The 57671-nt window shown below is 31.2% G+C and carries 56 protein-coding genes and 1 other RNA gene (2 of these 57 cut by a window edge); 48 read left to right on the forward strand and 9 right to left on the reverse strand.

Annotated elements, in window-relative coordinates:
• From B8978_RS09940 to ssrA, 21 genes are all read left to right on the forward strand, one after another.
• Positions 1–433, forward strand: the 3' portion of a protein-coding gene (locus B8978_RS09940; RefSeq protein WP_084115714.1) for a tagaturonate reductase. It extends 1016 nt beyond the left edge of the window; the window shows 433 of its 1449 coding nt (coding positions 1017–1449); its start codon lies off the left edge, out of view; it ends in the stop codon at positions 431–433.
• 17 nt (positions 434–450) lie between these two features.
• On the forward strand, positions 451–1929 hold the full coding sequence (locus B8978_RS09945) for a UxaA family hydrolase (protein WP_084115716.1): 1479 nt from the start codon (positions 451–453) through the stop codon (positions 1927–1929).
• A gap of 156 nt (positions 1930–2085) precedes the next feature.
• Complete coding sequence (locus B8978_RS09950; RefSeq protein ID WP_084115718.1) at positions 2086–2925, forward strand: Cof-type HAD-IIB family hydrolase; 840 nt, start codon at positions 2086–2088, stop codon at positions 2923–2925.
• 106 nt (positions 2926–3031) lie between these two features.
• The gene (locus B8978_RS09955; RefSeq protein ID WP_084115720.1) at positions 3032–3514 is read left to right on the forward strand and encodes a tRNA (cytidine(34)-2'-O)-methyltransferase; all 483 of its coding nucleotides are present in this window, start codon (positions 3032–3034) and stop codon (positions 3512–3514) included.
• A 21-nt stretch (positions 3515–3535) separates the two neighbouring features.
• On the forward strand, positions 3536–4369 hold the full coding sequence (locus tag B8978_RS09960) for a DegV family protein (protein WP_084115721.1): 834 nt from the start codon (positions 3536–3538) through the stop codon (positions 4367–4369).
• 233 nt (positions 4370–4602) lie between these two features.
• Positions 4603–5676 (forward strand): BMP family lipoprotein, encoded by a 1074-nt coding sequence (locus B8978_RS09965; protein WP_084115723.1) that lies wholly within the window; start codon positions 4603–4605, stop codon positions 5674–5676.
• 119 nt (positions 5677–5795) lie between these two features.
• A complete protein-coding gene (locus B8978_RS09970; protein WP_084115725.1) occupies positions 5796–7334 on the forward strand; it encodes an ABC transporter ATP-binding protein in 1539 nt (512 codons plus the stop codon).
• Positions 7327–8436, forward strand: a complete 1110-nt coding sequence (locus B8978_RS09975) for an ABC transporter permease (protein ID WP_084115727.1) — start codon at positions 7327–7329, stop codon at positions 8434–8436. The genes B8978_RS09970 and B8978_RS09975 overlap by 8 nt, the downstream gene beginning before the upstream one ends.
• Entirely contained in the window at positions 8429–9361 is a 933-nt protein-coding gene (locus tag B8978_RS09980; protein WP_084115729.1) for an ABC transporter permease, read from the forward strand. The genes B8978_RS09975 and B8978_RS09980 overlap by 8 nt, the downstream gene beginning before the upstream one ends.
• A 198-nt stretch (positions 9362–9559) precedes the next feature.
• Positions 9560–10924 (forward strand): RNA polymerase factor sigma-54, encoded by a 1365-nt coding sequence (gene rpoN, locus B8978_RS09985; RefSeq protein WP_084115731.1) that lies wholly within the window; start codon positions 9560–9562, stop codon positions 10922–10924.
• A 125-nt stretch (positions 10925–11049) separates the two neighbouring features.
• Positions 11050–12075 carry a sugar-binding transcriptional regulator gene (locus B8978_RS09990; RefSeq protein ID WP_084115733.1) on the forward strand — a complete coding sequence of 342 codons (1026 nt, stop codon included), beginning with the start codon at positions 11050–11052 and terminating at the stop codon, positions 12073–12075.
• Positions 12076–12203: 128 nt separating this feature from the next.
• Complete coding sequence (gap, locus tag B8978_RS09995) at positions 12204–13208, forward strand: type I glyceraldehyde-3-phosphate dehydrogenase (protein ID WP_084115735.1); 1005 nt, start codon at positions 12204–12206, stop codon at positions 13206–13208.
• A 129-nt stretch (positions 13209–13337) separates the two neighbouring features.
• Complete coding sequence (locus tag B8978_RS10000) at positions 13338–14531, forward strand: phosphoglycerate kinase (RefSeq protein ID WP_084115737.1); 1194 nt, start codon at positions 13338–13340, stop codon at positions 14529–14531.
• 154 nt (positions 14532–14685) lie between these two features.
• Entirely contained in the window at positions 14686–15432 is a 747-nt protein-coding gene (tpiA, locus tag B8978_RS10005) for a triose-phosphate isomerase (RefSeq protein ID WP_084115739.1), read from the forward strand.
• 215 nt (positions 15433–15647) lie between these two features.
• A complete protein-coding gene (gene gpmI / locus B8978_RS10010; protein WP_084115741.1) occupies positions 15648–17165 on the forward strand; it encodes a 2,3-bisphosphoglycerate-independent phosphoglycerate mutase in 1518 nt (505 codons plus the stop codon).
• A 134-nt stretch (positions 17166–17299) separates the two neighbouring features.
• On the forward strand, positions 17300–18595 hold the full coding sequence (gene eno / locus B8978_RS10015; protein WP_084115743.1) for a phosphopyruvate hydratase: 1296 nt from the start codon (positions 17300–17302) through the stop codon (positions 18593–18595).
• A gap of 127 nt (positions 18596–18722) precedes the next feature.
• A complete protein-coding gene (locus B8978_RS10020) occupies positions 18723–19223 on the forward strand; it encodes a hypothetical protein (RefSeq protein ID WP_084115744.1) in 501 nt (166 codons plus the stop codon).
• Positions 19224–19415: 192 nt separating this feature from the next.
• A complete protein-coding gene (gene secG / locus B8978_RS10025) occupies positions 19416–19658 on the forward strand; it encodes a preprotein translocase subunit SecG (protein ID WP_084115746.1) in 243 nt (80 codons plus the stop codon).
• Between the two features lie 169 nt (positions 19659–19827).
• On the forward strand, positions 19828–22107 hold the full coding sequence (rnr, locus tag B8978_RS10030; RefSeq protein ID WP_084115748.1) for a ribonuclease R: 2280 nt from the start codon (positions 19828–19830) through the stop codon (positions 22105–22107).
• Positions 22108–22269: 162 nt separating this feature from the next.
• A complete protein-coding gene (smpB, locus tag B8978_RS10035) occupies positions 22270–22743 on the forward strand; it encodes an SsrA-binding protein SmpB (protein ID WP_084115750.1) in 474 nt (157 codons plus the stop codon).
• 327 nt (positions 22744–23070) lie between these two features.
• Positions 23071–23404: a transfer-messenger RNA gene (gene ssrA, locus B8978_RS10040) on the forward strand.
• Positions 23405–23752: 348 nt separating this feature from the next.
• Here the strand turns inward: ssrA and B8978_RS10045 are convergent.
• On the reverse strand, positions 23753–24163 hold the full coding sequence (locus B8978_RS10045; RefSeq protein WP_084115925.1) for a hypothetical protein: 411 nt from the start codon (positions 24161–24163) through the stop codon (positions 23753–23755).
• 70 nt (positions 24164–24233) lie between these two features.
• Between B8978_RS10045 and B8978_RS10050 the strand changes: the two genes are divergently transcribed.
• On the forward strand, positions 24234–24428 hold the full coding sequence (locus tag B8978_RS10050) for a hypothetical protein (RefSeq protein WP_084115752.1): 195 nt from the start codon (positions 24234–24236) through the stop codon (positions 24426–24428).
• Positions 24429–24988: 560 nt separating this feature from the next.
• Here the strand turns inward: B8978_RS10050 and B8978_RS10060 are convergent.
• A complete protein-coding gene (locus tag B8978_RS10060) occupies positions 24989–25831 on the reverse strand; it encodes an SDR family oxidoreductase (RefSeq protein WP_084115754.1) in 843 nt (280 codons plus the stop codon).
• 259 nt (positions 25832–26090) lie between these two features.
• Here B8978_RS10060 and B8978_RS10065 point away from each other — a divergent pair, with 259 nt between their 5' ends.
• From B8978_RS10065 to B8978_RS10080, 5 genes are all read left to right on the forward strand, one after another.
• Entirely contained in the window at positions 26091–27068 is a 978-nt protein-coding gene (locus B8978_RS10065; RefSeq protein ID WP_084115755.1) for an AraC family transcriptional regulator, read from the forward strand.
• 203 nt (positions 27069–27271) lie between these two features.
• Positions 27272–27430, forward strand: a complete 159-nt coding sequence (locus B8978_RS19845) for a hypothetical protein (protein ID WP_176212672.1) — start codon at positions 27272–27274, stop codon at positions 27428–27430.
• Between the two features lie 169 nt (positions 27431–27599).
• Entirely contained in the window at positions 27600–28586 is a 987-nt protein-coding gene (locus B8978_RS10070) for an NAD(P)-dependent oxidoreductase (RefSeq protein WP_176212673.1), read from the forward strand.
• A 233-nt stretch (positions 28587–28819) separates the two neighbouring features.
• Positions 28820–29062 (forward strand): MBL fold metallo-hydrolase, encoded by a 243-nt coding sequence (locus tag B8978_RS10075; protein WP_084115759.1) that lies wholly within the window; start codon positions 28820–28822, stop codon positions 29060–29062.
• Positions 29063–29066: 4 nt separating this feature from the next.
• The gene (locus B8978_RS10080) at positions 29067–29489 is read left to right on the forward strand and encodes an MBL fold metallo-hydrolase (protein WP_084115761.1); all 423 of its coding nucleotides are present in this window, start codon (positions 29067–29069) and stop codon (positions 29487–29489) included.
• On the opposite strand, the gene B8978_RS10085 is transcribed toward B8978_RS10080, so the two are convergent.
• The gene (locus B8978_RS10085; RefSeq protein ID WP_084115763.1) at positions 29430–29996 is read right to left on the reverse strand and encodes a TetR/AcrR family transcriptional regulator; all 567 of its coding nucleotides are present in this window, start codon (positions 29994–29996) and stop codon (positions 29430–29432) included. The genes B8978_RS10080 and B8978_RS10085 overlap by 60 nt on opposite strands.
• A gap of 178 nt (positions 29997–30174) precedes the next feature.
• On the opposite strand from B8978_RS10085, the gene B8978_RS10090 reads away from it, so the two are divergent.
• Together B8978_RS10090 and B8978_RS20535 are read left to right on the forward strand one after the other, a co-directional pair.
• The gene (locus tag B8978_RS10090) at positions 30175–30507 is read left to right on the forward strand and encodes an NIPSNAP family protein (protein WP_084115765.1); all 333 of its coding nucleotides are present in this window, start codon (positions 30175–30177) and stop codon (positions 30505–30507) included.
• A 14-nt stretch (positions 30508–30521) separates the two neighbouring features.
• Complete coding sequence (locus B8978_RS20535; RefSeq protein ID WP_423236719.1) at positions 30522–30668, forward strand: hypothetical protein; 147 nt, start codon at positions 30522–30524, stop codon at positions 30666–30668.
• On the opposite strand, the gene B8978_RS10095 is transcribed toward B8978_RS20535, so the two are convergent.
• Together B8978_RS10095 and B8978_RS10100 are read right to left on the reverse strand one after the other, a co-directional pair.
• Positions 30621–31529, reverse strand: coding sequence for a carbohydrate kinase family protein (locus B8978_RS10095; protein ID WP_084115767.1), 909 nt, complete (start codon positions 31527–31529; stop codon positions 30621–30623). The genes B8978_RS20535 and B8978_RS10095 overlap by 48 nt on opposite strands.
• 82 nt (positions 31530–31611) lie before the next feature.
• Positions 31612–32886 carry a PucR family transcriptional regulator gene (locus tag B8978_RS10100; protein ID WP_084115769.1) on the reverse strand — a complete coding sequence of 425 codons (1275 nt, stop codon included), beginning with the start codon at positions 32884–32886 and terminating at the stop codon, positions 31612–31614.
• A gap of 171 nt (positions 32887–33057) precedes the next feature.
• Between B8978_RS10100 and B8978_RS10105 the strand changes: the two genes are divergently transcribed.
• From B8978_RS10105 to B8978_RS10155, 11 genes are all read left to right on the forward strand, one after another.
• On the forward strand, positions 33058–34008 hold the full coding sequence (locus B8978_RS10105) for a flavodoxin family protein (RefSeq protein WP_084115771.1): 951 nt from the start codon (positions 33058–33060) through the stop codon (positions 34006–34008).
• A gap of 337 nt (positions 34009–34345) precedes the next feature.
• A complete protein-coding gene (locus tag B8978_RS10110) occupies positions 34346–34867 on the forward strand; it encodes a GNAT family N-acetyltransferase (protein ID WP_084115773.1) in 522 nt (173 codons plus the stop codon).
• Positions 34868–35133: 266 nt separating this feature from the next.
• Entirely contained in the window at positions 35134–35880 is a 747-nt protein-coding gene (locus B8978_RS10115; protein ID WP_176212674.1) for an FRG domain-containing protein, read from the forward strand.
• A 442-nt stretch (positions 35881–36322) separates the two neighbouring features.
• Positions 36323–37375: an ABC transporter ATP-binding protein gene (locus B8978_RS10120; RefSeq protein WP_084115777.1), complete on the forward strand. Its 1053-nt coding sequence runs from the start codon at positions 36323–36325 to the stop codon at positions 37373–37375.
• Complete coding sequence (locus B8978_RS10125) at positions 37368–38261, forward strand: carbohydrate ABC transporter permease (protein WP_084115779.1); 894 nt, start codon at positions 37368–37370, stop codon at positions 38259–38261. The genes B8978_RS10120 and B8978_RS10125 overlap by 8 nt, the downstream gene beginning before the upstream one ends.
• 5 nt (positions 38262–38266) lie before the next feature.
• Entirely contained in the window at positions 38267–39100 is an 834-nt protein-coding gene (locus tag B8978_RS10130) for a carbohydrate ABC transporter permease (RefSeq protein WP_084115781.1), read from the forward strand.
• A gap of 28 nt (positions 39101–39128) precedes the next feature.
• Complete coding sequence (locus B8978_RS10135) at positions 39129–40445, forward strand: ABC transporter substrate-binding protein (RefSeq protein ID WP_084115783.1); 1317 nt, start codon at positions 39129–39131, stop codon at positions 40443–40445.
• Between the two features lie 122 nt (positions 40446–40567).
• Positions 40568–41923 carry an MBL fold metallo-hydrolase gene (locus B8978_RS10140; protein WP_084115785.1) on the forward strand — a complete coding sequence of 452 codons (1356 nt, stop codon included), beginning with the start codon at positions 40568–40570 and terminating at the stop codon, positions 41921–41923.
• Positions 41924–42095: 172 nt separating this feature from the next.
• Positions 42096–42461 (forward strand): DUF1304 domain-containing protein, encoded by a 366-nt coding sequence (locus tag B8978_RS10145; protein WP_084115787.1) that lies wholly within the window; start codon positions 42096–42098, stop codon positions 42459–42461.
• 167 nt (positions 42462–42628) lie between these two features.
• Positions 42629–43426, forward strand: coding sequence for a PhzF family phenazine biosynthesis protein (locus tag B8978_RS10150; RefSeq protein ID WP_084115789.1), 798 nt, complete (start codon positions 42629–42631; stop codon positions 43424–43426).
• A 140-nt stretch (positions 43427–43566) separates the two neighbouring features.
• Entirely contained in the window at positions 43567–44955 is a 1389-nt protein-coding gene (locus tag B8978_RS10155; RefSeq protein WP_084115791.1) for an amino acid permease, read from the forward strand.
• 62 nt (positions 44956–45017) lie between these two features.
• Here B8978_RS10155 and B8978_RS10160 read toward each other — a convergent pair whose 3' ends face one another.
• The 3 genes from B8978_RS10160 to B8978_RS10170 form a co-directional block, all read right to left on the reverse strand.
• Positions 45018–45989 carry a LacI family DNA-binding transcriptional regulator gene (locus tag B8978_RS10160; protein WP_084115793.1) on the reverse strand — a complete coding sequence of 324 codons (972 nt, stop codon included), beginning with the start codon at positions 45987–45989 and terminating at the stop codon, positions 45018–45020.
• Between the two features lie 115 nt (positions 45990–46104).
• Complete coding sequence (gene gtfA, locus B8978_RS10165) at positions 46105–47574, reverse strand: sucrose phosphorylase (protein WP_084115795.1); 1470 nt, start codon at positions 47572–47574, stop codon at positions 46105–46107.
• Between the two features lie 18 nt (positions 47575–47592).
• Positions 47593–48549: a carbohydrate kinase family protein gene (locus tag B8978_RS10170; protein WP_084115797.1), complete on the reverse strand. Its 957-nt coding sequence runs from the start codon at positions 48547–48549 to the stop codon at positions 47593–47595.
• A gap of 241 nt (positions 48550–48790) precedes the next feature.
• Here B8978_RS10170 and B8978_RS10175 point away from each other — a divergent pair, with 241 nt between their 5' ends.
• From B8978_RS10175 to B8978_RS10200, 6 genes are all read left to right on the forward strand, one after another.
• Positions 48791–49597 carry a Nif3-like dinuclear metal center hexameric protein gene (locus B8978_RS10175; protein WP_084115799.1) on the forward strand — a complete coding sequence of 269 codons (807 nt, stop codon included), beginning with the start codon at positions 48791–48793 and terminating at the stop codon, positions 49595–49597.
• Positions 49598–49635: 38 nt separating this feature from the next.
• On the forward strand, positions 49636–50574 hold the full coding sequence (locus B8978_RS10180; RefSeq protein WP_084115801.1) for an alpha/beta hydrolase: 939 nt from the start codon (positions 49636–49638) through the stop codon (positions 50572–50574).
• A 13-nt stretch (positions 50575–50587) separates the two neighbouring features.
• Positions 50588–51379 (forward strand): alpha/beta hydrolase, encoded by a 792-nt coding sequence (locus tag B8978_RS10185; protein ID WP_084115803.1) that lies wholly within the window; start codon positions 50588–50590, stop codon positions 51377–51379.
• Between the two features lie 12 nt (positions 51380–51391).
• Positions 51392–52222, forward strand: coding sequence for a polysaccharide deacetylase family protein (locus B8978_RS10190; RefSeq protein ID WP_084115805.1), 831 nt, complete (start codon positions 51392–51394; stop codon positions 52220–52222).
• A 388-nt stretch (positions 52223–52610) separates the two neighbouring features.
• Positions 52611–53969 (forward strand): MFS transporter, encoded by a 1359-nt coding sequence (locus tag B8978_RS10195; RefSeq protein ID WP_084115807.1) that lies wholly within the window; start codon positions 52611–52613, stop codon positions 53967–53969.
• A 226-nt stretch (positions 53970–54195) separates the two neighbouring features.
• A complete protein-coding gene (locus B8978_RS10200; protein WP_084115809.1) occupies positions 54196–54693 on the forward strand; it encodes a GNAT family N-acetyltransferase in 498 nt (165 codons plus the stop codon).
• 96 nt (positions 54694–54789) lie between these two features.
• Here the strand turns inward: B8978_RS10200 and B8978_RS10205 are convergent, their stop codons facing one another.
• Positions 54790–55995, reverse strand: a complete 1206-nt coding sequence (locus B8978_RS10205; RefSeq protein ID WP_084115811.1) for a MerR family transcriptional regulator — start codon at positions 55993–55995, stop codon at positions 54790–54792.
• 595 nt (positions 55996–56590) lie between these two features.
• Here B8978_RS10205 and B8978_RS10210 point away from each other — a divergent pair.
• Both B8978_RS10210 and B8978_RS10215 read left to right on the forward strand, forming a co-directional pair.
• Positions 56591–56926, forward strand: a complete 336-nt coding sequence (locus B8978_RS10210) for a rubredoxin-like domain-containing protein (protein ID WP_084115813.1) — start codon at positions 56591–56593, stop codon at positions 56924–56926.
• 57 nt (positions 56927–56983) lie between these two features.
• Positions 56984–57671, forward strand: partial view of an aldehyde dehydrogenase family protein gene (locus B8978_RS10215; RefSeq protein ID WP_423236718.1) — the start only. 809 nt of this gene lie beyond the right edge of the window; the window shows 688 of its 1497 coding nt (coding positions 1–688); its start codon is at positions 56984–56986; its stop codon lies off the right edge, out of view.

Below are 57671 nucleotides of genomic sequence, written 5' to 3' on the forward strand. Positions count from 1 at the left end.
TAATGCTGTACTTGAAAGATTTATGAATCCTTTTGTAAATCACTATCTAATGAGCATAGCATTAAATTCTTTATCTAAATTTGAAACTAGAGATTTACCTTCATTACTTGAATTTACTAAGAGAAAAGGTGAACTTCCAAAGAAACTAGTATTTTCTTTAGCTGCTCTAATAGAGTTCTATAAGGGCAAAAGAGGAGAAGAAGAAATCAAACTTGCAGATGATGAGGATATTTTAGCTTTATTTAAGGAATTATGGGCAAATTGCGATGGAAGTAATGAAGCTTACAAAAAAATAGTAACTACTGTATTAGAATATGAAAAGAACTGGAAAATGAATTTAAATAATGTAAGTGGATTAACTGATGCAGTTACTGAAAATCTAATTAACATTGAACAATTAGGAATAAAAGAAGCTCTTAAATCTGTAATGTAATCGAGAGAGGTATTTTTATGAAAAATATTATAAAGATTAACGAAAACGATAATGTCGTTGTTGCTTTAACTGATTTAAATAAATCAGATGTTATTAAGGTGGATGGCAAAGAGATTACTGTTACTGAGCCTGTTAAAAGAGGACATAAAGTTGCTATAACAAACATTAAAGAAGGAGAAAATATTGTAAAGTATGGATTTTATATAGGGCATGCTATCAAGGATATTGAAGTAGGACAATGGATTCACACTCACAATATTAAAACCAACCTTAGTGGAATAAAAGAATATGTATATAATAAGAAGAAATTTGAAAATAATTTTGAAGATAAGAAATTAACATTCAAAGGTTACAAAAGAGAAAATGGTACTGTAGGTATAAGAAATGAACTATGGATAGTACCTACTGTTGGATGTGTTAATGGAATAGCAGATCTTATCGCAAAAAGATTCGAAGAAGAAACTTCTTTTACAGATGTTCATGTGTTTAAACATAATTATGGATGCTCTCAGCTTGGAGATGACCATTTAGCTACAAGAACTATACTAGGAGACATAGTTAAACATCCTAATGCTGGTGGTGTTTTAGTTCTTGGACTTGGATGTGAAAACAATACAATGCCTGATTTCATAAAATCTTTAGGGGATTATAATGAAAAAAGAGTTAAATTTATGATTTCTCAAAAAGTAGAGGATGAAATAGAAGAAGGCGCTAAAAGACTAAAAGAGCTTTATGATAACTCTAAAGAGGATAAAAGAGAAGATATACCTTTAAGTGAGCTAAAAATAGGACTTAAATGTGGTGCTTCTGATGGATTTTCCGGAATAACGGCCAATCCGTTACTTGGAAAATTATCTGACTTTTTAACAGCGCAAAATGCTACAACCATATTAACAGAAGTTCCAGAAATGTTTGGAGCAGAAACAATTTTAATGGATAGAGCTAAAAATAAAGATGTATTTGATAAAACTGTAAGTCTAATAAATGATTTCAAAAAATATTTTATGAGTTATAATCAACCTGTATATGAAAACCCTTCACCTGGAAATAAAGCCGGTGGAATAACTACCTTAGAAGATAAGTCACTTGGATGTACTCAAAAATCAGGTAGTGCAGAAATTGTTGATGTAATAAAATATGGTGAGGTTATAAAACAAAAAGGACTTAATTTATTGAGTGCACCTGGAAATGATTTAGTTGCATCTACAGCATTAGCTTCTGCAGGATGCCACATTGTATTATTTACAACAGGAAGAGGAACACCGTTTGGAACTTTTGTCCCAACAGTAAAAATATCTACCAATAGCCAGATTTATAATAAAAAGAAAAACTGGATAGACTTCAATGCCGGAAGACTTATTGAAAATGAGTCAATGGAAGAAGTATTAAATAACTTTATTGAATACATTATTGGTGTAGCCAGCGGAGAATTAGCTAACAATGAAAAGAATAATATAAGAGAAATAGCTATATTCAAAAATGGAGTAACACTATAAAATACTAACTTACCACTACCTACTATAACTATATATATTTATAAAATCTTAAAATTAAAGGCTTATCTTTATTCGCTTGGAATAAAGATGAGTCTTTAATTTATGATATAATAAATCTACATTAATATATAATACTATTATACAGGAGATGAATTTATGAGTTGTAAGTTGATTTGTATTGATATGGATGGAACCTTATTAAATGATGAGAAAACAATAAATGAGGAAAATTTAGTTGCAATAAAAAAAGCACATGACAAAGGTGTTAGAATAGCTGTATGCACGGGAAGGCTTTTTACATCAGCAAAGTATTTTGGTGATGTAATTGGAGTGAAGGCACCTATAATTGCATCTAATGGAGCCTACATAAGAGAAAAAGATGAGGAAAGGATTATATACAAGCTTGAACTTGGAGTGAAAAATTTAATAAAGATTCAAGATATAGTAGGAAAATATAAGCTAAGAGTGTATTATAATACTGCTGATTCAGTAATAGCAGCTAATGGTTTTCCTAAAAACTACGCTTATGCTAAGATGAATGAGAAACTTAAAGAAGATTTTAAAATAGGGTTAATTGATAGCAAAGATATATATAAAACAATTGAAGAAAAGGGTAGCGAAATTTTGAAGTGTATATGTATATCAGAAGATGGACTTGATACATATAAAGCTAAAAAGGAACTTTTAGATCTTAATGAATTTGAAGTTGTAAGTTCAGGAGAAGATAATATTGAAATAATGCACAAGGGAAATTCTAAAGGAAGAGCAGTGAAAGAGTTAGCTGAAATTTTTGGAATATCCAGAGAAGAAGTAATGTGTATTGGTGATAATGAAAATGATCTTTCTATGATTGAATATGCTGGGATAGGAGTAGCTATGGGGAATGGATCTGAACTTGTAAAAAAAGCAGCAGATTATATTACTGATACAAATAATAACTCAGGTGTGGCGAGGGCTATAGAAAAATTTGTGCTAAGCACAGGTAATGAAATTTAGAATATTTTATGAAATTAGAAGAAATACTATACTAATTATATTTTTTAATATAATATAAATTGTATAAAGTACATTAAAAAATAACCTATTAATGGAGTGAGTTTAATTGATTTTAGGACAAGAAAATTTAAACATAGTTTTATTCCAGCCAGAAATACCACAAAATACAGGAAATATTGCAAGAACATGTGTACTTACCAATAGTAAGTTGCATTTAATAAAACCATTGGGCTTTAGTTTAGATGAAAAACATTTAAAAAGAGCAGGGCTTGATTATTGGAGTGAACTTGATTTAACTGTTTATGATTCTTATGATGAGCTAAGAGAAAAATATAAGGATTCTACATTTTATTTTTCTACTACTAAAGGAAAAAACTATTACGAAGAAGTTACATTTAAACAAGGAGATTTTATTGTATTTGGTAGAGAATCATGTGGACTTCCAGATAGCATTAGAGAAAGCGATCCTAAGAGATGCATAAGAGTTCCGATGATAAAAACAAGTCTTAGGTCTCTAAACCTTTCAAACACAGTAGCAATAGTAGCATATGAAGGTTTAAGACAAATAGGATTTCCAAATATGAAGTAAGATACATAAAGGAGAAGATTAATGGAAAAAATAAAAATTATAACCGTAAGTACTGCAGATTTACCGAAGGATATAATTGATAAATATGATATTGAAGTACTTCCACTACTCGTAAATATTGGTGACAAATCATATTTAGATGGGATAGATATAACAACTTCAAAGCTTTTGGAAATCATGGATACTGATGGGGTATTCCCTACTACAATGCAGGTTAATCCACAAAGGCACTATGAATGTTTTAAAAAGTATCTAGAAGAAGGTTATAAAATTATAATGATAAGTATGTCTTCTAAGATGAGTGGAACTTATCAATCGGCATGTATAGCAAAGGACATGTTGGAAACAGACGATATAGCTGTAATAGACAGCCTTAATGTTACGTCTGGACTTGGAGTTTTAGTACTTAAAGCATGTAGACTTAGAGATGCAGGCTATGATTTTGATAAAATAGCTGAAGAAATAATAAATACAATTCCACACGTTAAAAGTGCTATTGCATTTAACAGATTAGATAATTTAATTAAAGGTGGAAGACTTTCAAAAGCAGCAGGAACTATTGGAAATATTTTGGGAATTAAGCTTATTTTAACAATCAAAGATGGTGAAATGATTGTTGTGGATAAGGTTAGAGGAACAAAAAAGGCAGCTAAATCCATATTGAATTATGCAAGTGAAGTTGGGATTTCAAAAAATGAAACCAGTATCCTATTATATATAGGAGAAAATGAAGTACGTGAATTGCTTGAGGATACATATAAAGATAAGGAAGGTTTTATAGAATGTGAAGCTGGGTGTGTAGTAGGAACACATTCTGGATCTGGTGCCTGCGGAATATTTTTTATAGAGGAATAATAAAAATGTAAATGGGAAGTATAAAAGCATAATAATTAGGAAACTAAATTCATAAACTCGCATTTATTTTACTTTAAATCTATTGATTTTACAAAAAATTTGGTTTATACTAATAAAGATTTAACAAATATGCATATATACAAAATTTTTTGTGCTTTTTAGGCAAAAAATAAAAAAGTAGTATCACAACTTATTTTTAATTTAAAGGGAACATATTATTAGGAGGTAATCTAATGAACAAGAAAAGAATATTAGCAGGAATAGCATCACTTTTAATAGTGGCAACTGTTTTTGCAGGATGTGGAAGCAGCAGTAGTTCTAGTAGCAGCAGTAGTAGTAGCAAGAAAATTAAGATAGGACTTTCTACTGATGAAGGCGGATTAAATGATAAATCATTTAACCAAGCAGCTGATACAGGAATAAAGAAAGCAGTAAGCGAATTTGGAAACATTGATTATAAACCAATAGAATCAAAGAAATCAGATGAATATCAACCAAATCTTCAATCTTTAGTTGATGTTGGATCAGACCTAGTTTTTGGAGTAGGATATCAGATGGCAGATGCACTTCAAGCAGTTGCTAACAAATACCCTGATAAGAAATTTGCTATAATTGATAATGCTTATGATAAGCAACCTAAAAATGTTGAATCATTAATATTTAAATCACAAGAAGGATCATTTTTAATGGGTGTAATTGCAGCAAAAGAAACTAAAACTAATAAACTTGGATTTATAGGTGGTAAACAAGGGGATTTAATAGATAGTTTTGCAGCTGGTTACATAGCAGGAGCAAGAGCAATAAACCCTAATATTCAGGTAAAAGTATTATATGCTGATAGTTATTCAGATACTGCAAAAGGAAAAGAACTAGCAAGTACATTATATGGTGATGGATATGACATCGTATATCATGCTGCTGGTGGAGTTGGTATTGGTGTATTTGATGCAGCAGAAGATGCTAGAACTGCTGGTAAAGATGTATGGGCTATAGGTGTTGACCAAGACCAAGCAGTAACAGTTCCTAAATATGCTAATGTTATTCTTTCTAGTAATTTAAAGAGAGTTGATACAGCAACATATCAAGTTGTAAAAGACTTAAAAAATGGTAAATTTGCAGGTGGAACAGTTAAAGTATTTGGACTAAAAGAAGATGGCGTAGGATATGCTCCAACAACAAAAAATCATGTATCTAAAGATATATTAGATTTAGTTGACAAGTACAAACAAGCAATAATTGATGGTAAAATTGTTGTTCCATCAAAAATAACAGATGCTAATAGTTTTACAGCTCCTTCAGTTCAATAATTAGTTTATAAAATTTAATAAAAATCTTTACTATTATATTAGGTTCATAATATAATAATGGCTAGGCATAAAAACCTAGCCTTTTTTCTGAAGAGGTAGATCAATTGAGGAGGATTGAAATGGATAGGGTAGTCGAAATGAAAAATATTACGAAGATTTTCCCTGGTACAGTGGCTAATGATAATGTGAATTTTGAACTCTTTAGAGGAGAAACGCATGTATTATTAGGCGAAAACGGAGCTGGAAAAACAACGCTTATGAATGTTTTATATGGACTTTATCAGCCGGAAAAAGGTGAAATCTTTGTAAATGGAACAGAACATAAAATATCAAATCCTAACGATGCCATTAAGCTTGGTATAGGAATGGTTCACCAGCATTTTATGCTTGTAGATAATTTTACAGTAGTGGAAAATATGATTTTAGGAATAGAACCTAAAATTGGATTAAAAATAAACATGAAAAAAGCAATTCAAGACGTTAAAGAATTAGCAGATAAATATGGGTTTAATATAGAACCAAATGCAGTTATACATGACATATCTGTTGGACAGCAGCAGAAGGTTGAAATACTTAAAGCTCTTTATAGAGGAGCAGATGTATTAATATTAGATGAACCTACAGCGGTACTTACACCACAAGAAATAGATGAACTTGGAGTTATAATTGATAATTTAAAAAAAGAAGGAAAATCAGTAATACTGATTACACATAAACTTAAAGAAGTAATGAAAATGAGTGATAGAGTTACAATAATAAGAAGAGGTAAGGTTACTGGAACTGTAAATACAAAGGAAACTAACATTGATAAACTTGCAGAACTTATGGTAGGAAGAAAAGTTAATCTTACAGTAGATAAAGAAGAATCAGTTCCAGGTAAAGATATGCTTGTAATTGAGGACCTTAAGGTTAAAGACTCAAGAGGTGTTTCAGTTGTAAAGGGTGTAAATTTAACTGTACATGCAGGTGAAATTGTTGGTATAGCTGGTGTTGACGGTAATGGCCAAAGCGAATTCATTGAAGCAATTACAGGGTTAATGAAACCTGAAAGCGGTAAAATTACATTAGACGGAAAAGATATATTTAATAAGACACCTAGAGAGATATCTGACAGTGGTATAGGATATGTACCAGAGGATAGACATAAAAGAGGACTTATTTTAAACTTTTCACTATTTGAGAATTCTATTTTAGGATTATATCACAAACTTCCTTTTAGTAAGGGAATAGTTATGAGATATAATGAAATAAAAAAACATTCAAGAAAACTTATTGATGAGTTTGATGTTAGAACTCCATCTGAAAATGTAACAGCAGCATCACTTTCAGGCGGAAACCAACAAAAACTTATAGTAGCTCGAGAAATATCTAAAAATCCTAATCTCTTAATTGCAGCACAACCTACAAGAGGGCTTGACGTTGGTGCTATTGAATATATCCATAAAAGAATAGTAGAAGAGAGAGACAAGAAAAAAGCAGTTCTTTTGGTTTCACTTGAATTAGATGAAATATTAGCGCTTTCAGATAAAATAGCAGTAATGTATGACGGAAATATAGTAGATATCCTTGATGCAAAGCATGCAGATGAGAAGAAACTTGGAATATTAATGGCTGGAGGAAGTATAAAAAGTGATAGAGAGGTGAGTGACGGTGAATAATTCTGAAGAAAAAAACAATAGATTTTTAGGTGCAATAAAATATGCAGCAAAAAGTTTGGCTTTCCCATTGTTTGCAATTTTTATATCCTTCTTTGTGGCAGTGTTTTTTGTAATGTGGGCAAAAGGTTATGGAATAACTGAATATTTTACAGCATTAACAGATTTAATTGGAACTATAATAACAGGAAGTTATGGCTCAACATCTCAAGCACTTGAAACATTAACTTATATAACACCGCTAATATTTACAGGAGTTGCCAGTGCTGTTGCCTTTAAATGTGGAATTTTTAATATAGGAACAGAAGGACAATTTACACTAGGAATGCTTGCAGCAGCCGTTGTTGGTCAAATACCAGGACTAAGCCCAATAGTACATGTACCACTAATAATATTAAGTGGCATTATAGCAGGAGGACTATGGGGAGCAATACCTGGATTTTTAAAAGCAAAATTTGGAATAAATGAAGTTATCAATTGTATAATGCTTAACTATATAGCAATGTATGTAGTCAATTTTGTAATAATGAGAACTCCAGCAGGAATACATAGTAAAGCGCAAACACCTATAATACAAGATAGTGCAAAGCTTTTTAGATTTAGTTCATCAAGCAGAGCCAATGTTGGAATCATAATAGCAGTAATATGTGCAATATTTGTATTTTGGCTACTATGGAAAACAACAAAGGGATACGAAATAAGAGCAGTAGGTATCAATCCACATGCATCAGAATATGGTGGAATAAATATTGCAAGAAACACTATATTTGCTATGTTAATATCGGGAGCCATTGCAGGACTTGGTGGTGCAACACATTTAGCAGGTACAGTTTACAATACTACAGATTTATTGTCTTTTGTCGGATATGGATTGGACGGTATAGCAGTTGCATTACTTGCTAAAAGTAATCCTATTGGTTGCATACCTTCAGCAATATTGTTTGGTACTTTGAATAGTAGTTCAAGAATACTTCAAATCAATAGTATACCAAAAGAAATTGTATATTTAATTCAGTCAGTTGTTATAGTATTTGTAGCTACTGATTATATAGTTGATTATTTTAAAGAAAAAAAGAGAAAAAAGGGGGCTATTTTAAATGGATAAGATGACTCTTATTGTGAGTATTGTAGCAGCCACTCTTAGAATGGCTACACCACTTATATTTACTGGGTTAGGTGGAGTGTTTTCAGAAAACTCAGGAGTTGTAAACATAGGACTTGAAGGTATGATGATTATAGGTGCGTTTTTTGCAGTATTAGGATCATACTTAACTGGTAGCCCAATTATAGGAATATTGTTTGCAGCAGTAGCAGGCGGAGTAATAGCTGCTCTTCATGCGTTTTTAAGTATACATTTAAGAGCTGATCAAGTAATTTCTGGTACAGCTATAAACTTATTTGCTACAGCATTTGCAAGTTTTATGATATTCAGAGTATTTAATACAGGTGGACAGACTAACATAGTTAATTCATTATCATACCATATACCTAAATTTATTGAAAATATACCTGTTTTCGGTAAGCTTCTTGGTGGACTTAATTGGTTTGTGTATATAGCTATAATTTTAGTATTTATAACTGATTTTATACTTTATAAAACGCCATTTGGACTTAGAATCAGAGCAGTTGGAGAGCATCCTGGCGCTGCTGATACACTTGGAATAAGTGTTTATAAGATTAGATATATATGCGTTATACTTTCAGGAGTGCTTGCTGGAATAGGAGGAGCTTCTTTATCAATAGGTTTATCAAATCTGTTTAGAGAAGGTATGACAGCAGGACGTGGATATATAGCTTTAGCGGCTATGATATTTGGTAACTGGAGGCCAAAGGGAACAATGTGGGCTTGCCTACTATTTGCTTTTGGTAGTGCACTTCAAATAAATGCACAAATGTTAAGCTTCCAAATACCAGATGAAATATATGCTATGATCCCATATGTACTTACAATGTTTGCCTTAGCTGGATTTGTTGGAAAGACAGTTGCACCAGCAGCAGATGGAATTGCATACATAAAGGGGAAAAGATAAAGAGAAAGTTGTACCTCTAATGGGCTGAGTTAAATTGATTTGGATTTAGCTCAGCCCATTTTTGAATAAAAATTAATTTTTAGGGGAATCTTGTTACATATTAAGGAATTTTAATATTTATTGGTGTTGGAAAGGTAAATTTATGATATACTAACCTTATAATAGATTTAATATGGTAATGAGATATGGGTGAAAGTTATGAACTTAGATTTTAATTTAAATTTAACTCAGCAACAAAAAATGGTTATGACTCATGAGATGCAACTGTCAGTAAAACTTCTTCAAATGTCTAATTTTGAATTAGTTGAATATTTAAATCAAGAAATACAGGAAAATCCTGTAATTGATGCTGATTTTTCAAAATTAGAGACTGACCAAAGTGATGAAAAAATTGATTATAAAAAGCTATCGGAGTATTTGGAGGGCGATAATTATAATTCGGGAGTTAACTATGGAGAGGAGCAGAGCTCACCTTTTAATTTTATATCAGAGGAGAAGTCACTTAAGGATTATTTAAAAGAGCAGCTTATAGGATTAAATGAAAATGGTTACATAAAAGCAATATGTACGTATATTATTGAATGTATTGATGCCACTGGTTATTTTGTTGATGATTTAGATGATGTGTCTAAAGTGCTAAACGTAAAAAAAGAAGATGCAATAGAAGCATTAGAAATCGTTCAGAGCCTTGAACCAATTGGAATAGGGGCTACAAATCTAAAGGAATGTTTAAAAATTCAAGCTCAGTCAAAGGGAATATTAGATGATAACTTTGAAAAAATTATATATGATCACTTGGAAGATATAGGAGACAACAAATATAATAAAATTGCAAAAGATCTTAATATATCGGTGAGAGAAGCACAAGAGTATGGTGATGAGATAAAAAAGCTTGAACCAAAACCTTCAAGGGGATTTTATACTGGAGAGGAAGTTAAATATATTATTCCCGATGCCTATATTGAAAATATTGGTGGTGAAATTTATGTTGTAATGAACGATTCTTCATTACCTAAGCTATCAATAAGCAATGTATATAAAAGTATATTAGATGGAACAGATGACAAAGAAGCAAAAAAATATGTTAAAGAGAAAATGAACAATGCTATTTTTTTAATGAAAAGTATAGACATGAGGAAAAGCACTATCTATAAAGTAGTTGAACAAATTGTTGACATACAAAGGGATTATTTTCTTAAGGGTAATGAATATTTAAAAGGCATGACTTTAAAAGATATTGCGGATAGAATTGACATGCATGAATCCACTGTAAGCAGAGCCATTAAAGAAAAATATATTTATACAGACAAGGGCATCATAAGGATAAAGGATTTATTTACAACAGCTATTAGTAATAATAACAACAATGAAGATGTATCTGCTAATAACATAAAAAATAAAATAAAAGAACTTATAGATGCTGAAAAAAAAGAAAAACCAATTTCAGATCAAAACATTTGCGACAGTTTAAATGAAGAGGGCTTTAAAATTTCTAGAAGAACTGTAGCAAAATATAGAGAAGAAATGGGGATTAAGTCGTCAGGAAAAAGAAAGAGATTTTAAAAAATATAAAATAATTTATATTTTTTTTGTAAATACTATTTAAAAATAAAGTGTTTTAATCTATAATAATAAGTGGGACATGAATTGAGTTGCTGGGACGCTCTTGGGCCAGTGAGGTGGTTAAATTGCACGAAATATTAAAGTTGCAGAAAAAAATTGTTCCAGAACTTATGGATTTGCTTGAAAAGAGATATAATATTTTAAGGACAATATACTATAATCAACCTATAGGTAGACGGATACTTGCCAACAAATTGGAAATAGGCGAAAGAGTAGTTCGAACTGAAATTAACTTTCTTAAAAAGCAAAATTTAATTAACATAGGTACTCCTGGAATGTCAGTAACGTATGAAGGTGAAGAAGTAATAGATAAACTAAAGAATTTTATACGTGAATTTAAAGGGTTAACTGAAATTGAAGGCTTAATAAAAGAAAAACTAAATATAAAAAAGGTAATTATTGTGCCTGGAAGTATTGATGAAGACACCACTGTAATGAATGAACTAGGTAGGACGGCTGCAAAGTATGTCGAAAACATAATACAAGATGGAAATATAATTGCAATTACAGGTGGAACTAGTATTAAAAAGGTTATTGATAATTTCACAGAAAATTGTCACTTTCCACATGCCATTGTTGTACCAGCAAGAGGTGGCATGGACAGAAAAGTTGAGACAGAAGCCAATACTTTAGCTGCAAATCTTGCAAATAAGCTTGATGCGACATATAAACTATTGCATGTTCCAGACAATCTTAGTAATGAAGCGTTAAGTACTATTCTTAATGAAAAAAGCATTAAGGATGTTATAGAAACCATACACAGAGCTAATATCATTGTTTATGGTGTAGGAAGAGCCGATGAAATGAGTAGACGTAGAGGCCTTAGTAAAGAAGAAACTTTGAGAATATTAGAGCAAGGTTCTGTAGGAGAAGCTTTTGGTTATTTTTTTGATAATGCTGGCGAAGTAGTTTATGCAACGCCTTCAGTTGGATTGAAAATTGAAGATATTAACAATGTGGATAATCTTATAGCAGTTGCAGGTGAAAAAACCAAAGCAGAAGCTATTGTATCAACACAACTTAATAATGAGAAAAGTGTTCTAGTTACAGATGAAGGTACAGCTATTGAAATAGTTAAACTTTTAAATTAAACAAGTTAACAAATATCTTTCAATAATTTTTTTGTTGATTAGGTATTTTTAAATAAATTTTTATTAAACTGCTAATAATTATATTTTATATATAGTTTTAGAATATTATATTTTTGGAGGTATTTACAATGGCAAAAATAGCTATTAATGGTTTTGGAAGAATAGGAAGATTAGCTTTAAGAAGAATACTTGAAGTTCCTGGTCTAGAGGTTGTTGCAATCAATGACTTAACTGATGCAAAAATGTTAGCACACTTATTCAAATATGATTCATCACAAGGAAGATTTAACGGAGAAATCGAAGTTAAAGAAGGAGCTTTCGTAGTTAACGGAAAAGAAGTTAAAGTTTTCGCAGAAGCAGATCCTGAAAAATTACCTTGGGGAGAACTTGGAATAGACGTTGTACTTGAATGTACTGGTTTCTTCACAAAGAAAGAAAAAGCAGAAGCTCATGTTAGAGCAGGTGCTAAAAAAGTTGTTATATCAGCTCCAGCTGGAAACGACTTAAAGACAATAGTATTCAATGTTAACAATGAAGACCTTGATGGAACAGAAACAGTTATATCTGGTGCATCATGCACAACTAACTGCTTAGCTCCAATGGCTAAAGTATTAAATGACAAATTTGGAATAGAAAAAGGATTCATGACTACAATCCATGCTTATACAAATGATCAAAATACATTAGATGGCCCACACAAAAAAGGCGATTTAAGAAGAGCTAGAGCTGCTGCTGTAAGCATAATCCCTAACTCAACTGGTGCTGCTAAAGCAATAGCACAAGTTATTCCTGATTTAAAAGGAAAATTAGACGGAAATGCACAAAGAGTTCCAGTTCCAACTGGTTCAATCACTGAATTAGTTTCAGTTCTTAAGAAAAACGTAACAGTTGAAGAAATCAATGCTGCTATGAAAGCTGCTGCTGATGAATCATTTGGTTACACTGAAGATGAAATAGTTTCAGCTGACGTTGTAGGAATTAACTTTGGATCATTATTCGATGCTACTTTAACTAAAATAGTAGACGTTAATGGATCACAATTAGTTAAAACAGCTGCTTGGTATGATAATGAAATGTCATATACTTCACAGTTAGTTAGAACTTTAGAATATTTTGCAAAAATCGCTAAATAATCTAAAAGTTAATAGATAATTATATTAAATATTTTAAATATTTAAGAGAAACATAGTAGAGAGGTCTGGTTTTGTAGTTATGGCTATGAGGCTGGGCCTTTTTAAATAAAATTTTAGAGGTGAAATTTAATGCAATTAAATAAAAAAACAGTTGAAGATATAGAAGTTAAAGGTAAAAGAGTATTAGTTAGATGCGATTTTAATGTACCATTAAAAGATGGCGTTATAACTGATGAAAATAGACTTGTTGGAGCTATGCCTACAATAAAATATTTAGTAGAAAAGGGAGCTAAAGTTGTACTTTGCTCACACCTTGGAAAAGCTAAAGGACCAGATCCAAAGCTTACTTTAGCACCAGTTGCTAAAAGACTTTCAGAAATGCTTGGAAAAGCAGTAGTATTTGCTGCTGATGACACAGTTGTTGGAGAAAATGCTAAAAAGGCAGTAGCTGAAATGAAAGATGGAGATGTAGTTCTTCTTGAAAACACAAGATATAGAAAAGAAGAAGGAAAGAACGAAGAAAACTTCTCAAAAGAATTAGCATCACTTGCTGATGTTTATGTTAATGATGCTTTTGGTACAGCCCACAGAGCACACTGTTCAACAGTTGGTGTAACAAACTTTGTTGAAACTGCAGTATGTGGATATTTAATTCAAAAAGAATTAAAATTCTTAGGAGAAGTTGTAGAAACTCCAGTAAGACCATTCGTTGCAATATTAGGTGGAGCTAAAGTTTCAGATAAAATTAACGTTATTAACAATCTTCTTGAAAAAGTTGATACTTTAATAATTGGTGGAGGTATGGCTTATACTTTCTTAAAGGGTCAAGGATATACTATAGGTAAATCACTTGTAGAAGAAGATAAAGTTGAATACGCTAAAGAAATGCTTGAAAAAGCTAAGGCTAAAGGCGTTAAATTATTACTTCCTGTAGACAATGTTGTTGGAGCAGAATTTAATGCTGACACAACTCCAGTTACTACTGAAGATGCTAATATCCCAGAAGGACATATGGGTCTTGACATTGGACCAAAGACATCAAAACTTTATGCAGAGGCTATAAAAGATGCTAAAACTGTTATTTGGAACGGACCAATGGGAGTATTTGAATTTGCAAACTTTGCAAAGGGAACAATAGCAGTTGCAGAAGCTATGGCTGCTGCTGATGCTACAACAGTTATAGGTGGAGGAGATAGTGCTGCTGCTGTTAATCAATTAGGATTTGGAGACAAAATGACTCATATCTCAACTGGTGGCGGAGCTTCACTTGAATTCTTAGAAGGAAAAGAACTTCCTGGAATAGCTGCTTTAAACGATAAATAATTTTACAAAGGATAATAGCTAAAATGATATTAAATAATAATTATTATTGTTTAATATCATTTACAAATTACTTTTTAGTGATATAATATATCTAAAGAAGGAAAGTAGTTATTGTTTATATAAATTTTATATAATAATTGGAGGTCGTAATATAATGAGAACACCAATAATAGCTGGAAACTGGAAAATGAATAACACAGTAAGTGAAGCTTTAAAATTAGTTGAAGGATTAAAACCATTAGTAAAGGATGCAAAGGTTGATGTTGTTATAGCTCCTACATTTGTTACTTTAGATGCTGTACTTAAAGCTACTAAAGGAAGTAACATTAAGGTTGCTGCTCAAAACATGCATTTTGAAGAAAATGGTGCTTTCACTGGTGAAATTTCACCAAAAATGCTTGAAGAATTAGGAGTAGATTACGTAATACTTGGACATAGTGAAAGAAGACAATACTTCAACGAAACAGATGAAGCATTAAATAAAAAAGTAAAAGCTGCATTTGCACATGGCTTAATTCCAATACTTTGTTGCGGAGAAACTCTTGAAGAAAGAGAAGCTAATGTTACAAATGAAGTTACTGGAAAACAAATTAAATTAGATTTAGCAGGACTTAGCAAAGAAGATGCTGAAAAAGTTGTTATAGCTTATGAACCAATTTGGGCTATAGGAACAGGTAAAACAGCTACAGATGAGCAAGCTAATGAAACTATTGGAGCTATAAGAAAAACTGTTGCTGAAATTTTCGGACAGGAAGTAGCAGATAAAGTTAGAATTCAATATGGTGGTTCTGTAAAACCAGGAACTATAAAAGCACAAATGGCTAAACCTGAAATAGATGGAGCTTTAGTTGGTGGAGCAAGCCTTAAAGCAGAAGATTTTGCAGGAATAGTAAATTTCTAAAAAATAATATAACAAATCGGAGTTGAAATTTAATTTTAACTCCGATCACAAAAAATTAATATAAAGTGAAAAAAAGTAACAAAATGGATAAATTTATCGGTTGTTTTATATATGAAAAAAATATTATAATAGCATGGGAACAAATTAAATTTGAAAATATCGTACATTAAATTGTATGTATATATAAATATGATTTTGGATGGAGGAAATAACACATGGCTAAAAAACCTGTAATGTTAATGATTTTAGACGGATTTGGACTTACTGACAAGGCAGAGGGAAATGCAGTTAAAGCAGCTAATAAACCAAATATTGATGATATATTTACACATTATTATAGTACAACACTTGGTGCAAGTGGACTAAGCGTTGGATTACCAGATGGACAAATGGGAAATTCAGAGGTTGGACATCTAAATATTGGAGCAGGAAGAGTAGTATATCAATCACTTACAAGAATAACTAAATCAATTAAAGATGGAGACTTCTTTGAAAATCCTGCACTTACTGATGCAGTTAAAAATGCAAAAGAAAATAATTCAGCTCTTCACCTTATGGGATTACTATCACCAGGTGGTGTACATTCACATACAGAACATTTAAAAGGTCTTTTAAAACTTGCTAAAACAAGTGGATTAAATGAAGTTTATGTACATGCATTCTTAGATGGAAGAGATGTTCCACCAGCTTCAGCAAAAGACTTTATAGAAGATATTGAAAAATATATGGCTGAAATCGGTGTTGGTAAGATAGCTACTGTTTCAGGTAGATATTATGCAATGGATAGAGATAACAGATGGGAAAGAGTAAAACTTGCATATGATGCAATAGTACTTGGACAAGGAGAAACAGCAGGTTCTGCTATAGAAGCTGTGGACAAGTCTTATGACACTGGAAAAACAGATGAATTTGTACTTCCTACTGTAATAGAAAAAGGTGCTAACATTAAAAATAAAGATTCTGTAATATTCTTTAATTTTAGACCAGACAGAGCTAGAGAAATTACTAGAGCTATAAATGATAAAGAATTTGATGGCTTTAAGAGAGAAACATTAGATCTTAAATTTGTTACAATGACTGAATATGATTCAACTCTTAAGGGTGTTGAAGTTGCATTTAAAGCTGAATCACTTTCAAATACTCTAGGAGAATATGTAAGCAAATTAGGTAAAAAGCAACTTAGAATTGCAGAAACTGAAAAATACGCTCACGTAACTTTCTTCTTTAATGGTGGAGTAGAAGCAGCAAATAAAAATGAAGACAGAGCTCTTATATCATCACCTAAAGTAGCTACTTATGATCTTAAACCTGAAATGAGTGCATATGAAGTTACTGATGAATTATTAAAGAGATTAGATACAGATGAATATGATATGGTAATATTAAACTTTGCTAATCCAGATATGGTTGGTCACACTGGAATATTTGAAGCAGCGAAAGCAGCAATAGAAGCTGTGGATGTATGTTTAGGCAAAGTTGTGGATAAAATATTAGAAAAGGATGGAACAGTATTTATAACAGCCGATCATGGTAATGCAGAACAAATGGTTGATTATACTACTGGAAAGCCAATGACAGCTCATACAACTGGTCCAGTTCCATTTGTATATGTAAGCAAAGAATCAAAAGAATTAAGAGACGGTGGAGTGCTTGCAGACATTGCACCAACAATGCTTCAAGTTATGGGACTCGAAATACCGGCTGAAATGACTGGTAAAAGTTTAATAAAATAGTATATGAAGTTATTGGCTTAAGTTAATGGTATTACAGTATAAATTAGGGATGGTATTAAAAATTGAGATTAGATAAATACCTATGTTTTTAACATAGTTATTATAAATAAACAAATAAATGGGAGGAATTTAATATGAGATATGAAGTTGAAATTGTGGATGTATTTGCTAGACAAATTTTGGATTCAAGAGCATTTCCAACAGTTGAAGTTGAAGTAACATTAGAGGACGGTACAGTTGGAAGAGCATCTGTTCCATCAGGAGCTTCTACAGGAATATTTGAGGCAGTTGAACTTAGAGATGATGATAAAGCTATATATAATGGAAAAGGAGTTCTAAAGGCTGTTGATAATGTAAATAACATTATTGCACCAGAACTTATTGGACTTAGTGTGTTTGATCAAGTTAAAATTGATAGTACTTTAATTGAAATTGATGGTACAGACAATAAAGCAAAATTAGGTGCTAATGCTACACTTGGAGTTTCACTAGCAGTAGCTAGAGCCGCAGCACAAACACTTGGAATTAGTCTTTATTCATATCTTGGAGGAGTAAATGCAAAAGTTCTTCCTGTTCCTATGATGAACATATTGAACGGTGGTAAACATGCAGATAACAATGTAGATCTTCAAGAATTTATGGTTATGCCAGCTGGAGCAAGAAGTTTTAGTGAAGCACTTAGAATGGGCGCAGAAGTGTATCACGCATTAAAAGGAATTTTAAAGAAAAAAGGACTTGAAACAGCAGTTGGAGATGAAGGTGGGTTTGCTCCAAATCTTTCAAGTAATGAAGAAGCTATAAAGGTAATAATTGAAGCCATAGAAGCAGCTGGTTATGTACCTGGAAAAGATGCATTTATTGCACTTGATCCAGCATCTTCAGAATTCTATGAAGATGGAAAATACAACCTTTCCGGTGAAGGAAAAGTTTTATCACCAAAAGAAATGGTTGATTATTATGAAGCATTAGTTAATAAATATCCAATAATCTCTCTTGAAGATGGAATGGCAGAAGAAGATTGGGATGGTTGGAAAGAACTTACTGATAGACTTGGAAAGAAGATTCAGTTAGTTGGAGATGATTTATTTGTTACAAACACTTCAAGACTTAAAACTGGTATTGAAAAGGGTGTAGCAAATTCAGTTCTAATAAAACTTAATCAAATAGGAACTCTTACAGAAACTCTTAATACAATTGAGATGGCTGAAAGAGCAGGATATACAGCAGTTGTTTCACATAGATCTGGTGAATCAGAAGATACAACTATTGCAGATTTAGTTGTAGCTGTTAATGCAGGACAAATAAAAACTGGTGCACCAGCAAGAACAGAAAGAGTTGCAAAATATAATCAACTTCTAAGAATTGAAGAAGAACTTGGAGATATCGGAGAATACAGAGGTCTTAAAGCATTCTACAATTTAAAGAAATAAAAAAAAATTGAGGGTTTTCCCTCAATCTTTTTTTTATTGCAAAATTGCTGGACAATATTGTAATTAACACAGCTATAATGGTAAAATATTCTCAATAAGCAAACTCTTAAGAGGTGAGTGCTATTTTATGAATGACAAGCATTATAGTTTAAAGAAATTAAATAAAGTCATAGCAGTAGCTCTAATTGTTATAATATCATTAACAGTATGGGGAATTACTAAAAGATTTAACTATCAAAAAAATATTATTGAAGCAGGTATCAAAGAGAAAGTAATAAAAAAATCTAATAATATAAGTATTTGTTACAATGTTACTATTGGTGATGAAGTAGGTAAGGTTAATATTGATGTTATAAATGCAGCAATACAAGGCATGTTTGATTATGCATGCACGGAGCATCTTAATGTAGTATATCCTATGAATACTTATGTACTTATTACAAATGTACAAGAAATTAGCAAAGATAATTTTAAAGTTAATTTTGCTTCAAAGGAAAAAGAAACTGATAATTATCCTACAATTGGATATAGTTTTGTTACTGTACAAAGACAAGAATCTGGTAGTTATAAAGGCATTATAACAAATGTTGGAGGTTCGATTATTAGAGAAAATAAACAGAGTAAATAAAGTGAAACTTGCACTATTGTAATTTAAAAAGTAGAAATGAGGGTACTGCTGTTAATCAGAATAAATATTAAATTTAGTTGTAATAAATTTTTACATATGTTAAAATAAACTTGATTTAATATTATTTAATTTAAAAAGATTCGCGATGTATTATTACATATAAATATACATATCTATAGGAGGGTTTATAACGTGCATAATCTTTTAATAGGGATTCAAATAGTATGTGCTATCATAATTGTGATTTCAATTTTAATGCAACCAAGTAAGATGGACGGATTTACAAATTTCTTTTCAGGAACCACTGAAACCTTTTATTCACATAATAAAGGAAAGACAAAAGAAGCAAAGCTTGCTAAAGTTACTATTGTATTTGCAGTGATTTTTGCAGTTGTGGTTATTTTGCAGAATCTACCAAAATTCATACAACAATAAGTTGATTAGGTATAATTCGATAGTGTGATGAATTATGCCTTTTTATTTTTTAGTGAATAATATTTTATTTTAAGATAAAAATGTATATTAGAGGGTATAGGAAAAAATAAGACTAGCAGGCTGGCTAATTATTTTATTAATATACCGAAAATTAGAAGGAGATGAAAAAATGAATATAAAAGAAATATTGGTTAACTTTATGCGAGAGCAGGCATATAAACCAATGAATGCAAAAGAACTTGAGAGAATTTTTGATATAAAAAAATCAGAAACAAAAACATTCAAGAAACTTCTTAAGGATATGGAACAAGAAGGACTAATTGTTAAAAATAGAAACGAGTATTATGGCGTGCCAGAAAGAATGGGACTTGTAGTAGGAAAACTTCAAGGTAATGCAAGGGGTTTTGGGTTTGTCATATGCGATGAAGAAAGACCAGATATATTTATACCAGCTTCAAACATGAATGGAGCAATGAATAAAGACAAGGTAATAGCTAAAATCATAAAAGAGGACGATAAAGGCAAAAGATGCGAAGGCGAAATAATAAGGATACTTGAGCGTGCAAACAAAACTATAATTGGAGTATATGAAGACAGTAAGAACTTTGGATTTGTAGTGGCAGATGACGTAAGAATACAACAGGATGTATTCATACCTAAAAGCATGAAAGGCAAAGCAAAATCTAAAGATGTAGTAGTTGTAGAGATAACTGAGTGGCCTGGCAACAGAAGAAATCCAGAAGGAAAAATAATAGAGATACTTGGAAGAAAAGAAGACAAGGGTGTTGATATACTTACTATAATAAAGAAACATAAACTTCCAGAGGAGTTCCCAAAAGAAGTATTAAGTTTTGCTGAAAACATACCCGATACAATTTCAGAAAAAGAATATGCTAATAGAAGAGACTTAAGAGAAATAAAAATGGTTACAATTGATGGCGAAGATGCAAAAGACTTAGACGATGCAGTTTCTATTCAAAGACTTGAAAATGGTAATTATTATTTAGGTGTTCATATTGCAGATGTTTCAAATTATGTTAAGGAAAAAAATCCTTTAGATAAGGAAGCTTTAGAAAGAGCAACTTCAGTATATCTTATTGATAGAGTTATACCAATGCTTCCTAAAAAACTTTCAAATGGTATATGTAGTCTTAACCCAAAAGTTGATAGACTTGCTTTAAGTTGCTTTATGGAAATAGACAAAAATGGTAAGGTTATAAACCATGACGTATGTGAGAGTGTAATTAAGACAAACGAAAGAATGACATATACTGATGTAACTAAAATTTTAAGAGACAAGGACGAAGAACTTATTAAAAGATATGATTATCTGTATGATGATTTTAAAGCAATGGAAGAGCTTTTTGAAATTTTAAATAAAAGAAGACTTCAAAGAGGAGCTATAGATTTTGATTTTCAAGAAAGCAAGATAATCTTAAATGAAAGTGGTAAACCTGTTGATATAAAACCATATGAAAGAGCTGTGGCAAACAAGATAATTGAAGAATTCATGCTTATCTGTAATGAGACAATTGCAGAGCATATGTTCTGGACTAATTTACCATTTGTATATAGAATTCATGAGGAACCAGATATCGAAAAATTGGAGCATTTTAACGAGTTTGTACATAATCTTGGTTATGTAATAAAATGGGGAAGTGAAGTGCATCCTAAAGAACTTCAAAAAATTATTGAGAAAGTAAAGGGTAAAAAAGAAGAAACTGTTGTTAGTACGCTTCTTTTAAGATCATTAAAACAAGCTAAATATTCACCTGAATGTGTAGGGCATTTTGGGCTTGCAGCAAGATATTATTGTCATTTTACTTCACCAATAAGAAGATATCCTGATCTTATGATTCATAGAATAATAAAGGAATTCCTTCATGGAAAGATTGATGAAAGAAGAAGTAAAAAGCTTATAGGAATAGTTGATTATGCATCTGTACAATCTTCTGAAATGGAGAGAGTAGCACAGGAAGCAGAAAGAGAAGTTGATGATCTTAAAAAAGCTGAATATATGAAAGATAAAATTGGGCAGCAGTATACTGGAATAATATCTTCTGTAACGAATTTTGGTATATTTGTAGAACTACCTAACACCATAGAAGGACTTGTCCATATAAGCGATTTGAGTGATGATTATTATGTATATGATGAAAGACATTTAAGTCTTATAGGTGAAAGAAGTAAAAAGATTTATAGGCTTGGTGATGAGGTTAACATAAAAGTAGATAAGGTAGACATGGCATCTCATGAGATATATTTTTCAATAGCAGAAGAAAAAGAGGAAGAAGATATAAGTATAGAGCCAATAGTTGACGAAAAGATAAATTTAGAAGAATTAATAAAAGTTGACGATAAGCATGAGAAATCAGAAATTGAAGTTGTTCACACTAAAAGAGCTAAAAAAACAATAGATCAAGTTTATAAGCCAGAGATTACGGATTAAAGGTTAAAGAAAGCCTTAGGCTAGAGGAAGAATTGACGGCTCTAAAACCGTCAATGTTGATATAAGTTACTTCGTAACAGGTAAATATAAAAATATTTGATAATGAAGAGTATATATGATAAAATTATATACCAAAATAGGGCAGAGAAGTGGGTGTTATATATGGCTAAAAAAGTTACGACAAACAAGACGCTAGCAGAAAACAGAAAAGCTAGACATGATTATTTTATAGAAGAATCAATTGAATGTGGAATAGAACTTGTAGGAACAGAAGTAAAGTCTATAAGAGCTGGAAAAGCTAATCTTAAGGATAGCTATGCTGAGATTAGAAACAATGAAATATTTATATGTAATATGCATGTAAGTCCATATGAGGCTGGTAATATATTTAATAGAGATCCGCTTAGAAGAAGAAAACTTTTGCTACACAAAGCAGAGATAAAAAGGTTCGAAGCTTATACAGCTCAGCAGGGGTATACACTTGTACCTTTGTCCGTTTATCTTAAAAATGGAAGAGTTAAAGTTCAGCTTAGTGTTGCAAAAGGTAAAAAGGATTATGATAAAAGGGATGTTATGTTAGAAAAAGCAGCAAAACGAGATATAGAAAGACAAATGAAGGAAAGATCAAGAAATTAAGTTACTTAGATTATCATAAAATCAAATAAATTAAGCTAACTGTACCAATTAAATGAAGCACTGGAGTATAAATTATACTTGATTAAGATAGAATAATGGTGTAATATGTACTTACAGCGATGACCTGTTAAACTTTTATAGCTAAAGTCAGAGTGAGCTAAAATATAAAAAGATTAAATACAATAAGCTATAGTTTATATACAACCTTGTAAGAGGCATTCTTAAGATTTAAAGATACCTCGGGCAAAATATTAGTTCTACTAAGTAGTTAGTATTTTGTATCAATTCTTTTATCGTAGAATAAAAGAAAAATGACAAGGGGGCGTACTTGGTTTCGACGGGGGTACGTTGTATTTAGGAAGCGAGTCGAGGGAACCTGTGGACCCGCGTTAAAAAACTATAGGAATAAATATAAACGCTAAAAACGATAATTTAGCTTTAGCAGCTTAGTCTGCTACGTTCTACCTTTGAGTACCGCGGCTTAGGATAGGGCGTCGATAGCGGTGAAACGAGCCTAGGAAAGCTTTGACTTAGGAACGGGATTTATGAAGCTACTAAAGTCAGAAGCCTGTCTTTCGGCGTCTGATAGAGGGAATGTCAAAAGGAAGACTGCACTCGGAGATGCTTAAGTATTACTATTTTCGGACAGGGGTTCGATTCGTATAAGGGTCGCCTTATGAAGTGATTCATAAGTGAAAACTTGGCTTTATCGGTGAAACCGTAACATGTGACGATGACGGCAATACCGAGAGGTATGAGAAGAAATTCGGCAGCCTCGTATCGACTCATAGGCTTCTAAGTTCATTAAGTTGAATATGGAGTACTAGGATAGAAGCTGAAAACTAAAATATAGCTTTTATAACACGCCAAGCCAGAAATGTAAATTTCCGGAAAATATAGTCAGCACCATTAGAAATAATGGAAAAGGGTGTCCCCTCGCCTCCACCATACATATTATAAACTGGTTATAAATCGGATTAAAATCCACTTATAGCCAGTTTTGTTTTATCTAATGCAATTTCATAAACTCTTCATAAAACATTTGTTTTGCCTCTAATTTTTCTAATGAGTATCTACCATTTCTAGGAGTAACGTTCTTATATCCATTAAGAATAAATTTTGCTCTTTTTCTTTTTGTTTCTATAACTAAATATGCTTCAATTGCACTTAATAATGTTATTGCGTCATTGTATTTTACAACATAAGTAAAACATTCACGGTGACGTTCTAAATTATAATTTTTTTTATGTTTTATTGTACCCATACCCGTTTTTAATTTTATCCAATCTAGCAACTCCATAGTAGTAGAAGCTATGCTAATACAAGGTGCCGGGAATTGATTCTTATGAAATTTTAATAGCATTATACTACCTTCGCCATCAACTATTCCAGCTATATATGCCTTTTCTTCTTTAGTCAAAATAACATCACAACCTAACATAATTTGTATATATAGTAATAGTTTAACCATTGTAAGGATAGGTATGCCCATGAATATCATTTATTTAGGTGGAGAAATAATATTCGTGGAGCAAAGAAAGATTAGAAAATTATACGATACATTTTTAAATTATTCTTATAGTGATTTAATGGACTTATTTAAAAAAGCAAAAACTAAGGAAGAACAGGATTTCTATGTTATGTTCTCTAATTTAGTACTTAAAAGAGAAGCTAAAAAGGTATAGGTAAGTAGCATGGACACATATACAATATTTGCAGGTGTTAATGGATCAGGTAAAACTTCAGTTTATAAATCAACGAAATTAATGTTTATGATAATACGGATATATTTAAATTAGTTTTATGCATAGAACAAGGGAAATTAGTCTGGAAAGATGATATATTGCCAGATTGGATAAAATCAGTAATTTGTTGAAGATAAAACGTATGGTGGATTTTAAAGGTCACGCTTCGCCTCAACCAATAAAACCCTTGACGGATGTCGGGGGTTTTTTAAGCTAATAAGAAAGATTAGGATTAGATACGGTGAACCGTAGCACAAATGACGTGGACTTTTTAAAGTATTGTATGATGAACCGTATTGAAGTAGAAGTATTGTTTTAATTATATATTAAATAAATAGATTTCTAAGCATCAGGTGGAGTTTTTACATCCATCTGATGCTTAGAAATCATTATCCAGGGACTTAGTAGCCGTTATCTCTTAGCTTTTGAAGCGAGAGTATTACGGATGGTTGTCATGGGATAAATTCAAAACAATCAGAGGTTATCGCATATGCTGCTTTTTATTCATTTGCAGTGAAATCAGTAGAAAAAGCAAGCTCTTCTTGGCTTTCAAGCTCTTGAAGACGACTTAAGAGAGCTTGATGTATTGAATTGTAGGAGTCGCTGCCAAGGGTAATTCTTTTTGGAATTAGTTGCTTATCCACGCTGTTAATTATGATTTTTACCATTTTTGCAGGATCTCCAATAGGATTCATAGAGGTATTTTCAAGCATACGTCTTACGTTATATACTGGAGTAATTGAGTAAACCTCTAATTCTTCACCCAATTTGGCACTGTGATTTTTAAAGTTCGTACGAGCTCCACCAGGCTCAACTATAGTTAGACTTATGTTAAAAGGAGCTACTTCCTGACTTACAGCTTCGCAGAAGCCCTCAATTCCCCATTTAGTCGCATGATAGAGTGATCCTCCAGGGTACGCGGTTTGGCCAGCAACTGACGAAAATTGTATGATATGTCCTCCTCCTTGAGCACGTAGATGAGGCAAGGAAGCTCGTATTAAATGGATGGATCCTAAAAGATTTGTGTCAATCTCATGAGTAATTTGATCAATAGTTAATTCTTCTGCCGCACCAAAAAGCCCATAACCAGCGTTGCTGACAATAACATCAATTTTCCCAAGTTCATTGAAGGCTTGGTTGACAACCTCATAAATTGCTGTGGTATCTGTAACATCAAGATGAGCCACCCACAGAAGATTGTCGTATTTTTCCTTAAGATCGTCTACTGAATTCATATTGCGGACAGTACCAGCAACTTTATGGCCCCTCTTAAGGAGTTGTTCAGACATATGTCGTCCGAATCCGCTGTTAATACCAGTTATAAACCAAGTTCTTTGTTCCATTTCTCTATACCTCTTTCTTATTAAAATTTAATAGTTTAGACATCAAGTTTGACTAAACATATTATCACATGAAAAATAAAAACATAATATAACGATAATGCTTAAAACTAGCCTAATTCTGCAAAATATTAATTCAATGAATTAATGAAAAAACAAATTGATTATTGATATAATATTTACTATAGCATTAAGAGCTATTATCATTGAGTTAGAGAAATGAAGTAAGATGTGGAACTAATAAAGGCTGGGTGAGAAATAGATGTTAGATCAAAAAGAAAATTTTAAAAAAGAAGTATTATTTGAAGATGGCAAATTTATTAAGCAGAAGGCATTGGATACTATGATTGAGATAACAGAGAAGATTACGAAAACAGATGGAAGAAGGAGAACAATAATCCCTTTTCTTTCAATCGAAAGGCACAGTAAAGAAATTCCACTAACTCCAGGAGTTATGAATCCTGCATTTGGTATTATTCTTCAAGGAAGAAAGGAAGTTCATTTAGGAAAAGAAGTTATTCATTTTAATCCAGGGGATTTCGTAGCTTCTATAATTGATATGCCTGTATCTGTACAAGTGATAGGGGCTTCAGAAGAGCTGCCCAGTATTAGTCTGCGAATTGGCTTTACTAGAAGCGAAATTGCTTCTGTTGTCATGGGCGCTCAAATTGAATTTAACCTAAAGAATAAGAATCTATATTTAGGAGCATTTGTAGGAAGAACAGATGAGGAGCTGCTGGATTTATTTATAAGACTTTTAAAGCTAATTGAGAGACCTAAAGATGCACACTTTTTATCGGAGCTTATTAAGCGAGAAATGATTTATCATCTATTGACTGGTGAGTACGGATACTTGTTTTTTCAACAGGTTCAAGCTGAACAGCAGGCAGATGGAATAGGTAAAGCAATAGAATGGATCAAGAAAAATTATAAACGTTCTTTTACCGTGGAAGAGCTAGCAAAATCAAATAATATGAGTGTATCAGGATTACACCATAAGTTCAAAGCTGTAACTGCCATTGGTCCATTACAATATCAGAAAGAGCTGCGGCTTCATGAAGCAAGACGACGCATGTTTAGTGATTATATTGATGTTACTACTGCAGCCATGGAAGTTGGTTATGAAAGCTCATCTCAATTTACCAGGGAATATAAGCGATTATTCGGACAGCCGCCACTTAAAGATATAAGAGCTTTGCGAAAAAGTTTTGAAAATGGTGAATTTCAAAGTGGTATATAAGGTGTATCCTTTATTATGGTAATAGTTATGAAGTAATTATTTGCCGTTTTAGTATTTAGATTTTTAAAAGTCTACGTTATAACCGTTACGGAGAACCATACTATAAGTAATCATATTCTGGGCTTGGGCGGAGCCCATTTCCCTTCTTGAATAAGGAACTCAGCAGACGATAATATTAGTATGGTTTATTTTAATTCTTGACTTTGGATGATAGCGTACAAGAGGTTTCTTCTTATTTTGTTTCAAGAAGAGTTATGATGATAAGTCCTGTTGATCCTGTGTCAACTGCAGTGGGAATAGTTTTAGTAACAACTTTTGTTCCTTTGATAACATTACCAGTAGTATCTTATGTTGTGTTTTAAATTAATGGTTTTAGTGTTAATATTTTAGGTAAACAATATAAGAGTTTAATTTAAATTTACCTTAATTTTATATGTCCATGCAAAAAGGAGTGGATACATTTAAATTAATAGTTGAAGTGCTTATTTATTGTATATTAATAAAAATATATAAATTATGAAGGAGTTAAAAATGAAATTATTGCATATTGGAAAACTTGGAAATGTGAAACGTTTTTCTGGAAAATCAGAGTTAATGGAAAGTGTGGAAATCATTGAAATGCCTGCAGGACTAAGTGAAGATGAATATGTTGCAGTAGGTAAAGATGCAGATTTTATTGTAGCCGATGCTATGGCTAAGGTGTCTGGAAAATTGATTAAAGGAATGCTTAATTTAAAAATGATTCACTCAGAAGGAGTTGGGTATAATTTTTTTGATTTAGAAGCTGCCAGAGAAAAGCAGATTTATGTATGTAATTGTAAGGGAATGAATGCTATGGCAGTAGCAGAACAGACAATTCTTCTTATGCTTAGCATGCTTAGAAATGTAAGAAACTGTGATCAAGCGGTTCGTAATGGACATCAGATTGAGAAAAAAGAAGAGTATATGAAAAAAGGGAATTTAATGGAGTTATCTGATTGCAAAGTGGGACTAATTGGTTTTGGAGATATTGCTAAGTGTACAGCAATGATTTTAAAAAGTTTTAATGTAGAGACGTATTATTATAGTAGGACCCAAAGTGATAAAGATGTAGAAGAAAAATATAATGTAAAATATTTGGAACTTGATGAATTATTAAAAAATTGTAATGTATTTAGTATTCATTTACCTGTCACAAATACTACTTATGAGATGGTAAATGATGAGTTTTTTAGCAAGATACCAGAAGGATCTTATTTGGTTAATACAGCAAGAGGAGAACTGGTTGATAGTATGTCATTAGTGAGAGCTTTAGAAAGTGGAAAGCTTGAAATGGCAGCTTTGGATACTATAGCAGGTGAACCGGTTCAATTGAGTAATGTGTTATTAAATCAAGAACAGAAAATTATGGACAAAATAATATTTAGTCCTCATATTGGTGGTATAACGGCTTCAAGTTTTAAAAGAGGATATTCAATGATATGGAGCAACATTAAAAAAGTAATAGCAGGTGAAAAGCCTGATCATATTGTTAACTGATTATAATAATTTATATTCAGAAAAAACAATAGAAAAACTATGTGATTTTTTACCATAATTCTATTTCTTGCTATTATGAAACAAATATGAACTTACTTTTATTAATGAGTAATTATGTACTGTACAACATGTAATGTTTGACGTATTCATAATTAAGTAATAAAATTGTAGTTGCAAGTAGAATTAGCATAATCTAGAAGGATTTTCTTATTACCAGGAGGAGGTAGAGATAAATGAATGAAGAAAAAATAGATCTTCCACAAGAATTATTTGATAATACTCCTTTGGAACCAACAAAAGTTTTTGATAATTTATATTGTATTGGCAGTCGAAGCGTTGTAGCATGGGTCTTAAAGACATCTGAAGGAATCATATTGATTGATTCAATGTGGGACAATCATGATGCGAAGTTAATTATAGATGGTATGAAAAAATTGGATTTAAGTCCACAGGAGATTAAAAAAATGTACAATTGATATTATGATAAAAGACGGGCAAAAAATAGAATTAGGTGATACTATAGTAACTATTGTAGAAACACCAGGACATACACCAGGTTGTGTATCTTTAATTTTTTCTGTTAAAGAAAATGAAACAAATTATAATGCAGTACTATGGGGAGGAACTGGAGCTCCAAGTGATTTGGAAGGAAAATTATATTATAGAAAATCTATTGATTATTTCGAGAAGTATGCACATATAGAGCACGCCACAGTAGAAATTACAGCTCATTTGTTCTGTGAAAATGGATATTCAAAATTAGAAACAGTACGAAATAGAAAAGATAACGAAACAAATCCATTTCTTATAGGAGAAGATGGTATTAAGAATTACTTTGATAATTTACGTAAACAGATAGATTATATGATAGAAAAACAAAAAAACAAGAGTGGAGAAAATTAAGTATTTTAATTTATGATAATAAAATTTTACAAAAAGTAATAGACAAATTGAGCCGGGGGTGCGGATATTTTGGAAAAAAGCACGATGCATTCCAATGGTAATATTATCAATAATAATATCAGCAATATCTTTTGGTGACATGTTCTGCGAATAGGTATACCACCATTTGATTGTTGTCATTGCAGAGGCTGCAAACAAACGAGCAAATAATTCCTGTTCTTGAGATAATTCATTCTTAGACTGATAGATTTCATTATATTTTAGATTAAAAAATCCTGAACCAATAGAATTTGATAGTTCTTCTAAGGTTGATTTTACTAATAATTCTCTTAAATCATACTTGTCATGATAATATTTATAAAATGTAGAACGATTAATTTTTGCTGCAGTCGTAATATCTTTTATAGTAATAGAAGTGAATTTTTTTTGATTAATACATATGGCGAATCCATTTTTTATGTTTTCAAGAGTTTTTACAACACGTAAATCCATTACATCATTTAGCATTTGTCACACTCCAATTCATTTATTATTATATTGTATTAATATTTTATCATAAACAACAAAATCTAATAAGTTTGTTGCTTAAGCAACATTTAGAGTATATTCTATTGATATTTTTTAACTTTTTCGCTTGTTATAATATTAATATAAAAATAAAATAGTTAAGTAAAGGAGATAAAAAATGTTTCAATTAAGAACTTATACACTTGCAAGTGAAGAGGCAGCTAAAATTTATTTAGATATACATTGGGCACGCCATTTAAAAAGTTTATCAAAGTATGGAATTAAAGTACATGGAGTTTTTTTAGCAAAAGAAACTAATCTAGCACAAGTTGTTGCTCTAGTATCTTATGAAGAAGGAGCGAGTATTTCTGAAGTGAATGCTGCATATATGAAAAGTCCAGACTTGAGAGCTGACATGGAAGGATTCAACATAGAGGATATAATTAGTGTTGATGAGATACTGTTAGAAGAAGCTAAATATTTTCAAATGGAAGACGATTCTAGGAAATAGACGGATTTTTATTAATTATTTTAAATGACTTAGAAAGTTATAAAGAGTATTCTCCATACACATTGATAAATAATGAGGTTTATTATATGAATCCCATTATTTATTCATATAATTCAAGATTTCAATTTGGGTATTATCTGATTAAAAACATGCGAAGGTAGAAGACTGCCTTTTATCTCGACGACTTTAGTAGATACTTGATTGGCTATCTCGAGGCTTTTTATATAGGAATATCCTAATTTTCTAGAAGCCATGAAGGCTCCAATGTGAGAATCACCTGCACCGATTGTATCAACAACATCAGCTTTGATACCAATGGTATGCTGTAGGTTTTTGCCATCATATAGATAGGATCCGTTTTCACCATCTGTAATGACAATCAAATTATTGGTTAAAGAATAAAGTATCTTAACAGCTCCTTCTAAAGTTGAAGCTTTTGTAAAAGCTAGAATTTCATCCATATTTAAATGAACAATTGGTGAAAGTTTGAAAATTGCATCAATCTTTTCTTTATCTATCATTGAGAATCTTGGTCCAGGGGCAAAGAAAACTTGTAGATGTCTGTTTTTATTAAGAAATGATATGATTTTATTACCTGTGGATTCCTCAATTTCTAGGCCACAAATGTAAACCTGGTCAAAATCATCCATATTAATTCCATTAAGCCACAGAGGGTTAAAAGTATATTCAGCACCGTGATATGATAGAAAAGTTCGTTCGCCGTTAGATTCAACATAACAATAACAACACCCACTATCTTGATCTGTAATTCGGACAAAAGGTGATAATCCCATTTTTTTAAGCTGTGAAGTCACATAATCTCCATAGATTCCGGTACCGATAGGTGAACAAAACACATAAGGGACTTCAAAAAGATTTATTATGTTCTGCACATTAAAAGCACAACCGCCGATAGACATAGTCTGACTATTTATGTGACAGTCTTCAGTGGTAGTGGGAAGTTTTTCTATATTTATAATTATATCAAGTACGGTAGATCCTATAATCAGTGCTTTTTTCATGGGTACCTCCTAGGTTTATGTAAAATAAGTTTGTTAGATAATTATATCATACCATAGTTGATAATTTTCTATAGAAATAATATTAAACAGAGTTCACAATTGTTGTAGAAGTTAATGTATTATAATCTAAAATTTTAAGTGATAGTTCTAATTTGAATAAGTTATTATTGCTGCCTAATGATATATCAAGTAAACTTTGAATTTTATTAAAACGATAAAAAAATGTGCTTCTATGGATGTTTAACTGTATAGATGTATCATTGGCATTTCTGTTGTTTTCCAGATAAGTCTTCAGAGTTTTAAATAAATCCGTTTTATGTTTGTCATCAAATTTAATGAGTTTTTTAATCCAAGGATGAACCAAAGTTAATAAATTTATCTTATATAAATCATTAGTTGTATGCATAGACACATTAAATAAATAATACTCTATATAATCTTCAAAATAATTTATATTGTTATCTTTTTTCATAGATGCTGATAGTTCTAAGGCGTGTATAGATTGATTAAAAAAATCTTGTATATCTAATAAGTTGTCAAAAACAATACTTATACCACAACGTAAATTGTTTAATTTCAAAAATTCTAAGAGAATTTGTTTAAGAGAATCATTAATAACATCATTGTGATCATTACTTATAAGAAAAATAATGGTATCTTTATAATATGTTGAAATACAATTTCCTAATATAGTTTTAATTTTCTTTATTAATTCAGTTAATCCAAAATTATGTCTATAATCCTTATATTTTTGTTTAAATGGTATTGAAAGTATAAGCAAGTTTTTGTGTAAATTGAAATTTATATATTGTAATCGTTCGGTCATATATTCAATGTTATCTATCCTATTTATCAATAAATCTGTTAAATAATATTCTTCATCCAATCCAGAATTACTAATAAATAAATTTTCTTTCTGAAGTTGAATGGAAAATACCTTAGATAGTACATTTGTCAATTCTAAATCTTCTGCATTGAATTCTCTTTTACTTTGTAAAACAGATATATATCCAACAGTAATATTATTAATTCTGATAGAACAAAAAATCAAAACCTCGTCTGAGTTATGAAAAAAGGCGTTATTTGAATTATAAATGTTATCAATGCATTTATTTTTTTTCATTAATTGAACAATATCTAGCAAAAGGTAACTTTCTCCGTTATGAGTCTCTATACTTGAATTGTCAAGTTTGGCCAGGTTTGAGCGAGTGATAATGCGATAACTGGTATCTAAAATAAAAATAGGATTACCTAAAAAGTTTTCACCTATGTTAAGAATTCCATCTATACTATTTTCAGTAAACAAACTATTGTAAATTTCGTATTTTTTTTTATATAAATCATTTTTTTTCTGCATAAGTTTCTCCTTTTTTTATCCGGTTTAGAAAAATGTCTAACTAGTAAGCAATTTAAAGCATTATTTTAAGACTTATTTTGGATGAATTCCACATCCTCACATGCTAATATTATAACAAATGATTTGATTTTGTAAGTGAAAATTCATATCTTATAAAAAGGAGACTATATTATGACTTTTACAATATTAGGTATCACCGCAGGAAGAAAGGATTCAAATTCTGAAATTCTATTAAAGGAAGCATTATTAGCTTGTCAAGAACAAGGTGCAGAAGTTAAAATGATTAATTTAAGAGATTACAACATTATGGAATGTTCAGGATGTACAGCTTGTACTCATGGCATGAGTGCTGGAAAAAATGTTGGATGCACTTTAAGCAAAAAAGATGATAAACAAGCAATCATGGATGTTATGTTAAATGTAGATGCTATAATTGCATCAGCACCAACATATGATTTAATGCCAACAGCAACATTTTCAAAATTTATGCATAGAAATCTTGCATATGAATCAGCATTTTTAGAATCAATTGGAGCAATCGAGCATAGAGATAGAGTTGCAGGATTAATTGCAGTTGGAGGTTCTACTCGTTCATGGCAGTCAATGGCTTTAGAAAGTATGCAAGCTACATGTTTTACAAATGACTTTAAAGTAGTAGATATGTATTTAGCAACAAGAGTACCAGCACCAAAACAATGCTTATTACATGATGATATGATTGAACGTGCTCATAAGATGGGTGAAAATATTATGAAATCATTAAAAACACCAGTAGCAGAAAGAGAATGGCTTGGCGATGATGGTATGGGATGGTGTCCAAATTGTCATTCAAATGCACTAATTTTAGGAGAACCACAATGGGATGGATTATATTTCCCAGTTGAATGTCAAGTTTGTGGTGCAGGCGGAAATTTAGAAAAGACAGAAGAAGGTAAGTGGAAGTTTGTAATTCAAGAAGATGGATTAAGTCGTGATCGTACAGATACTGAAGGAAGACAACATCATGTAAAGGAAATTATGCATACACAAGGTGGATTCTATACAGAAGAGAATTTAGCAACTGTTAAAGAAAAGTTTGCTAAATATAAGGAATTAAAATTTCCGACAATTGAAATAAAGTAAGAGCAAATGGTTAGTATTTTGTACAATTTTTTTAAAGACCAAGTTGAACTAACATTCAACTTGGTCTTTAATTTTGCCTTATAATGGGTCAGGAATTGAATCAACTGATGGACATTTAACTGATTATCTTCAAAGTATTGTTGTAATCAAAGGATTTGGAGCATCTAAGCCATTAGATGACAGGTACAATTGAGTATACAAAAAAGTATGCACCAACAAATGTGTACATTGTATTATTGAGTTTATTAACTTAGAGTATTAATATATAATTATATGATGATGGTGAGATTAAAAATGAAGAAGAATTTAAGGAGGGCCTTTTGTGGTTTTATAAAGTATGATTTATTTTGAAAATGAAAAGATAAAAATTAGAAGTGTTATTCAAGAAGATATAGTATATCTATTTTCATGGTGGATAGATAAAGAAGTTTACAGAAATGATCCTAAGCCAATGCCTTGTAATTCAAAAGAAGTATTGCAAGAATGTAAAAGCTATTGTGAAACATTTGAATGTGAAATTGTAAATAATAGCAGGTATGAATATTTTATGATTGTTAATAGGGAGGATTATCCTATAGGTTTTGTGAATTTCTTTGATGTTAATAAAGAAAAAGGTGACGGAGAATTAGGTGTAATAATTGGTGATAAGAGATATTGGAATAAAGGAATTGCATCTTTAGCAGTATCAAAAGTAAAGAAGATTTTATTTAACAGACCGGAAATAAATAGGATACACATAGAGACTGCAGAAGGAAATTTAGCAGCAAGAAAACTTTTTAAAAAGCTGGGGTTTAATGAATGTAGTAAGTATTTAGATGAAGGCTTTAAATTTATTGTTATGGAAAGTAGGAGACTATAATTAGTTAAATATAAATACCTTTTTAAATTTTATGATTATGTTTTAAGTAAGCATACTGTGGAAAAGTATTATAAAATTTGTCAGAAAAATTTTTATAATAAGACTGAAAAAGAGACAAATGGGTTAAGTTTAGTTATAGAATAAAGTCGTTGCATTCATGCATTTTAAAATATAATAAATAATTGATATAATGTAGGGAGATTATATCAATTATTTTTTTAGTGTAGCAACTCAAAATTTTAAATTTAAAATGAGGTGAGGAGATATTGACCGATAAAGTTATAAATAGTATTGGAGATTTAATTTCAGAGATAAAATTAATAAATCCTAATCAAAATTGCATTTTATGGTTCAGAGGTCATTCTGATAAAGATTGGCACTTAATTCCATCTGTTCAAAGAGAAAATTATCAGAAAAGTGAACAGTTTTTAATGAATGATTTTTATATGAGAGCAACTGTAGCACTAAAAGAAAAGCCAAGCTACGATAATTATTCAGGGTGGATATCAATAATGCAGCATTTTGGATTACCAACACGCTTATTGGATTGGTCTCAATCTCCACTTATTGCGGCTTTTTTTGCTACACATGAATATTTAAAATATCCACAAAAAGATGCGTGTATTTGGGTGTTAAAGCCCGGACTACTGAATGAAATTGAAGGTTTTGGTGGGTATATATATCCAATGGATGCAAAGACCGTTTTAGAAATGATTTATCCAGCGTTTAAGCCATATAATTCTAGATATAGAGATGTTGGAGAGAAGATAATAGCATGTAATCCTGTTGAAAATAATATGCGCATATATACACAACAGTCAGCTTTTACTGTTCATAATTCATTGAAAGAGCTGAGTAGTTTAAATGTGCCTGAATTAATTGATAGATTAATTATTCCTGCAAATAAGAAAGAAAAAATTTTTAATGAGTTGAAAATTTGTGGAATAAAATTGAGAAATATTTATCCAGATGCTGAACATATAGCAGAAGAATTAAAGGAATTTTATAGATGAAATATATATGATATACATATTTAAACTTTTGAGTGTAGAAAATACACTTGAGAGTTTTTTTATTTGAAAAAAATAAATATGGACAAATAAAACCAAAAATGATATTCTGTAATGCTAAGGATTTTTAAGCTAAACAAGGAAATAAAATTTTCCTTTAATCTTAAATAACCTTCATATTGAGCATTAGAACAATTCTTATAAACCAATCAAAATTTCTATAAAAATTATAAAATAATTCGTATTTAAGTTTAAACAAATACACATATTTGATATTAATTCAAGAAAAACCAATTAAATAAAAAAATTAACATAGATTTAAAAAAGTGCTAACTTAGAAATTACTTTGAAGAAATATAATGTATAATAAAGAATTAAATTGTAGATAAGTGTAAACTGCAAAAGATGAAATAAGAGTTTAAATTTTAGTATTGGAGGATTTGATTTGGATATTCATTTAGAAAAAATTTCTATGAAGTTTGCTAGCACATTAGTAATTAACAATATTGATTTTACTGTAAAGTCTGGAGAATTAGTTTCTCTTCTTGGACCAAGTGGATGTGGAAAATCTACAACGCTTTCTATAATAGCTGGAATTAATAAACCAACTCAAGGTGAAATTTATTTTGGTGATGAATGTATAACAGACAAAGAGCCTGAGGAAAGAGGCATAGGAATGGTATTTCAAAATTATGCACTTTATCCTCATATGACGGTATTTAAAAACATAATGTTTCCTTTAAAAATGAATAAGGTGAATAAGGAAGAAGCAAAAAAGAGGGTTTACGATATAGCTGAAATTGTTCAAGTAGAAAAGCTTCTAGATAGAAAACCTAAACAGCTTTCAGGTGGACAGCAGCAAAGAGTAGCTATAGCTAGGGCTTTGGTGAAAAACCCTAAAGTGCTTCTTCTAGATGAGCCCCTGTCAAATCTTGATGCTAGACTTAGAATTGAGATGAGAGAAGAAATACGACGAATTCAACAAAAAACAGGTGTTACTACTATATTTGTAACTCATGATCAAGAGGAAGCAATGAGTATATCAGATAATATTATAGTGATGAATGATGGTAAAATACAGCAGTATTCAAGGCCAGAGAAGCTTTACAACCAGCCGGAAAACATATTTACAGCACGGTTTATTGGAAATCCTAAAATAAATATAATAGAAGGCTTTAAAACAGATGGTAAAGAAATTGTTATTGGAATTAGAGCAGAAGATCTACATATTAATCAGCAAAAGCATATGACGAGAGGAAAAGTTACGTATATTGAAAGAATGGGAAGAGATATGCTTGTAAGAATTCAAAAAGGAGATAATGTGATTACTGCATATGCTCCAAAGGATTTAGATATAAACCTTAATGATGAAGTAGGCATTGGAGTAAATGAACATAACATACATTGGTTTGAAAAAGCTTCAGAAAAAAGAATAACTCCACCAGAAAACTATCTAAAGGTGCTAGTTAAGGCTTTTGAAGGTGGAAAAAATGAATAATAAACCTACATTAAAATCGTCCTTAAAGGCATATTTGTATCTTTTACCTGCCCTAACCATAATGTCAGTATTTATAATTTATCCTCTTATTAAATCTTTTATAATGAGCTTTTATGGTAAATATAATTACTTTAAAGATATAGTATATTCTTATACTTTGGATAATTACAAGACGGTACTTACAGATCCAACCTTTTGGCGTGCTCTGAAAAATACCATGATATTTGTTCTAGGAGTAGTACCTACTTCTATTATTTTGTCAATACTGATAGCACTTATGCTTAATAGTAAAATTAGATTTAAAGGATTGTTCAGGACATGCTTTTTTATGCCATATGTAACCTCCCTAGTTGCGGTTTCAATAGTTTGGAGATGGATTTATCATAAGGATTATGGAATTCTTAATTATTTTTTAAATCTTGTTGGAATCCATGGCATTTCCTGGCTTGATGATCCTAATGTTGCAATGATTGCATTAATAATATTAGCAATTTGGAAAAATATTGGATATAACGTTATTATTTTTCTTGCAGGACTTCAAACTATAGATAAACAATATGAATTAGCTGCACAAATTGATGGAGCCAACTATTTTAAAAGAGTATGGCATATTATAATTCCACTTTTGGCACCAACTACGCTGTTTGTAACCATAGTTTCTGTAATAGGTTCCTTCAAAGTTTTTGATGAAGTTTATGCTCTGTTTAGCTACAGTGGAAGTGTGGCAGGACCTTCAGATAGTGCGCTTACAGTTGTGTTTTATATATTTAGGAAATTTTATGGAGAATGGAATTTTGGAGTTGCATCGGCTGCATCCTTTATATTATTTTTAATAATTATGATTTTTACAGGGCTTCAATTTTGGTATTCCAAAAGGAGGGGATGATATATATGTTTAAGAAGTTTAAAAAAATTGGACTGAAAAGTGTGCTATATATACTTTTAATAATAGGAAGTATTATCATGATTATACCATTTTATTGGATGCTTGCTACCTCTTTAAAAACTTCCTCACAAGTAATAAAAATGCCTCCTATGTGGATACCAACAAGTTGGCGATGGAGTAATTTTGCAGAGGCTTTTAAAGCAGCACCTTTTTTAAGATATTTAATAAATAGTTGTATAGTAACAATATTAAGCACTGGTGGTGAACTTGTGACAAGTATACTTGCTGCATATGCTTTTTATAGATTGCAGTTTTTTGGTAAGAGAGTGATTTTTGCTATAGTACTTGGAACTATGATGATTCCGGGTGAAATATTGCTTATGTCAAATTTTGTTACCCTTACTCAGCTTAATTGGATAAATACATATAAGGCATTGATTATTCCATGGACAGCAAGTGCCTTTTCAATATTTATGTTTAAACAATATTTTTCAACCATAGGTGACGAGTTGTACTATGCGGCTAGAATAGATGGGAGTAAGGATTTTAGTTATTTAATAAATGTAATTATCCCTATGTCAAAGCCAATGATAATAACTATAGCCATAGTAAAAGCTATAGGTAATTGGAATGCCTTTATGTGGCCACTTATAGTAACTAATTCACAAGAAATGAGAACCCTTCCAGTTGGACTTACTGCTTTTGTATCAGATACGGGAACTAATTATCAGCTGCTTATGGCGGCTTCAACCTTTATTATTCTTCCGATGATAATTGTATTTCTATTTATGCAAAAATATATAATTGAGGGAGTTTCCCATGCAGGAATAAAGGGATAATAAATATGAAAATTGAGGAGATGTAAACATGAAATCAAAAAGAATATTAGGTTTTTTAATGTCAGCGGCTTTAATAATGACACTTGCTGGTTGTGGAAATGGCAGCGTAGCAGGTAGTAACAGTAATTCAAGCAGTAGTTTAGCAAATGTAAAAATCGATAAACCGGTTACAATACAGTTTTGGCACGCTATGACAGGACCTACTGAGAAAGAACTTCAAAAGTTAGCAGATGATTTTCACAAGAAAAATCCAAATATAACAGTTAAACTTGTGGCACAAGGAAATTATGATACCTTGTCACAAAAGCTTATGGCAGCTGCAAAAGCAAAGACTTCACCTGTAATGGCACAAGCTTATTCAAATTGGATGACAGATTATGTAGATAATGATCTTATAGAAGATTTAACGCCATATTATAACGACAGTAAAGTAGGTATGAAGGATAAAGATGATATAGTAAAAGCCTTTTTAGATGATAACAATTTTAATAATAAATTATATGGAGTACCTTTTAATAAGAGTACGGAGGTTTTAATCTATAATAAGGACTATCTTGACAAAGTTGGCTCTAAAGTACCTGAAACTTGGGATGAACTAAAAGATGCAGCTAAAAAAACAACAACTACTATAAATGGTAAAAAAGTAATAGGTATGGGTTTTGAAAACTCGGTTTCTGGAGATTTGGCAACATATATAAAGCAGGCAGGTGGAGATTATGTAACTAATGATGGACAAGTAAAATTTAATTCAGCTGCTGGAAAAAATGCACTTCAATTTTTGACTGATATGTTAGTTAATGATAAAACTGCGAGACTTGCTGGAGAGGATCAATATATTTCAACACCATTTGGACGTGGGGATGTTGCAATGTGCATAGGTTCATCGGCAGGAGTATCGTATATTTCAGATGCAGTAAAGGGTAAATTTAATTGGTCTACTGCAGTTTTACCTAAGGATGTAAACGCAGCTTCACCTTTTCAAGGAACAAATTTAGTTATCTTTAAAGGCGCAACTACAGAACAAAAGCTAGCAGCATGGGATTTTGAAAAATTCTTAGCTTCAGATGCTGAAACTACGGAATGGGCAGAAAAAACTGGATATGTACCTGTTAGAAAATCCGCATTAGATTCAACTGAGTGGAAATCATATATAGAAAAAAATCCTATTCAAAAAGCAGCAGGAGAACAATTTGACTATGGCTTTACTGATTCTCATGCAAAAGGGTATACAAAGCTTCGTACAGACGTATCAACTATTTTTAACGATGTGTTAATTGGAAAGAAGTCCGTAACTGATGGCTTAAATAATGCTGAAACAGTTGCAAAACAAGATTTACAGAAATAGGGCTAATAAGCTAGGATTAATTTATTGATATAGCAGTTTTACTGCATAAAATGGGCCGCTGCACTAAATAAAAATAATGCAACAGCCCATTTTTATAAAATTAATTATTTTGGAGGATATTTATGGAGAACAAGACTGAAATTAAATTCTATTCTGGTACTAGGAAAATAGGTGGTACAGTAATCAGTATAGAATATGGAGATAATAGAATAATACTTGATTTTGGAAGAGGAATAACACCACTAGGCTTTGCAGCTGACAATATTTCTCGGGATATTATAAAAAAATACCTTAGACTAGGCATACTTCCTAAAATAGATGGATTTTATTCTGAAAATGATATATTGGATGAAATGAAAATCTCACCTTTTGAGAAGGAAGGTAAGGACACAAAAGTGTTTATATCCCATCTTCACTTAGATCATATGCAGCATATGGGACTGATTGATGAAAATATACAGGTATATATGACGGAGGATAGTTTGAAGTTATATGAGCTTTTAGAGGAAGTAGGTGAAGGAGTAATTGGAAAAAGAAAATACAGTATAATAAACTACGGAGAAACTTTAAAATTTGGGGACATATGTGTTACTTCGCTAAGAGTTGATCATGATGTAATGGGAGCATCAGCATATTTTGTGAAGACGCCGGATTTGACTATACTTTACTCTGGTGATTTAAGGCTAAGTGGCAGTCATCCGGAATGGACACTTAATATGGCTTATGAGGCATCAAAGCTAGGAGTAAATCTATTAATACTTGAATCAACTACAGTTGGAAATGAGGCAATGCAGTTTGACTTAAAGAAAGAAGCGCCGATTAGTGAAAAGGATTTAACTTTAAGAATTGTAGAAGAACTTAGAGAGAAAAAAGAAACAGCTTTTTTTAATATTTATCACAGAAATATAGATAGAATAATAGAGTTTTATGAGGCTTCTAAAAAACTTAAAAGAAAATTAGCGTTAGAACTGCCATCAGCCTATATTGCTAAAAATATTATAGGTATTAATGATTTTTATATTATTGAAGATAAAAAATTAGAAATAGATAAATTTAGTAAGGAGGTTGTAGCTTTTTACAATAATTCAAAGAAGGTATCATTGAAAACTATAAGCTTAGAAGGCTCTGAGTATATTATTCAAAATAGCTTCGATAACATTATAAGGCTACTTGATGTAGATTTTGAAAAAGCTGTTTATATTCATTCTAACGGCACACCACTTGGTGATTATGATCCTAGTTATAAAAGCATGAAAGAATTCTTAAGCAAATTAGGAATAGAATATAAGTACCTAGGAAGTGCTGGACATGCTACTCCTAAGGATTTAAAATATATTGCAGAAATAATAAACCCCCATTGGTTTATTCCTATACACGGATTTTATCCTGAGAATATACATATAAATTGTGGAATAAGGTTTCTTCCAGAAGAGGGTAAAACATATGTTTTTAACGCTAACACAGTTGAGTGCAAGTAATATAAAAATACTTTGAAAGCAGGAAATAGGAAGACAATCAGCATCATCAGCTAAATATATAATATTGACAAATAAAATTGCATTGAATAAAATTAAATTGAAAACAATTTAAACTTAATCGATGCAATTTAGTGTTTTGAAATAAGATTAGGAAAGTGAAGAGGGGGATATTATGCTGATTGTTTTAGATATTTTAGTCATTGCAGTGGCAGTTGAACATATTTTTATAATGCTGCTTGAAATGTTTTTTATTAAATCATCAATTGCTAAAAGAACTTTTAATATAGATAGTAGACTTCTTGATAGAAAAGAAGTAGGAGTTATGTTTGCAAATCAAGGATTATATAATGGCTTTTTAGCTGCAGGATTATTTTGGAGCTTTTTTATGCCAGAAGCAATGTCAACTCAATTAAGATTTTTCTTTTTAGGATGTGTAATTATTGCTGCTATATATGGAGCAATTACCTCTAATAAAAAGATTCTTATAAAGCAAGGTGGCTTAGCGATATTAGCAATGATTCTATTAATAGCAATTTGAAGGGTAAAAAGGTAAAATTATAGATTAATTCTTTCAATAAAACCTACACTTATATTTTTTGAGCACTTGTTTTTATATTGTTTAATCTGTAAAATTATAATATCGGTGTAATAAAAAGTAAAGTAATGAATCTAAGTATTATAAAAACATTAATAGAGAGGTTAATTATGGCAGAAATTTATCAAGTAGACTCTTTTACAACTGAACGGTTTAGGGGCAATCCTGCAGCAATATGTGTGTTAAACAAATTTCCTGATCCTAAGATTATGCTTAATATGGCTAGAGAAATGAATTTGTCTGAGACGGCATTTGTTGTTAGGAATAACAATGAATTTTCACTTAGGTGGTTCACACCTACATTTGAAATAGATCTATGCGGACATGCCACTTTAGCTGCAGCACACATTCTATGGACAGAAGGATTTTGGCAAAAAGATAAGCCTATTATATTTAATACACTAAGTGGAAAACTTGTTATTAAATTAATAAATGGTTGTATACAAATGGATTTTCCAGTAATAGATTATCATGAGATAACTGAAGTACCAAATTCATTAATTGAAGGCTTAGGAGGAATAACACCTACCTTTACTGCTAAATCAGGAAAAAACTACTTAATTGAAGTTGCTACTGAGGAAGAAGTGAGAGGAATGCATACTGACACTTCTAAGCTATTAGAATGTAAAATGCAGGGAGTGATAGTAACAGCAAAAGGGTCAGATAAGTACGATTTTGTATCAAGATTTTTTACGCCTGAGGTTAGTGTTCCAGAAGATCCAGTAACAGGTTCAGCACATTGTACTTTAGCTCCCTTTTGGAGAGACAGACTTGGAGGCACTAAATTCAAAGCGTATCAATGTTCTGAGCGTGGAGGAGAACTTGATTTAGAATTACTTAGTAATAGGGTATTGATAAGCGGAAATGCAGTTACAATTTTTAAAGGAACTACACTTAAAGAACTTTAAGTACTTTTTGTAAATCTATTTAATCTCCGTCTATAAAAAAATGAAAAAATCCCAAAAATGTGGTAATATATATTAAAACAACAAGTGTCTGCATAAAATAAACAAATTATTAACGGGCATTTTGAAGGGGGACATTTTAAGTGGAAAAAAAAGAGTTATCACGGGGGCTAAAAGCACGTCATATTGAATTGATTGCTTTAGGTGGTACAATTGGAGTAGGTTTGTTCATGGGGTCAGCTAGTACGATCAAATGGGCTGGGCCATCGGTGTTGCTAGCTTATGGAGTAGCTGGCATTGCTATGTATATAATTATGAGGATAATGGGAGAAATGCTTTACCTTGAACCAATTTCAGGTTCTTTTGCAAATTATGCACGAAAATACATATCGCCTTGGGCTGGATATATGACAGCATGGTGTTATTGGTTTATGTGGATAGCTGTTGGCATGTCAGAAATTACAGCCATAGGAATTTATATGCATTATTGGTTTCCAGCCCTACCAGCTTGGATTCCTGCACTTATTGGTGTCATTATACTAGCTGCTGCTAATATGGCTTCAGTTAAGTTTTATGGTGAATTTGAATTTTGGTTTTCAATTATTAAAGTTGTAACAATTATAGCTATGCTAATAATCGGATTTGGTCTTATTTTCTTTGGTATTGGAAACCGGGGCACAGCTATTGGCCTAAGAAATCTTACGGCGCATGGCGGCTTCTTTGCGGGTGGCTGGAAAGGTTGGCTATTTGCGTTATGTATGGTAACAGCATCATATCAAGGGGTAGAACTTATAGGTATCACAGCTGGTGAGGCAGAAGACCCCCAAAATACATTGAGAAAAGCAACTAAAAACATAATTTGGCGTATATTGATATTTTATGTTGGCGCCATATTTGTAATTGTAACAATTTATCCATGGAATCAAATAGGTATGCTTGGAAGTCCGTTTGTGCTGACTTTTTCTAAGATAGGGATTGCTGCTGCTGCGGGTATAATAAATTTCGTAGTACTTACAGCTGCAATGTCTGGTTGTAATAGTGGAATTTATAGCTGTGGTCGTATGCTTTATACATTGTCAATAAATGGTCAAGCACCTAAATTCTTAGGAAAATTAAATAAAGATGATGTGCCAGCCAATGCGATTAAAACAACACTAATTTGTTTACTTATAGGTGTAGTATTAAACTATATTTTCCCAAATTCTAAGTTATTTGTTTATATCTACAGTGCTAGTGTTCTTCCAGGTATGGTTCCTTGGATTGTTTTATGTATTAGTCAAATAAAATTTAGGAAAGAACATGAAAAGGAAATGGCGGTGCATCCTTTTAGATCAAAGCTTTTTCCATATGCAAATTATGTTGTAGTGGGATATCTTTGCTTAGTTTTAATTGGTATGTGTGTTAATGCTGAAACACGGATGTCTTTATTGATTGGGGCTGTATTCTGTGGTGTTGTTACCATTGGGTATTTTGCTTTTTGTATATACAAAGGGAATGACATAAAGGACGAGAATGAAGAATTGGTAGATTAATAAAATAAGAGCAGCTGTATAAACAGCTGTTTTTTTTGAATTTAAGAATAAGTCTGCTTTAATTAAGTAGTCATACGTTCTATTAAATTTACAGGCAGTACATTTTCTATATTTACTTGTTTTTTCTCAATTTGGTTTATTAAGATTTCAATAGCCAATTTACCCATATATTCAATAGGTTGCTTTATTGTTGTAAGGGTAGGGACAACTAGGGAAGCAATACTAATATCGTCATAACCTACTATTTTTAAATCTTCAGTTATCTTTTTGCCAAGATAATTAGCAACATTAATAATTGAAGCAGCTATTATGTCACTACTGGCAAATATTCCGTCTATGTCAGGATGATCTTGAAATAATTTAAACACAATTTTTTTATATCCTTCAAAGGTATCTAATTTTCCTTCAATAACAACAGCTTCAATATTGTTTTCTTTTGTTATATCAATGAACGCTTGGTATCGTTTATTCGCAGGAGTATTTATTTCTAAAGGACCACTTATATGTGCCAATTTTTTGCATCCCTTATTTATTAATAGATTGGTAGCTAAAACTCCACCATGATAATTGTCAGATGTAATAAATGGAATTTTATCTGATAAGTTTCTATCAATGGCTACAATAGGCAAATCAGCATTAATATATTCAGAAGTTTCTAAAGAATGGCTTCCCATTATGATACCATCTACTTGATTTCTTCTTAACATTTCTATATAGTCTTTTTCTTTCATACTATCTTGGTAAGAGTTACATAGTAAAATTTTATATCCTTCTTTATAAGCATAATATTCAATATAATTACTTAATTCAGCAAAAAAAGGATGAGATACATCAGGAATTATAAGACCTAAAATATTTGATTTTTTCCTGAATAAAGATCTGGCTAATTCATTAGGTTTATAATCAAGTACATCCATGGCAGCATGGACTTTTTTTCTTGTAGTATCACTTATATATCCTCTATTATTTAAAACTCTAGATACAGTAGTAACTGTAACTCCAGCCATTTTAGCAACATCTTTAATTGTTGACATAAAAACACCCTTTACAAACATATATTTTATTAATATCAATTATTATGATACACTAATGAAGTTTTTTACACAATAATAAATAAGTAGCTATTCATTTTGAATAACTACTTATTTGTTAAATGTTGTATGTTGATAAATCTCCATTATCATTTATATATTCAATAACCGATGCATTTGTTTGAAGATTTATTTTTAAGGTGCAGAATTTTTTATCTTTTTCACAGGAAAGAATTACTTCATCATCCTTAGAAGCTACAACAGAGAAATTGCCATTAAAGGCTGGATATTCATTTCTAAATCTTATAAGTTTTAGAAGTCTTTGAACAACTTCTCTTTGTAATGCTTGCTCAATTTCTTTAGGTGTAAAGTTGTGCCTATTTATTTCACGACCTTCTCCAGTGAGTTTTACATTCTCTTCATCATTTTTTCCTGCTAGTAAGCCTACATAGTATACTTGAGGGATACCAGGTGTGAAAAATTGAATTGCCCTTGCAGCAATATATGCATCATCATCGCAGTTTAAAACGGAATAATAAGCACATCTTATTTGATGAACGTCAAAGCCATCATGAGACTTATGCCTATCAGAATAAATAAGACTTAAATTTGCGCCTCTATCTACACAGGTCTGTACCAAAGCTTTAGCAGCTTTAGTGTCTATTAAGTCATCTAAGTCGGGCTTAACAGGAATACCATCGTGACAATCTAGCATAGTAAATTGTTTATTAGGTCTAACCTTTAAATATTTGCAAAGCTCTGAGCTGGATTTGTTTATTAGTGTATCAAGAATTTTATATGGAAGTATAAAATCATATATCCAGTTTCCGTGCTCAGATAATTTAAATTGAGTTTTATAATGTGCATGAACTTCAGGAAGCAGTTCAAGACCTAAAGAACTAGCTAGTTCAGTAATCCAATCTATAAATTTATAAATTTCTGGCTCAACAAAGAAGCAGCTAGTGCCTAATTTTTTTATTATATATCCAACAGCATCTAATCTGACTATTTTAACGTTTTGTTTTTTAAAATTTATAAGAAAATCTCTCAATAATTCCTTAACTTTTGGAGAGTTTATATCGAAATCTATTTGTTCTGATGGATTTTCTTTTCCAAAAGTGGTCCATACGGTTTTCTTTTCACCAGTTTCACTTATAGTAAAAGTTGAATAGGGCTGTGTTCTACGCAAGAACATCTTAGAAATATCTTCTTGAACGGGCTTGCCATCACTCCAAAGTTTGTCTAATGTAAGAAAAAGGTCAGCATATTCTGATTTTTCCCCGTATTTTAAAAAGTCTTGAAAGAATAGGGACTTTATGGAAATATGATTTACCATTAAATCTAATAGAACATCAAAGTTTTCACCAATACGTTTAATGTCTTCAAAGGTGCCAAATTTAGGATCAATTTCAAAGTAAGTTAAAGGTGCAAAACCTCTGTCACCTGAAGAAGGAAATGGAGGAAGTATATGAACACCGCCTTTAAATATGTCGGAAAAATATTTTAAAAGTATTTCGTTAAGAGTTTTTAAATCTCCACCAAGAGAATCTGGATAAGTGATAAGTTGTACTTGATTTTTAATTGCCATTTTAAAAGCCTCCTTGATTTATATATTATAAATGTTCTTTATATCTTCAATAGTTGGCAAATTTGCAATAGCACCTACACATTTTAATTTGAAGGCACTTACGCCAAACCCAAGGTTCAAAGCTTCCTTTAGGGTATATCCTTTAACTATTCCAGTATAAAATCCTGACCAAAATGCATCACCAGCCCCTGTAGTATCAACTATTTCTGTTGCAAGAGTTTTAAAGGTAATAGTTTCGATGCCATTTGTAACTATAGCACCGTCCTTACCAAGAGTCATTATTACAAGTTTTGCACCTAAATCAATAAATTTTTGAACTTGATTTTTAGGGGTATCTGTTCCAAAGATTCTTTCAGCATCAACTTCAGAAGGCTTAATTATATCAACCTTGCTTATAATATTTTTAATGTATTCTATTCCAGCATGTCCAGATTCCCAAATCATATCATGATAATTAGGATCAAAGCCTATTAGAATATTATTTTTTCTAGCCACTTCAATTACTTTTTCAATAGTATTTCTAGAACTCTTTTGGGATATAGGCCAGCAAGAAAAATGGACAATTTTAGAATCCTTCAATGCTAAATCAATTGTGGAATTGTATTTTAAGTTGTAATCTGCACCACGGTAAAATATTGGTACAGGTGTTGTTTTACTTTTGGTAACAAGTACCATGCTTGTAGAGGAGTCAACTCTACTGATGTAACTAGTATCAATATTATTTTCTTTTAGATGTCCGATTAAGAAATCTCCAAGACCATCCTTACCTACGCAAGCTGCAATAGTGGAATTTCCACCTAATCTTTTTATATTCATAGTAATATTAGCAGGGGAACCTCCAAAGTGTTTAGAATAGTTTCTGCAACTAAAATTATCGCCATAGTCAGTAGATATCATATCTATTAATAATTCACCTATTGTGAATACGTCAATATGTTTATTTTTAAAATTTAAAGTATCATTAAAGTAGAACATTTATTTCCTCCCAGGTATATATTGTTAAGTTCGTTAAAATTTTAATTAAAATTAGTTTATATTTTTAGTATAAATAGTTTTAATATCTATGTCAACCGATTAACATATAAAATTGAAATAGTTTTCATTGTCTTTATATAAATGCTAAGTAATTAATGAATATGTCATCCGTTTGACATATAAATGTAATCGTTATATAATGTTTGTAAAATACTATCTATAAAGAAAGAGGGAATAGGGAGTGAAAGTAAAAGAAATTATTGATAGAGTTATAAATAGGTTTGGTGGTATCAAATTTGAACAAACTTGCGATATGCTCATAAATGGTAGTTTTGATACAGAAGTAACAGGTGTTGTAACTACTTTTATGGCAACTGTAGATGTAATAAAGCAAGCTATTGATTGTGGAGCAAACTTTATTATTACCCATGAACCAACCTATTACACAGGAATGGATAATACAGAATGGATAAAAGATGACCCAATATATTTAGAGAAGAAAAAAATTCTTGATGAACACGGTATAGCTGTTTGGAGGTTTCATGATCATATGCATGCAGCACCTTTTGATTTGATTTATGAAGGATTTTTAAATGAAATTGGTTGGAAGGATTATTTAATAAAAGGTTTACAATTTCCACATTGTTATGAAATACCAGAGATGTCTTTAAAAGAGTTATCAGAATTTTTCAAAGAAAAACTAGAGATGGATGTTATACAAATTGTTGGATCACCAGATACTAGGTGTAAAAGAGTAGGACTTTTAGTTGGTGGAGGAAGCTTAGGACTTGGAGTAGAAGAAATGCCTATGATTCTAATGAAGGAGCAAAATTTAGATGTTATTATATGTGGTGACATTACAGAATGGACTTTATGTCCTTATATTCGAGATGCTGCGGCGCTAGGCATGAATAAAGCTATGCTTGTATTGGGACATGAGCGTAGTGAGGAAGCAGGTATGAAGCATATGGCTGTATGGCTAGAACCAATGCTAGAAGGAACAACTGTACATTTTATAGATGCAAAAGAACCCTTTATATATTTGTAAACTTAAGTAAATTATTTTTTATAAGCGGAGGAAGGATTATGTCATACGAAGGCAAGGTTTTGAAGGAATTATTACCAATGCTAGAAAACAACATAAAATTTGATTTAAATAAGGACTTAGAAATGGTGAGGAATCTTAAAGCTCCTTCTATAGAAAAGTCTGACAAGGTACTTACAACAACTTGTACCATTAAGGGTCCAGGATCAGAGCTATTGCTTAAAGTCTATGAACCTAAAATTAGACAAAATGAAAAGCTACCTGCAGTGTTTTGGATTCATGGTGGGGGTTATGTAATGGGTCATCCTGATGGAGATGATGCTTTATGTGAGTGTTTTACTGAGAAAATTAAGTGCATTGTAGTTTCAATTGATTACAGATTAGCACCAGAGCATAAATATCCGGCAGCAATAGAAGATTGTTATGCTGGGCTTAAGTGGACAGTTAGCAAGGCAGAAGAATTAAAAATAGATACTTCAAGAATCGCAATTGCAGGAGCTAGTGCAGGGGGCGGCTTAACAGCAGCACTTGCTTTAATGGTTCGTGATAGAGGTGAAATAAAGGTTGCATTTCAGGCACCTTTGTACCCAATGCTAGATGATAGAAATGTAACTCCATCAAGCCATGAAATAAATGAAAAAAATTTACCGAAAGCATGGAATAGGGAAGCCAATGAGATTGCATGGAAAATGTATTTAGGAAGTAATATTTCAGGTGAAACTTCTTATTATGCTGCTCCGGCTAGAGCAAAGGATTTGACTGGGCTTCCTCCTGCATATATATTTATAGGACAACTGGACCCATTTAGAGATGAAACCCTAGAGTATGTTACTCGATTGGTTCAAGCTGGCATACCAGTGGAATTCCATCTATATCCAGGATGTTTTCACGGTTTTGATTCTATTTTTAACAACACTGAAATTAGCAGGCAAGCTAGAAGTGAATATATAAATGCTATATCAAAGGCATTAAACAAATAAGGGGGATAAAATAATGGCTTTTTTACAAATAAATTTTTATTCAAAGGCACTAAAAAAACTTGTTAATTTTAATGCGGTGATACCAGTAGATGCTGTAGGTATACCCGGAATAATGGGGGATGCTTCTGAAAAACAGATGAAAGCACTTTATCTTTTACATGGTTACTCAGGCAGCCATCATGATTGGATTTCTGGAAGCAAAATTCAGGAATTGTCTATAAAGCATAACATTGCAGTGTTTATGCCATCAGGAGAAAATAGCTTTTATCTAGATGATACTGATAAAGGTGAGTTATACGCCGAATATGTTGGAAATGAACTTGTTGAATTCACACGAAAGATGTTTCAGCTATCTGATAAAAGAGAAGATACCTTCATAGGAGGATTATCTATGGGTGGATATGGTGCAATTAGGAATGGACTAAAATATGCAGGTACCTTTAGCCGAATTATTGCATTATCTTCAGCACTAATAACATATAATATTGCAGGTATAAAAGAGGACTATAAAGATCCTGTTGCAGACTACAAATATTATACTAGGATTTTTGGAGACTTAGATAAACTTATTGGAAGCGATAAAGATCCAGAAGCTATTGCATTTAATTTAAAGGAAAAAGGCGTCTACATTCCTAAAATATATATGGCTTGTGGAACAGAAGATTTCTTAATAAATGAAAATAGAAAGTACCATAACTTTTTAGTTTCACAGAAAATAGATCATACGTATGTAGAAGCACCAGGAATTCATAACTGGGATTTTTGGAATGAATATATAGAAAAAGCACTTGACTGGGCAGATTAGGAGTTGATAGTTGTGGGTAAAATAAATAAAATTTTTCCAAAAGGCAGGAAAAAGGCATTTACACTAAGTTATGATGATGGAATCACTCAAGATAAAAGGCTTATTAAAATATTCAATAAATATAAATTAAAAGCAACCTTCAATCTAAATTCAGGACTGCAAAACGAAGCAGGAAGTTTTGTATTAAATGATTTACTTATAAAAAGGATGGATAGAGAGGAAATACTTGGCCTATACAAAGGACATGAAATTTCTAATCACGGACTAAACCACCTCTCACTAACATCTATACCAAAGGAAATTATAATTGAGGAGATTCTTCAGGATAGGAAAAATCATGAAAAAATGTTTGGAAATCTTGTGAGGGGAATGGCTTATCCTTATGGAACTTACAATAAAACAGTTTTAGAAGTGTTAGGGATACTCGGAATAGCTTATTCAAGAACAGTAAACGATAGTGGTAATTTTGATTTACCTTTAAACTATTTAGAATGGAACCCTACTGTGCATCATAATGATCCATACTTAATGGATACAGCTGAAAGGTTTATTAAGGAAGAATTTAATGGGTTAGGACTTTTCTATTTATGGGGACATAGCTATGAATTTGATTTAGATAATAATTGGGATGTTATGGAAAGATTTTGCAAGTATATAAGCAATAGAGATGATATTTGGTATGCAACAAACATTGAAATAGTAGATTATCTTGATGCTTTAGATAGACTAATTTATTCAACTGATTTAACCCTTGTGAATAATCCGTCCTCAATCTCAACGTGGGTGGAATACAATGGAATCCCAGTGGAGATAAAAGCAGGAGAGACCAAAAGATTATGCTAGTTACAAAAAACTAGATATTTTATACAGATAAAGTAGAGACTGTTGCGCTAATTTTTTAGTGCAGCAGTCTCTTTTATTAATATAAAAAATGATTTATGTAAACGGTTGACATACCGTGGAAAAGAGTATACAATATAAATATGTAAACGGTTGATATAGTCATACGGTAATTGAAATCGTTTTGTAGAATAAGTTAGATGGATGCAAATTTTGAAGCACTTATAATAAAAGATAGGATGTGATGAATATAGCAAAATAATTTAAAATATTACTTCTTTTGGCATTACATAATAAGTGGCAGAAAAATCGGTGTAATAGAACTAATCAAATATTTTAAACAAATACAATTTATGATAAAAAGTAAACAATTGAAGAGGGGAGAAATAAAATGGATACAAAAAAATATTTAAAAACATGGCAATACTTTAGTTTTGGTGCAGGCAATGCGGGGTTGGGATTAATTAATAATTTTGTTGTTAGCTTTATTATATTATATATTACAAATTGCTATTTAAACTTAAACGTTGCAATTATTGGTACATTAATGTTAGTTGTAAGAGTATTTGATGGAGTGATAGATATTATATTTGGTAGCATCATGGATCGTTGTCATAGTAAATTGGGAAAGGCGAAACCTTGGCTGCTTAGAGGCGCAATACCATATGGAATATTCGGAATTATGTTGTTTTTCATTCCAAGTACAGGAGGATTTATATCTTACGCGTATTTCTTTATATTTTATTTATTGTCTAATGGGGTTTGTTATTCCATCGTTAATTTATCATATAGTGCAATGGTTGCTTTAATTACTAAAAATGATACGGAAAGAGTAAATATTAACATGATCTCATTTGCCTTGGTAATGGTTGCTAATATGGGACTTAATGGTGGAACACTTGGAATAATTCATGCATTGGGAAATACAGCACAAGCATGGCGTATCACAATGATAGGTTTTACAATTTTGGGAATGGTATGCATATTAATTAGTGGTGCATTTGTAAAAGAAGTACCATTAAAGCAAGAGTTAGATGATAATGGAGAACTAAAGAAAACTGAGACGTTACCATTTAGAACAACCATTAAGTTAGCACTTAAGAATCCATTTGTAAAGAAGGTATTTGGACTCTATGTTGTAAATAGCTTGTTTTTAGCAGTTAGCACATCTTTGCTGTTATATTATTGTAATATTAACCTAAAAAACATTAACTTATTTTCTTCTTTGAGCATTCTTTCCTTATTAGCATCAATGCCAGGACTTTTCATAGCACCAATTTTAGTAAAGAAATTAGGTACTTTTAAATGTAATCTGGTATTAGGCATAATTACAATGATTATGACAATAATATGTATACCAATAGGAATAATGCAGAACCCAATCGTGTTTGGAATAATATTCTGTTTGCGCTTTGTTCCATATGGTGGACTTTGTGCAAGTACAGCACCAATTGCTCCAAATGTTGTACAATATTCATATAAGCAGACAGGTGAACATTTGGAAGGAATTATTTTTGCAAGTGTATCACTTGGCTATAAAATTGCAAGTGGTATTTCTGCTGCTTTACCAGGGTGGCTACTAGCTTGTATTGGATATTCAGCAACTAAAACAGTTCAGTCTTCTAATACTGTAAGTGGAATGGCAATTTGCTTTTATGCAGTTCCCCTTATTGCCATTGTACTTCTAGTGATTTTCTTTTCTAAAATGAATGTAGAAAAAGCATTAGAAGAAGTGGAAAGTAACTCATAAATATGTCGTAAGAAAGACTTTGAAATTCTTTTCTAAACAGCAATTAGGAAAAGAAAATCGACTATCAAACAATACAGGTTCTATTGAATTACAGCGTTTATAGCTGATTCAATAAGACCTGTATTGTTTGCTGTAGTTTATTTTACGGTTATAAGCTTTGAAAGATAGCAGCAGGTTATATATAATATAATAGTAGGTATATTTAAATTAGATAGGAGGAATTGATTTGCCTATTGAAAAAATTAAGCAGCCTGATTATATTAACATTGATTATTGGCTCAGATTAAAAGCGTATAGTGGAAATTGTGAATTTGCATATGATTGGTATCAAGATATTGATTCATTAGAGTTAATTGATGGCAAAGGTAAGGCAGTTCCTTATACTTTAAAACGGTTAAGAAATATGTATGATTATCTTGATAAACATGGGGAATTGTATTTTATAGAAAAAAAGATAAACGGTAATTATATTCCAGTTGGAGATGTTACGTTTTGGAAAGATGATATTCCCATTGTAATTTCCAAGGAATATAGAAATCAGGGTATAGGTAAAAAAGTAATTCAATGTTTAATTGAAAGAGCAAAGAAACTCACTTATAAACAAATTGGTGTAAGAGAAATCTATAATTATAACATAGGATCACAAAAATTATTTCTAGGCTGTGGTTTTAAAATGGGAGCTTTAACAGAAAATGGAGCTAGTTACACACTTCACATAAAATAATCCCAAAACAATTTATGTTATTTTTGTTTTATGGAGAATTTTACACATGGGCTAATAGTTAAATTCAAATTGTTCCTAGGAAACATATATAGATTATTATTTATTATTTTCGGCATAAAACTTTAGGGCTTCTCCAATAAATTTAGATGCACCCTCTCCGTATTTTTTATCTGTTGCTTTTATAAATCCAGGCCTTGATAGATAAAAATTTGCCATATATCCTAAATAATTTTTGCCCTCATCTACTTTTAAAGCTTCATGTGTTTTTTGAGTTTCAGTTGCTATTTCAGAAACAATTTTTTGAATTTCTTCTGAAGCAGGGTCTTTGCTTAAATTAGAGCTAAGTTTTATGTATAGTTTTTGTATTTTAGGTTCATAATCTCCTAAATGAATTTTTAGAGCTTTTCCAATAAATTTAGATGCACCTTCTCCATATTTTTTATCAATTTCTTCTAACCAAGATACATCATGTCCGCCATGTTTCTTAGGAACTTTGTCCATTCCTTTAGGAAATGTTAAACAAAATTGAACCATATTATACCAATAGTAATTTCCTAATTCATCTTTAAAAACATCATAATCTCTTTTAGCTACATCAGTTATTTTACCTGAAATTTGTTGGATTTCTTTTGAGGCGGGATCTTTACTTAAGTCAGCTGTAAGTTTTTTATAGAGCTCTTTTAATTTGGGATGCCTATCATAAAGGCAATCTTCTTTGAATTTATCAATTTGTTCTGATTTAACTATTGCATCGCTATTCAAATTTTTCTTCAAGGCTTCAGTAAATTTTTTTATACTTCCATAACGCTTTATAGCATCTTTAGCAATTTCAGCTTCTTTAGATCTGCATTTTCCCATGAATTCATTATAGTTATCTACACTACCATAGATTTTAATTACTTTATCCTTATTTTCATTCTTAAAGCTTTCTAATACATTATAATATTCAGTCATATCAAATTCTTTAAAACTCATTGTATTCGCTCCCTCTATAGTTTTATTTATAAGCTCAATCAAGTTATTCAATCTATCTCGTTTTAAAATGATTAGCTTTTTATGACTTTCTAGTGCTTTCATCTTATTAAAGTTTGGGCTAGTTATGATTTCTTTAATTTCTTTTAGTGGTAAATCAAGTTCTTTAAAAAACAAAATCTGCTGCAAAGTTTCAAGAGCCTCATCATCATAAATCCTGTAGCCTGCTTCTGTTAATTTGGTCGGTTTTAATAATCCAATTTTGTCATAATGATGCAGCATACGCACACTTACTCCAGTTAAATCCGAAACTTGTTTTACTGTTCTCATAAATTTACCTCCATAGCTTTCATTTTAGAACTATCAATAACGCCCAACAATCTGACGGCTACGAGTTTTAGTTTACGTTCAAACTCTATTTTTATAATACACTATGACATTATGTTAGAGTCAACACTTTAAAAAATAATTATAAAACTATTAGTTAGATAGTATAAATATGTAGTATATGCTATACTGATTTATATTAATTTTCAATTTAAGGGAGAGATTTTATGATTTGTAAAAAAATAGCATATAATTAAGATTAAAGATAGCTTGTTAATTATTTTTCTTATTTTTATTCTTTCTATAATGATGATTACAGTTACACAAAAAACTAGGATTTCAAGCCTAACATTCGATATTTTAATTATTTTATGTATAGTAATGTTTGCATTGATAATAATTTTCTCAGTAATTAAGTTAATTAATAAAAAATAAGAGGTATTAAATAAATTATTAATTAATATTTAATTAATATTAAATATTAATTAATAATAAGTATTGACTATATGAGTTCAATATGGTATTATTTACTTACATTAAAGAAAGCAAAAGTATTATTGATGAAACTTATATTTTTAAAATTGATAGGAGGATAAATATGAAAAAATTATTTAAGTGTAGTGTATGTGGATATGTAAGTGAAGGGGATGTTGCTCCAGAAAAATGTCCTAAATGTGGTGCTGGTGCGGATAAGTTTGAAGAGTTAAGCAGCGAAGCTACTGAAAAAATATATCGTTCAGATAGGACAAATGCCATCCATATGGAGATTATAACTTTGGCTGAAAAGATAATAGTTCTTAGCAAAGAAGGTATAGAAGACAATTTGGACCCTAAATGTTTAGCAGCATTTAAACAAGCAAAAGATGAGGCATGGACTATAAAGCAAAGATCAAAAACTGAACTTGCAGGACATATGAACTTAGGCAAATGGTAAAATACAGAATAAAATTATTATATATTAGATAATAAGAATATAGGAAACCTTACAGAGGTGATTATTGTGAATGTTAACTTACAAAAAAAATATAAATTATTTATTAATGGAGAATGGAAAGATGCTTCAGATGGAGCAACATTGAAAAGTTACAATCCAGCTAATGGTGAATTTTTAACTGAGATTGCAGATGCTACAGAAAAAGATGTAAATGATGCAGTAAATGCTGCAAGAAGAGCTTTTGAGACATGGAGTAAAACTACACCTGCCGAAAGAGCAGTTATATTAAACAAAATAGCAGATGTTATTGCTGAAAATGCAGAATATCTAGCTACAGTAGAAACTATGGATAATGGAAAACCAATCAGAGAAACATCAGGAGCGGATATCCCATTAGCTTTAGATCATTTTAGATATTTTGCAGGTGTTATTCGCGCGGATGAAGGTTCTGCGTCCATGGTTGATGGAAATACTTTAAATATAATATTGAGAGAGCCAATTGGAGTTGTAGGTCAAATAGTTCCTTGGAATTTTCCGTTTTTAATGGCAGCTTGGAAGCTAGCTCCAGTATTAGCAGCTGGAGATGTTTCAGTTTTTAAACCATCAAGTACAACTTCATTAAGTGTTTTAGAACTTATGAGATTGATACAAGATATTATTCCTAAAGGTGTAATTAATGTAATTACAGGAAAAGGATCAAAGAGCGGAGAATATTTACAACATAATGTGGGTATTGATAAACTAG

Origin of the sequence: Clostridium acidisoli DSM 12555 (assembly GCF_900176305.1) — a bacterium.
Lineage (GTDB): Bacteria > Bacillota > Clostridia > Clostridiales > Clostridiaceae > Clostridium_I > Clostridium_I acidisoli.

Coding starts and splice junctions, on each gene's coding strand:
- smpB (WP_084115750.1), top strand. CDS start 22,270: ATGGCTAAAAAAGTTACGACAAACAAGACGCTAGCAGAAAACAGAAAA.
- B8978_RS10075 (WP_084115759.1), top strand. CDS start 28,820: ATGAATGAAGAAAAAATAGATCTTCCACAAGAATTATTTGATAATACT.
- B8978_RS10000 (WP_084115737.1), top strand. CDS start 13,338: ATGCAATTAAATAAAAAAACAGTTGAAGATATAGAAGTTAAAGGTAAA.
- B8978_RS10160 (WP_084115793.1), bottom strand. CDS start 45,989: ATGTCAACAATTAAAGATGTTGCTAAAATGGCTGGAGTTACAGTTACT.
- B8978_RS10125 (WP_084115779.1), top strand. CDS start 37,368: ATGAATAATAAACCTACATTAAAATCGTCCTTAAAGGCATATTTGTAT.
- B8978_RS09980 (WP_084115729.1), top strand. CDS start 8,429: ATGGATAAGATGACTCTTATTGTGAGTATTGTAGCAGCCACTCTTAGA.
- eno (WP_084115743.1), top strand. CDS start 17,300: ATGAGATATGAAGTTGAAATTGTGGATGTATTTGCTAGACAAATTTTG.
- B8978_RS09965 (WP_084115723.1), top strand. CDS start 4,603: ATGAACAAGAAAAGAATATTAGCAGGAATAGCATCACTTTTAATAGTG.
- B8978_RS10140 (WP_084115785.1), top strand. CDS start 40,568: ATGGAGAACAAGACTGAAATTAAATTCTATTCTGGTACTAGGAAAATA.
- B8978_RS10180 (WP_084115801.1), top strand. CDS start 49,636: ATGTCATACGAAGGCAAGGTTTTGAAGGAATTATTACCAATGCTAGAA.
- gap (WP_084115735.1), top strand. CDS start 12,204: ATGGCAAAAATAGCTATTAATGGTTTTGGAAGAATAGGAAGATTAGCT.
- B8978_RS09945 (WP_084115716.1), top strand. CDS start 451: ATGAAAAATATTATAAAGATTAACGAAAACGATAATGTCGTTGTTGCT.
- B8978_RS10205 (WP_084115811.1), bottom strand. CDS start 55,995: ATGAGAACAGTAAAACAAGTTTCGGATTTAACTGGAGTAAGTGTGCGT.
- B8978_RS10110 (WP_084115773.1), top strand. CDS start 34,346: ATGATTTATTTTGAAAATGAAAAGATAAAAATTAGAAGTGTTATTCAA.
- B8978_RS10080 (WP_084115761.1), top strand. CDS start 29,067: ATGATAAAAGACGGGCAAAAAATAGAATTAGGTGATACTATAGTAACT.
- B8978_RS09950 (WP_084115718.1), top strand. CDS start 2,086: ATGAGTTGTAAGTTGATTTGTATTGATATGGATGGAACCTTATTAAAT.
- B8978_RS10150 (WP_084115789.1), top strand. CDS start 42,629: ATGGCAGAAATTTATCAAGTAGACTCTTTTACAACTGAACGGTTTAGG.
- rpoN (WP_084115731.1), top strand. CDS start 9,560: ATGAACTTAGATTTTAATTTAAATTTAACTCAGCAACAAAAAATGGTT.
- B8978_RS09960 (WP_084115721.1), top strand. CDS start 3,536: ATGGAAAAAATAAAAATTATAACCGTAAGTACTGCAGATTTACCGAAG.
- gpmI (WP_084115741.1), top strand. CDS start 15,648: ATGGCTAAAAAACCTGTAATGTTAATGATTTTAGACGGATTTGGACTT.
- B8978_RS10170 (WP_084115797.1), bottom strand. CDS start 48,549: ATGTTCTACTTTAATGATACTTTAAATTTTAAAAATAAACATATTGAC.
- B8978_RS09970 (WP_084115725.1), top strand. CDS start 5,796: ATGGATAGGGTAGTCGAAATGAAAAATATTACGAAGATTTTCCCTGGT.
- B8978_RS10065 (WP_084115755.1), top strand. CDS start 26,091: ATGTTAGATCAAAAAGAAAATTTTAAAAAAGAAGTATTATTTGAAGAT.
- B8978_RS10090 (WP_084115765.1), top strand. CDS start 30,175: ATGTTTCAATTAAGAACTTATACACTTGCAAGTGAAGAGGCAGCTAAA.
- tpiA (WP_084115739.1), top strand. CDS start 14,686: ATGAGAACACCAATAATAGCTGGAAACTGGAAAATGAATAACACAGTA.
- B8978_RS10195 (WP_084115807.1), top strand. CDS start 52,611: ATGGATACAAAAAAATATTTAAAAACATGGCAATACTTTAGTTTTGGT.
- B8978_RS10135 (WP_084115783.1), top strand. CDS start 39,129: ATGAAATCAAAAAGAATATTAGGTTTTTTAATGTCAGCGGCTTTAATA.
- B8978_RS10050 (WP_084115752.1), top strand. CDS start 24,234: ATGAATATCATTTATTTAGGTGGAGAAATAATATTCGTGGAGCAAAGA.
- gtfA (WP_084115795.1), bottom strand. CDS start 47,574: ATGGCAATTAAAAATCAAGTACAACTTATCACTTATCCAGATTCTCTT.
- B8978_RS10185 (WP_084115803.1), top strand. CDS start 50,588: ATGGCTTTTTTACAAATAAATTTTTATTCAAAGGCACTAAAAAAACTT.
- B8978_RS10070 (WP_176212673.1), top strand. CDS start 27,600: ATGAAATTATTGCATATTGGAAAACTTGGAAATGTGAAACGTTTTTCT.
- B8978_RS10145 (WP_084115787.1), top strand. CDS start 42,096: ATGCTGATTGTTTTAGATATTTTAGTCATTGCAGTGGCAGTTGAACAT.
- B8978_RS10210 (WP_084115813.1), top strand. CDS start 56,591: ATGAAAAAATTATTTAAGTGTAGTGTATGTGGATATGTAAGTGAAGGG.
- B8978_RS10020 (WP_084115744.1), top strand. CDS start 18,723: ATGAATGACAAGCATTATAGTTTAAAGAAATTAAATAAAGTCATAGCA.
- B8978_RS10095 (WP_084115767.1), bottom strand. CDS start 31,529: ATGAAAAAAGCACTGATTATAGGATCTACCGTACTTGATATAATTATA.
- B8978_RS10105 (WP_084115771.1), top strand. CDS start 33,058: ATGACTTTTACAATATTAGGTATCACCGCAGGAAGAAAGGATTCAAAT.
- B8978_RS10100 (WP_084115769.1), bottom strand. CDS start 32,886: ATGCAGAAAAAAAATGATTTATATAAAAAAAAATACGAAATTTACAAT.
- B8978_RS10130 (WP_084115781.1), top strand. CDS start 38,267: ATGTTTAAGAAGTTTAAAAAAATTGGACTGAAAAGTGTGCTATATATA.
- rnr (WP_084115748.1), top strand. CDS start 19,828: ATGAATATAAAAGAAATATTGGTTAACTTTATGCGAGAGCAGGCATAT.
- B8978_RS10085 (WP_084115763.1), bottom strand. CDS start 29,996: ATGCTAAATGATGTAATGGATTTACGTGTTGTAAAAACTCTTGAAAAC.
- B8978_RS10060 (WP_084115754.1), bottom strand. CDS start 25,831: ATGGAACAAAGAACTTGGTTTATAACTGGTATTAACAGCGGATTCGGA.